33 protein-coding genes and 2 pseudogenes are annotated in these 43,784 nt (G+C 45.9%); 7 read left to right on the top strand and 28 right to left on the bottom strand.

The window, feature by feature from the left end:
• Window positions 1–345: RNA-guided endonuclease TnpB family protein (locus ACYQ2O_RS01755; RefSeq protein ID WP_459769225.1), on the top strand; the 345-nt coding region annotated here is incomplete at its 5' end.
• 82 nt (window positions 346–427) lie between these two features.
• On the opposite strand, the pseudogene ACYQ2O_RS01750 reads toward ACYQ2O_RS01755, so the two are convergent.
• The 15 genes and pseudogenes from ACYQ2O_RS01750 to ACYQ2O_RS01680 all read right to left on the bottom strand — a co-directional run.
• Window positions 428–901: pseudogene (locus ACYQ2O_RS01750) on the bottom strand (PTS transporter subunit EIIC); the annotation flags it as partial.
• Between the two features lie 16 nt (window positions 902–917).
• Entirely contained in the window at window positions 918–1,922 is a 1,005-nt protein-coding gene (locus tag ACYQ2O_RS01745) for an ROK family glucokinase (protein WP_346023887.1), read from the bottom strand.
• 15 nt (window positions 1,923–1,937) lie between these two features.
• Window positions 1,938–3,635, bottom strand: coding sequence for a glycoside hydrolase family 13 protein (locus ACYQ2O_RS01740; RefSeq protein WP_459769223.1), 1,698 nt, complete (start codon window positions 3,633–3,635; stop codon window positions 1,938–1,940).
• A 460-nt stretch (window positions 3,636–4,095) separates the two neighbouring features.
• On the bottom strand, window positions 4,096–7,161 hold the full coding sequence (locus ACYQ2O_RS01735; protein WP_459769221.1) for an alpha-amylase family glycosyl hydrolase: 3,066 nt from the start codon (window positions 7,159–7,161) through the stop codon (window positions 4,096–4,098).
• 92 nt (window positions 7,162–7,253) lie between these two features.
• Window positions 7,254–8,132 (bottom strand): sugar ABC transporter permease, encoded by an 879-nt coding sequence (locus ACYQ2O_RS01730; protein WP_346023892.1) that lies wholly within the window; start codon window positions 8,130–8,132, stop codon window positions 7,254–7,256.
• Complete coding sequence (locus ACYQ2O_RS01725; protein WP_459769218.1) at window positions 8,132–9,448, bottom strand: carbohydrate ABC transporter permease; 1,317 nt, start codon at window positions 9,446–9,448, stop codon at window positions 8,132–8,134. The genes ACYQ2O_RS01730 and ACYQ2O_RS01725 overlap by 1 nt, the downstream gene beginning before the upstream one ends.
• A gap of 173 nt (window positions 9,449–9,621) precedes the next feature.
• Entirely contained in the window at window positions 9,622–10,950 is a 1,329-nt protein-coding gene (locus ACYQ2O_RS01720; RefSeq protein WP_459769217.1) for a sugar ABC transporter substrate-binding protein, read from the bottom strand.
• 402 nt (window positions 10,951–11,352) lie between these two features.
• Window positions 11,353–12,984, bottom strand: a complete 1,632-nt coding sequence (locus ACYQ2O_RS01715; protein WP_459769215.1) for a glycoside hydrolase family 13 protein — start codon at window positions 12,982–12,984, stop codon at window positions 11,353–11,355.
• Window positions 12,985–12,995: 11 nt separating this feature from the next.
• Complete coding sequence (gene pgmB, locus ACYQ2O_RS01710; protein WP_459769213.1) at window positions 12,996–13,658, bottom strand: beta-phosphoglucomutase; 663 nt, start codon at window positions 13,656–13,658, stop codon at window positions 12,996–12,998.
• A gap of 241 nt (window positions 13,659–13,899) precedes the next feature.
• Window positions 13,900–16,170: a glycoside hydrolase family 65 protein gene (locus ACYQ2O_RS01705; protein WP_459795872.1), complete on the bottom strand. Its 2,271-nt coding sequence runs from the start codon at window positions 16,168–16,170 to the stop codon at window positions 13,900–13,902.
• Window positions 16,171–16,413: 243 nt separating this feature from the next.
• Window positions 16,414–18,081 (bottom strand): annotated as a pseudogene (locus tag ACYQ2O_RS01700) (glycoside hydrolase family 13 protein); the annotation flags it as partial.
• Between the two features lie 896 nt (window positions 18,082–18,977).
• Window positions 18,978–19,943, bottom strand: a complete 966-nt coding sequence (locus ACYQ2O_RS01695) for a LacI family DNA-binding transcriptional regulator (RefSeq protein WP_346023898.1) — start codon at window positions 19,941–19,943, stop codon at window positions 18,978–18,980.
• A gap of 163 nt (window positions 19,944–20,106) precedes the next feature.
• On the bottom strand, window positions 20,107–20,301 hold the full coding sequence (locus tag ACYQ2O_RS01690; protein WP_459795870.1) for a hypothetical protein: 195 nt from the start codon (window positions 20,299–20,301) through the stop codon (window positions 20,107–20,109).
• 85 nt (window positions 20,302–20,386) lie between these two features.
• Window positions 20,387–22,444: a beta-galactosidase gene (locus tag ACYQ2O_RS01685; protein WP_459795868.1), complete on the bottom strand. Its 2,058-nt coding sequence runs from the start codon at window positions 22,442–22,444 to the stop codon at window positions 20,387–20,389.
• Between the two features lie 20 nt (window positions 22,445–22,464).
• Window positions 22,465–23,748, bottom strand: a complete 1,284-nt coding sequence (locus ACYQ2O_RS01680; protein ID WP_459795866.1) for a TIGR02679 domain-containing protein — start codon at window positions 23,746–23,748, stop codon at window positions 22,465–22,467.
• A 274-nt stretch (window positions 23,749–24,022) separates the two neighbouring features.
• On the opposite strand from ACYQ2O_RS01680, the gene ACYQ2O_RS01675 reads away from it, so the two are divergent.
• A complete protein-coding gene (locus ACYQ2O_RS01675) occupies window positions 24,023–26,260 on the top strand; it encodes a S8 family peptidase (RefSeq protein ID WP_459769202.1) in 2,238 nt (745 codons plus the stop codon).
• A gap of 78 nt (window positions 26,261–26,338) precedes the next feature.
• On the opposite strand, the gene ACYQ2O_RS01670 is transcribed toward ACYQ2O_RS01675, so the two are convergent.
• From ACYQ2O_RS01670 to ACYQ2O_RS01630, 9 genes are all read right to left on the bottom strand, one after another.
• The gene (locus ACYQ2O_RS01670) at window positions 26,339–26,665 is read right to left on the bottom strand and encodes a hypothetical protein (RefSeq protein WP_459769200.1); all 327 of its coding nucleotides are present in this window, start codon (window positions 26,663–26,665) and stop codon (window positions 26,339–26,341) included.
• Window positions 26,666–26,763: 98 nt separating this feature from the next.
• A complete protein-coding gene (locus ACYQ2O_RS01665; protein ID WP_459769198.1) occupies window positions 26,764–27,456 on the bottom strand; it encodes a hypothetical protein in 693 nt (230 codons plus the stop codon).
• Between the two features lie 27 nt (window positions 27,457–27,483).
• Window positions 27,484–28,179, bottom strand: coding sequence for a hypothetical protein (locus ACYQ2O_RS01660; RefSeq protein ID WP_459769197.1), 696 nt, complete (start codon window positions 28,177–28,179; stop codon window positions 27,484–27,486).
• A 13-nt stretch (window positions 28,180–28,192) separates the two neighbouring features.
• On the bottom strand, window positions 28,193–29,104 hold the full coding sequence (locus ACYQ2O_RS01655; protein WP_459769195.1) for a hypothetical protein: 912 nt from the start codon (window positions 29,102–29,104) through the stop codon (window positions 28,193–28,195).
• On the bottom strand, window positions 29,085–30,029 hold the full coding sequence (locus tag ACYQ2O_RS01650) for an ABC transporter ATP-binding protein (protein WP_459769193.1): 945 nt from the start codon (window positions 30,027–30,029) through the stop codon (window positions 29,085–29,087). The genes ACYQ2O_RS01655 and ACYQ2O_RS01650 overlap by 20 nt, the downstream gene beginning before the upstream one ends.
• A complete protein-coding gene (locus tag ACYQ2O_RS01645) occupies window positions 30,026–31,219 on the bottom strand; it encodes a hypothetical protein (RefSeq protein ID WP_459795865.1) in 1,194 nt (397 codons plus the stop codon). Before ACYQ2O_RS01645 ends, ACYQ2O_RS01650 begins: the two co-directional genes overlap by 4 nt.
• A gap of 16 nt (window positions 31,220–31,235) precedes the next feature.
• Window positions 31,236–32,432 carry a hypothetical protein gene (locus ACYQ2O_RS01640; RefSeq protein ID WP_459795864.1) on the bottom strand — a complete coding sequence of 399 codons (1,197 nt, stop codon included), beginning with the start codon at window positions 32,430–32,432 and terminating at the stop codon, window positions 31,236–31,238.
• 525 nt (window positions 32,433–32,957) lie between these two features.
• The gene (locus ACYQ2O_RS01635) at window positions 32,958–34,334 is read right to left on the bottom strand and encodes a M24 family metallopeptidase (protein ID WP_459769227.1); all 1,377 of its coding nucleotides are present in this window, start codon (window positions 34,332–34,334) and stop codon (window positions 32,958–32,960) included.
• A gap of 126 nt (window positions 34,335–34,460) precedes the next feature.
• The gene (locus ACYQ2O_RS01630) at window positions 34,461–34,949 is read right to left on the bottom strand and encodes a GNAT family N-acetyltransferase (RefSeq protein WP_459769187.1); all 489 of its coding nucleotides are present in this window, start codon (window positions 34,947–34,949) and stop codon (window positions 34,461–34,463) included.
• A gap of 234 nt (window positions 34,950–35,183) precedes the next feature.
• Between ACYQ2O_RS01630 and ACYQ2O_RS01625 the strand changes: the two genes are divergently transcribed.
• The 5 genes from ACYQ2O_RS01625 (at window position 35,184) to guaA (ending at window position 41,626) form a co-directional block, all read left to right on the top strand.
• Window positions 35,184–35,468, top strand: a complete 285-nt coding sequence (locus ACYQ2O_RS01625) for a hypothetical protein (RefSeq protein WP_459769185.1) — start codon at window positions 35,184–35,186, stop codon at window positions 35,466–35,468.
• Between the two features lie 165 nt (window positions 35,469–35,633).
• Window positions 35,634–36,605, top strand: coding sequence for an ABC transporter ATP-binding protein (locus ACYQ2O_RS01620; RefSeq protein ID WP_459769184.1), 972 nt, complete (start codon window positions 35,634–35,636; stop codon window positions 36,603–36,605).
• Window positions 36,602–38,122: an ABC transporter permease/substrate-binding protein gene (locus ACYQ2O_RS01615; protein WP_459769182.1), complete on the top strand. Its 1,521-nt coding sequence runs from the start codon at window positions 36,602–36,604 to the stop codon at window positions 38,120–38,122. The genes ACYQ2O_RS01620 and ACYQ2O_RS01615 overlap by 4 nt, the downstream gene beginning before the upstream one ends.
• Before the next feature lie 432 nt (window positions 38,123–38,554).
• Complete coding sequence (gene guaB, locus ACYQ2O_RS01610) at window positions 38,555–40,036, top strand: IMP dehydrogenase (RefSeq protein WP_459769180.1); 1,482 nt, start codon at window positions 38,555–38,557, stop codon at window positions 40,034–40,036.
• A gap of 33 nt (window positions 40,037–40,069) precedes the next feature.
• The gene (gene guaA / locus ACYQ2O_RS01605) at window positions 40,070–41,626 is read left to right on the top strand and encodes a glutamine-hydrolyzing GMP synthase (protein ID WP_091264859.1); all 1,557 of its coding nucleotides are present in this window, start codon (window positions 40,070–40,072) and stop codon (window positions 41,624–41,626) included.
• A gap of 413 nt (window positions 41,627–42,039) precedes the next feature.
• On the opposite strand, the gene ACYQ2O_RS01600 is transcribed toward guaA, so the two are convergent.
• The 4 genes from ACYQ2O_RS01600 to ACYQ2O_RS01585 are packed head-to-tail and all read right to left on the bottom strand — an operon-like array spanning window position 42,040 to window position 43,437.
• The gene (locus ACYQ2O_RS01600) at window positions 42,040–42,759 is read right to left on the bottom strand and encodes a DNA/RNA non-specific endonuclease (RefSeq protein WP_346023929.1); all 720 of its coding nucleotides are present in this window, start codon (window positions 42,757–42,759) and stop codon (window positions 42,040–42,042) included.
• 60 nt (window positions 42,760–42,819) lie between these two features.
• Entirely contained in the window at window positions 42,820–42,942 is a 123-nt protein-coding gene (locus tag ACYQ2O_RS01595) for a hypothetical protein (protein WP_346023930.1), read from the bottom strand.
• A gap of 34 nt (window positions 42,943–42,976) precedes the next feature.
• A complete protein-coding gene (locus ACYQ2O_RS01590; RefSeq protein WP_346023931.1) occupies window positions 42,977–43,210 on the bottom strand; it encodes a hypothetical protein in 234 nt (77 codons plus the stop codon).
• A 38-nt stretch (window positions 43,211–43,248) separates the two neighbouring features.
• A complete protein-coding gene (locus ACYQ2O_RS01585) occupies window positions 43,249–43,437 on the bottom strand; it encodes a hypothetical protein (protein WP_459769177.1) in 189 nt (62 codons plus the stop codon).
• Window positions 43,438–43,784 lie beyond the last annotated feature (347 nt).

Genomic DNA, 43,784 nt, shown 5'->3' with positions numbered 1-43,784 from the left:
AAAAACCACGACATCATCGGTATCGAAGATTTGCAGGTGTCGAACATGGTGAAGAACCGCAAGTTGAGTAAAGCCATCAGCGAAGTCTCATGGTCAGAGTTCCGGACTATGCTTAAATACAAAGCAGACTGGTACGGCAAACAAGTTGTCACTGTGGCGAAAAACTTTCCATCCAGCCAATTGTGTTCAAATTGTGGCTACCAAAACAAAGCCGTTAAGAATCTCACTGTCCGTGAATGGGCTTGCCCTGAGTGCAATAGTCATCACGATAGAGATATTAACGCAAGCATGAATCTTCGCAACGAAGCGTTGCGATTAACCGTAGGGATTACGGGGTTAGCCTGATAAAGTAACCGACCGATAGGTTGGTGTTCTCAGGAATCCCCCACTTCAAGGAGAGTTAGCGAGTAAGTGGGGGTAGTTCAATGAATGCCATCGCACCCATGAATCCGGCAATGATTCCGACGAACACGCCCATATTTAGTGCCGGCGCTTCCAGAACTGATGTAAAGTACCCATCGACCGGAATCTCTGTCCCGAATAGTGTCTGCGTGATCGCTGATTAATCTGCAAGCATGTCTCCAGTGACGCCGAAAATTGCTCCGGTGATCCGATTGATCAGAATAAAACTGATTCCGGCAGCAAAGGCTCCACCAGCTTTATCTTTGGCCCAGCTTCCACCAATAGCCAGAGCAAAGAGGATATGCAGGTTTCCAATAATCGCCCACCCAATATTCTCGATTACGCTTCCAAAAGCAACCAGGGCTGTCAGGTCAGGGTTGATCAGCGGAATCGATCCACCGATACTGATCATCAGACCGGCTGCCGGCATAACGGCAATGACTCCCATCAGGGCTTTTCCGAATTTCTGCCAGAACTCAAAGTTCATTAACTTTTTCATCATTTATTCTCCTATTCTACAAGTTGACGTTTTCATTTTGTCCAACGGCTTCCACTCTATCTTTTAGAGCAAACGCTAGAGATGCGGCGCCAAGTACGCCTGCTTCGTTTTCAAGTGATGCCGTTCTGATCGCTGTGCGTGTGGCAATCGTCGGAAATGCATGGCGTTCAAAGTGCGGCGTCACGTAATCGAGCAGCAGCTGCCCGGCTCTGGACACCCCGCCCCCAAGAACAATCGTTGACGGGTTCAGGATATTGGCAATATTAGCACAAGTCTTTCCCAGATAGCTGCCCACCTTATTCAGAACATCATCTGCTAATGGATCATTTAATCTAGCCTGATCGAAGACTATTTTCGCTGTGATTGGCTGACTGTTCCATATTTTCTGAGCCAACTGTGACTCCCCGATAAACTGCTCAGCTTCTTTTCTGGCAACATTGACGATACCAGTCGCACTGGCTACTGTTTCCAGACAGCCTACCTGACCGCACGTACAGTGAAAACCGTCTGCATCGACTTTGACATGACCAATTTCTCCAGCAGTATCATGTGCTCCATGAACCAGCTCCCCGTTGACGATCACTCCGCCCCCGACACCAGTTCCTAGAGTCAGAAAGACCACATGTGGCTCATTTTGTCCGGCTCCCAGCCACTGCTCTCCCAGAGCGGCAACGTTTGCATCATTGTCCAACTCAAATGGAATTCCTAGGGCACCTTCGATTTCTTCACGGACATGGACCGTTTCAGTCCAGTTCAAATTATAGGCACCAGTCACTGTCCCTTCAGACCTGTTCACAGATCCAGGTGATCCCATTCCGATTGCTGAAATATCTTCAGCCGTAAGTGACTGTTCGCTCATTTTTTCCTGAATCGACTGTATGATTGTAGGAACGATACTGCGCCCCTTGTTATGGACAGGAGTGGGAACGGCCCACTGAGTGACCGTTTCCCCTTTCCGTGTCAGAAAGGCAAATTTAATCGTCGTTCCACCTAAGTCGATGCCAATCGCTAATTTTTCCATCCGCTTCTCCTTTGCTTAAAGAACGTAATAGTTCGGATCGTGCCAAATTTTCTGTTTGGTTACTTTATACACACGTGATTCATATGGACGCAGCGTCATGACTGCATTCTGAGCATCTGTAACGGTATAGTTGCTTAATTTCAAGTCTCCAAGCTCCAGTTCTTCACTCAGGTCCAAGTCAGTCGTCTCATTGAACAGATTGACAATCACAACATATTCCACCCCTTCGTATGCGCGAAGGTAGGCATAGACCTTGTCATGCTCCTCAGCAATAAGTTCATAATGCCCGTAGATCAGAGCAGGAGTGGTTTGTCTCATCAGAATCATCTTCTTGTAGAAATGATAGATCGAATCCGGATCATTCAGAGCCTGTTCCACGTTGATATCCGGATAATTCGGATTGACGCCGAGCCATGGTTGTCCTGTTGTGAACCCGGCTTGAGGCGCATTTGACCACTGCATCGGTGTGCGTGAATTGTCCCGTCCGTTCTTCCAGATGTATGCCATGATTTCTTCGTGCGTCGAGCCATTTTTCGTTTCAATGTTATACATGTTGATCATGCCGACATCATCGTAGTCCTCGATCGAGTCGAACTGTACATTCGTCATACCGATTTCCTGACCCTGATAGATGAATGGCGTGCCCTGCATGAAGAAATAGAATGTCGCCAAGGCTTTCGCAGAGGTTTTTCTCAGATCTGCATCATTGCCCCAGGTTGATACGCTTCTCGCCAGGTCATGGTTTTCAATAAATAACGCGTTCCATCCACGACCGTCCAGGCCTTTCTGCCAGCGGGTCATGACCTCTTTCAGTTCCTTCAAGTCAAGTCCGTCGCCATTTGCTCCCCATAAACCTAGGTGCTCGAACTGGAAAATCATGTTGAAGTAGCCTTTCTCTTCGCCTACCCAGCGGTCTGCATCCTGAATCCTTACTCCATTCGCTTCCCCGACAGTCATGACATCATAGTTTCTGATTGTACGCTCGGCAAACTCCGACAGAAACAGATCGATGCCCGGCTGATTCATGTGTCCGTCAAAGGAAGGCACGTAGTCCTTGTTCAGCGGGTTAGGCATATTCGGATAGCCGTTCTTTTTCTTGATATGTGAAATGGCATCGACTCTGAACCCGTCGATTCCCTTGTCCAGCCACCAGTTGATCATTTCGTATAAGCGTTCTCTGACCTTTGGATTTTCCCAGTTCAAGTCAGGCTGCTTTTTTGAAAAAACGTGCATATAGTACTCGCCTGTTTTTTCATCATATTCCCAGACCGACCCACCGAAGATCGACTCCCAGTTATTAATTTCGGAGCCATCCGGTTTTGCCGGATGCCAGATGTAAAAATCACGGTAGGGGTTATCTTTAGATGATCGGGATTCGATAAACCACTCGTGCTCATCAGAGGTATGGTTGATGACCAGATCCATAATGATTTTCATGCCACGCTTATGCACTTCTTCAAGCAGTTCGTCAAAATCAGCCATCGTTCCAAATTCTTTCATAATCCCGTGATAATCACTGATATCGTATCCGTTATCATCATTAGGCGACTCGTAAATCGGGCTGATCCAGATCACATCGATCCCCAGATCCTTGATGTAATCAAGCTTTTCAATAATGCCTCTTAAATCTCCAATGCCGTCTCCATTTGAATCATAAAAACTGCGCGGATAGATCTGATACGCGACCGCTTTCTTCCACCATTGCTTTTTCATTTATATTCGTCACTCCATATTCCTGAGATACTCTATACCCTGTCAATTATGACAACAGACTAATATTATCTTCTGAATAAACGGCTTTCAATACTTTTCTGCCTGTTATCGGTATCAGAATGGATATATGAAAAATGGATTAGTGAGACGTCGCTTTATGGCGGGGCACATCGATGCTGGAACATGTATTGGGACCAGTTCGAGAGACTTTTAGATACGAGTTTGATGTGGGCAGCAACTCGGAACCAGCTCGGTGGTTCGTTCCTGCTTGAGTTGATCGCAAGATCCATCTTAGAACCCACTCAGAAGAAATCATATCTCGAGTCGATCCCGCTGAGCTCGACAGATTCCCCCAAGCAGCAGACATAAGAAAAAGCAGTAAGCACCTTCTTAAATCCTAGGCTGCTCACTGCTTTTCATTCAATGTCTATAGAGCTGGGGCATACCCCAGCTTTCTTTCTTATGTCTTATTTTTCTTTTTGATCTGTCTGACCGCGACCCCTGTCAAAAGGCTCACTAGGCCGACTGCTCCGACTGTCCAGAGCATTGTTGCCGTAGAAGGAAGTCTTTCTCCATTCCGATCACCAGTTTGGGATTTAGAAGAATCGCCTTCCGATTCGGTAGTCTCCTCACCATTAGGGTCATCTAATGGACCATCTGAATGACCTTGATCGCTATCAGCTGCGGAATCTTCACTATCCTGACCAGCACCAGGATTCTCAGACGAATCAGTATGGTCTGCCGATTGACCATCACCCTCGGCATCTCTTTCTGAATCAGCTATTTCTTCTCCACCTGAGACAGGATCGTCGCCATCGGATTCCTGATCTGTTCCTGGTCCAGATTCTCCATCGGGCTGTTCCCCGTTGCCTGGGTCAGTTGCTTCTTCATCATCCTCGGTTTCTTCTACCGGTTCTTCTGAATCATCCGGTGTTTCGATTTCTTCCGCAATCAGTGACCCGTTGTCCACTGTAAGAAGTGCTGTTCCGCCGTCTGCCATGGCTGGCAATGTAAATGTGATGATCTGGCTATCCCCCGTCTCTTCAGCAGAGTACTGGCTGTCTGAATAATGATCCATCACGATGACGTCGCTGCTATCCACTCCCACAGAAATCAGCTGCTCCTCTTCGGATGTATTGAAGGCAAGAAACACTGATTCATCTTCCAGAGCCCGTTCGACAATCATCCAGTCCTCGTCTTCTGAAGTCAGGAAAGTCTCCCTCGTTCCTCTGGAAAGCAGTTCGCTGAATTCATTTCTAAATCCGATGACTTTCTGATAATGCGTCAGGATATGATTACCTTCAATCAAATCCCAGCCGAAGTCATAGCGGTTATCATACTGGGGCCAATTTGCGTCTCCTGTCTGGCCAAGCTCTTCCCCGTAGTAAATGACCGGCTGTCCTTTCGAGGTCATCTGAAGCGAGGCAGCCAGCTTAAGTTTCCCTTCATCTCCACCAACCGAATATAGGAAGCCCGGTTCATCATGACTGCCTAAAAACTGCCCAAGAGTAGCATTACTGGCTAAAACATTATTTCTATTGACTAAATGAGTATTCGCCCGCTCTATGCGTCCGTTGACGAAGTCTGCTGCATAGCTTTTGAAACTGAAATCTAGCAGACTGTCCATCATCCCTGTATTTAAATAGCCATGATCGTTCTGGTAATTTGCTCCCCAAGATTCTCCGATCAGCTTGAATGCTGGATCTCTTTCAATGAGTTCATTTTTAAAGTGCTGCCAGGTCGTATCGTCGACGTGCTTGACTGTGTCGACCCGGAAACTCGCGATCGCATTTCCATCAGCTGTTGTGGAGCGCTCGATCCAGTCTGCCTGCCAGGCTACCAGCTGCTCTCTGACGGCCGCTTCTTCTGTTAGAAAGTCCGGTAGACCCGCCAGTTCCATGGTCAAGTCTGTGCTACCGCCTTGTTCTCTAATCATGCCGTCAAAGCGTGCCCTGTCTTCGTCCGTCGGATAGCCTGCTGGTGGATCGTCCACCCCGTCGTTAGGATGCATACCGTAGCCGGCATGGTTCAGTACCACATCGACCATAATAGCGATCCCTCTGTCCGCTGCCTGGTCAATCAGGTCATGAAATTCTTCAAGCGTCCCAAGGTGCGGATTCAATTCTTCAAAATCCTTTGCCCAGTAGCCATGGTAGGCATAGTAGGTGCCGTTATCACTGCGGTATTCGACATCGTGACCCACATTTTCAACGATTGGTGTGATCCAGATGGTCGACACACCCAAATTTTCCAGGTAATCAAGGTTCTCCGTTACCCCTTTGAAATCCCCTCCCTGATATGTGCCTCGAGGATTTTCTGCCTGACTGTAATCAATGCCGTACGGATCATTGTTCGTCGGATCCCCGTCAGCAAAGCGGTCGGTAAGCATAAAGTAGATGATTTCTTCATCCCAGTCCCGTTCACCTTCTGCCTTGTTCCGCTCACTGATTGTCACGTCAGTTTGCGCAGTATAACGTCCGTTGTTTTCATCCCAGACGTTGACGGTTATTGGGTATGTTCCCGGCTGGATTGTGTGATCAGCTGATAGGGTCACCCGGTTCAGTTCAGGAGAAATAACTAGATCAGACGGTCCCCCGATCGATGAGACATCCGCTGAAATGCGTGATACCTCAAGGTCAGACTGATTATCGATCGTGACATCAAGAAGTCCGTGTTCGTTGTAGCTGAATGCCCGGCTGACTGAAGCAGACACTCTGATGTCCTCTTCTCCCTCAGATTCTTCCGGTCCGTCCTCTTCATCTGATCTGTAAAAAGGATTAGTAAAGGCTTGAGTTGGGTCATCAGCTGTGACAAAGACCTGATTCATCGTATCAAATGAGGCGAACCGTAAGTCCTCCGTCAGCTTGTCTTCTCCATCTGACAGATTAACGACTAAAAAGCCGACTGACTGGGCAGATTCATTGACTGGAAGATCGATGTAGGCTCCGTGCGGGCCGACCTGATTATTTGAAAATGGAATGGCGTCATTAGGCCACTCACTAGGCTGATTCGGTGCATCTCCCCAGAACCATACCCCGTAATCCTCATAGTTCACGGCGTCGTTTAGGTAGTGAATACGCAGAGCCGGTGTCTCAAAGTCGACTGGAACATAATAATGGACAGATCCATCAGCTCTGATCCAGACTTCTTCAACTTCCGGGAACAATGTAATGATAATGTCTTCCTCAATATATCTTGTTCCATCTCCGAATACAGGAATCAGACCGATTTCTTCAGCATCCGCCTGTATTGCAATGTCCTGATAGTAACCAAAGTCAGTCTGATCAGATTCTGAAAAAGACGAACCGGACGGCCAGGAAGACACGTCCTCAGATTTCGTCAGCACATCTCCCCACATCCATAACGAGAGATCATTATCAATTTCATCCGTTTCAAGATGTACCCGAAGCATCCGCTCAGTCTCGGCACTCACGGAGGTGAAATCGGGAAAGACATTGGCTAACGACTGAAATAGCAGTAAAAAGACCAGTAAAGCTGAAAATAATGCAGATGATTTTCTGTTCATTTACTCAGACTCCTCTTCTTTTTAGTTAACGCTTTCAATTTTGAGCAAAAAGAACTCCCCCTACGGAAGGCGTAAGGAGAGCTTTAGTTGTATTACCCTTTGGTGGCACCGGCGGCAAGACCTGAAATAAGGTACTTCTGCAGCAGCAGGTAAACTGTGGCGATCGGAATAGCGATCAGTACCGCTCCGGCAGCGAATCGGCTGAAGTTATTGGAAAACTGGGCGTTGACAAAGTTGTACAGACCCAGAGCCAATGTGAAATTTTCAGGGCTTCTCAACACGATACGAGGCAGGATAAAGTCCATGAATGGGGCCATGAAGTTGAACAGGGCCACCACAGATAAAATAGGTTTTGCCAGCGGCAGCAGAATCTGGAAAAAGATTCTGAAGTGTCCGGCACCATCCATTTTAGCGGATTCATCCAGCGATTTAGGCAGGGTATCCAGGTAACCTTTGACTAAAAAGGCATTCATCGGAATGTTTCCTCCGATATAAATCAGGATCAGTCCCCATAGGTTGTCAATAAGGCCAATCGTGTTCAGCAGGATGAATAAAGCCACCATTGCCATCAGAACTGGAAACATCTGAAGCAGAAGGAAGGCATATAAGCCGTACGTGCGTCCTCTGAAACGGTAACGCGAAAATGCATAGGCTGTAAAGCTGACCAGCAGCGTCGTTACTACCGTTACGATTGTGGAAACGAACAAGGTGTTCCGATACCACTGCAGGTAGTCACTTCTTGGATTGGTAAAAAGCCAGACGTAATTATCCAGAGACCAGTTTTCCGGAGAAAGGGACGCTGTAAATAAGTTAGATGCCGTGTTCATTGAAATGGCAAAGGCCCAGAACAGCGGATAGAAAATGATCAGGAACATGACGGCCAGAATCAGATAAATCATCGCGACTTCAAGCTTGCTTTTCTGCTTGCGCGTGAACTGTCTCTTCTGCATGCGTTCGAAGATTTTACTCATTAATAGTTCCCCTCCTCTTTAAATGATCGTGAACGACGGAACTGGAAGAAAGCGAAGGTCGCCACGATCAGTCCGAGAATCAGTGAAATTGCTGCAGCCATACTGAACTGAGAGTTGGTGAATGTCAGCCCGTAAACCCATGAGATCAGGATATCGGTACCACCGGCATTCTGTCCGCGCACAGCTGGTCCCCCTTCATTGAAGAGATAGATAATGTTGAAGTTGTTGAAGTTGAATGTGTACTGCGTCAGCAGGATCGGCCCTGTGGCAAACATCAAATGCGGGAAAGTGATTTCCTTGAATTTCTGCCAGCGTGTTGCTCCGTCCATATCCGCTGCTTCATACCAGTCATCCGAAATTCCTTTAAGCACACCGGAAAACAGCGCGTAAACATACGGGAAGCCAAGCCATACCTGGATCATGATGATCGCGATCCGGCTCCACATGACGTTAGACATCCACGGGATAGTCGTATTGAACAGTGGCTGAATGATATCTGTGTTTATTGCTCCAAAATTGTCATTGAATAATGCTGAGAAAATAATGATCGTCACGAATCCTGGAACAGCCCACGGTAAGATCAGGATCGTCCGGATGATACGTGTGCCTTTCAGTCGCTTGTCATTTGTCAGGATGGCCAGGAACATAGCCAGTCCGATAGACAAGGTCGTTGCTACGAATGTCCAAGTCAGTGTCCATGACAGAACACTGAAGAAAGTGGTGCGCCATTCCGCGATGGTCACCAGTCTGACAAAGTTTTCGAAGCCGACCCACTGCAGAATGTTTCTAGGCGGGGCATTATACAAATTGTAGTTTGTAAAAGCCAGGAAAGCCATGAAGAGCAGCGGCAGGATGACCACGAAGACCAGCAGAATGAATCCTGGGCCGATCAGAATATAAGGAAAACCGGCATCCCATGAATTCCTGAAGTTCTCCATAACGCCTCCTGGACGCCATCCGTCTCTGATTTTCTGCGCTTCTTTTTTTGCATCCTGAAGGTTGAACGTATAAAACACACCGTAGAACACAGTGAATATGATAGCTAAAATTCCTTCAATCAGGAACACACGTGAATCGTCCACTCGTGGTTCAGTTCCCAGGGTAATCAGCCCCTGTAATCCGGAAGCAATAAAGTCAAACATCATTACAGTAAAAGCTGCAAACAGGATGAATATCAGTGCACCTTTTAATCGTCGTTTATTATAAATCTGACCCATTCCTGGAATAACGGACAGCAGCATAGCTTTTTTAGGGCTATGGTCCAGATCCGCATTTACGGGACGCTTGTTTTTTTGATTTTTTCTGTCAGTAGGCATAATCTCTCTCCTTCTATCAGCCCAATATTTAAAAAGGACTTTGCTGCCTTTAAAGCATCGCTCTCTATGCATTCATTACTTTAAAGAACTAATACGAACAAGGAGATTGAGTCATCACATCTGCTCAATCTCCCCTGTTCAAATTAGTTTGATTTCACACTATATTGGGTGACTTATTGTCCCATCATTGAAATGTTGGCTTCAATATTTGCAACAGCTTCGTCCAGTACTTCCTGTACATCGTCCCCTTGCTGTACGAACTGCAGTGCGTCTCCCATTGGCTCCCAAACCTGAGACATTTCAGGAATATTTGGCATTGGGTGAGCGTTCTGAGACTGTGCGAAGATTGGTTCCATGAATTCATCGTCGATTTCTACAGCTGTGTGAGCTGGCAGTTCACCGGCAACTTCAAAGTAAGTGGTTGAGTTTTCTTCGTTAGTAATGAATAGTGCCAGTTCAGTTGCCCAGTACTCATGATCTGTGAAATAGTTGACTAACCAGCCTTTGTTTCCTGAGAAGGAGTTCAATGGCTCTCCGTCTTGAGTCGGCAGCTCTACGACTTGCAGGTTTTCACCGATTGCATCGCGGTAGTCAGGAATTGCCCATGGGCCGTCGACGACCATACCTACCTGTCCATCCATGAACAGGCTACTCGCTACTTCAAGGTCAGTCCCTGGAGGCATAAGCTCTTCGTCGAACCATGACTGAATCATTTCTACAGCGGAGACTGCTTCAGGTGTGTTTAGACCGATATCGGTTGGATCATATACGCCGTTTTCATCTTGACCGAAGATGTATCCTCCGTCAGCTGTGATGAACGGATATGTGAAGTACAGGTTAGCAGCATCCATCATGAAGCCAAACTGGCCGTCTCCAGTCAGATCACGTGCAATGTCCATCAGTTCATCCATTGTTTCAGGTGCTTCAGGTACTAGCTCATTGTTGACGAATAGAGCATATGTTTCAACGACTGCTGGGATTCCGAACTGGATGCCTTCGAAGCTGAATGACTGAACCGCTTCTTCGTTGTACTCTCCAAGGCGTTCAAGCTGATCATCTGTCAGATCAAGCTCAGCTGCCAGACCCTGCAGGTAAATATCTCCCATACGATCATGCGGCTGGAAGAAAAGATCCGGTCCTTGTCCGGCAGGTCCATCCAAGCTCATGCCGTCAAGCTGCTCAAGCATTTCGTAAGGTGTGATCTGTACATCGATGCCGTACTCTTCAGTAAAGCGCGCTGTAATTTCTTCATAAGCATCCAGCTGCTGTTCTTCATTATTAACCCACATGTGTAATGATTCTGGTTTTTCAGGAGCGTCCTCATCAGAAGCTGTATCAGTCGTTTCCTCTGCTGTATCGTCCCCTGTTTCGTCAACTGTTTCTTCTGTTGCGTCATCAGTCGTATCGTCAGTTGCCCCATCATCTCCGTTACCACAAGCAGCTAGTAAACCAACTGTTGAAAGCAGTAACATTCCTTTGTATAACACTTTTCTGTTTATCATTCTTCTTCTTCCTCCTACTTTTTACTTTTATTTATTCTGGAATGGTTTTCACTTTTACCCCTTCGGTTGCATAAAGTAAAGGTACCAGTTTACTTAGGTGTTCTGAAAGAGTGATGTAAGTGATTACAATTTAACTATATAAGGTTTTTACAAATGTTTCAATTGTTTTTTCAATGTTACCGGTATCAGGAATCACGTCACATCCCTGTAGCTATATACTGCTGCCGTCCTCTCATTTTTAACCATTAATATGAGTGTATAATGCACAACCTCTGTTCCATGATTTCCCGTTATTATCGTTTCGGTGTAACTGATTATAAATCGTATTTTTTCTGCAGACAAAAAGGCATACGCCCTTTTCTGGTTAAGATCCCGGTTAAAAAGACGTATGCCTGTCATGAATTAGCTTGTTTCCCCTGCTCTCACCGCTACGGCTTCGTAAGGGTTCAGATCCAATAATCTCCAGTCAACAACTGACCTGTTGTAATTGGTTGCCATCACATCATACTCATTTGGCATGTCGTCCAGACATACCTGCTGTTTCTCGTCGCTGATATTAGCCACAACGACCCATCTTTCCCCTCGGTACAAACGCTCGTAGGCAAAGACCGTCGGGTGATCAGGTAACAAGAGTGTATAGTCTCCCCAGACGATTGCGGGATGATCTTTTCTCAACTGAATCAGCTGCTTATATGTATGGAACACTGATTCTTTGTCTGATACGGCTTGCTCAACATTGATGCTTGTATAATTCGGCTGAACAGCGAGCCATGGTTCGCCTGTCGTAAATCCGGAATGCTCTGAACCGTCCCACTGTACAGGTGTCCGAGCATTGTCGCGCCCTTTGACGTTGATGGCATTCAGAATCTCTTCTTTTGAGTAGCCCTGCTCCAACCGTTCATGGTACATATTCCGACTTTCAATGTCGTCCACTTCATCGATTGAACTAATGAAACGGTTGGTCATGCCGATTTCTTCCCCCTGATAAATATAAGGGGTCCCCTTCATCAGATGCAGAAGAATCGCAAAGCATTTCGCACTTTCGACACGATAGGTATCATCATTCCCCCATCTTGAAACGACACGCGGAGTATCGTGGTTATTCCAGAACAGACTGTTCCATCCGTCTTCCTTAAAGGCTACCTGCCACTTGCTCAAGACTTGCTTCCATTCGACCAGGTCCAGTTCTTTCAGATCCCATTTCGACTTGCCGGGCTGTTCGTCAAGCATCATGTGTTCAAACTGAAAAACCATGGACAGCTCGTTGCGCTTAGGATCTGAATACAGTTTAGCCGACTCAGGGGTCGCACTCCATGTCTCACCGACTGTTATCACATCACGTCCCTTTAGCGTGTGCTCATGCATTTCTTTCAAGTAATCATGCAACTTAGGTCCATTGGCCGTCAATCCTTCATCCGGCAGTTTACCGATCAGATCAATGACATCCATACGGAATCCGCCAACACCTTTGTCCAACCAGAAGTTCATCATCTTATAGACATCCTGACGCATCCGTTCATTCTCCCAGTTCAGATCCGGCTGCTTCCTGCTGAATAGATGCAGGTAATACTGTCCGCTGTCTTCGTCAAGTGTCCAGGCTGGCCCGCTGAAAGCAGAAGTCAGATCGTTTGGTGCCTGTCCATCTACAGGATCGCGCCAGATATAGTAATCTCTGTAGGCGTTATCCTTACTCTTTCTGGCTTCGACAAACCAGTTATGCTCGTCACTCGTATGATTGACGACTAGATCCATCACGATTCGGATGCCTCGTTTCTGACCTTCTTCGATCAGTTCATCCATATCTTCCATCGTACCGAACTCAGGATGAATAGCCTCGTAATCACTGATGTCATACCCATTGTCGTCATTCGGAGACGCATAGACCGGACTCAGCCAGATCGCATCGATCCCAAGTTCTTTTAAGTAGTCCAGCCGGCTGGTAATGCCTGGGATATCTCCAATCCCATCTCCATTGCTGTCCTGAAAACTTCGCGGATAGACCTGATAGACTACCGCATTCTGCCACCACTTCATTCTTGTCCTCCTCAGTTCTGATTGGCTTTTTCAAGAATCGTTTTCAGATTCAGGTCGGCCGTACTTTCAACTGCGTAATCCGCTTCTTTCATCGCATCTCTGGATCCGACTCCGACAGAAAACATATGTGCGCTATTAATCGATTGTATCCCGGCTTCGGCATCTTCCAGTCCGACGCATTCTTGTGGACTGAGGTTCAGCATTTCAGCACCTCTGATGAAAATCTCCGGATCCGGTTTACCAGCTTTAAGTGACGCAGGGTCTACAATTCCGTCAAACAGATCCATGATCTCCAGCCTTTCCATAATTTCTGGTCCATTCTTACTCGCTGAAGCCAGAACCATCCCTAAATTTTTCTCTTTCGCTTCTTTCAATAGCGTATCAATACCCGGAAGCAGGTCATCTGGTGTGATTCCCTTGATGTATGCCTTATACTCCTCATTCTTCTGCGTAGCCAGTTCCTCTTTTTCCTCTTCTGTGTATGCCTCTTCTTTCCCTCCGTGCTTAAGAATCAGATCCAGAGACTCCATGCGGCTGATGCCTTTCAGTTGTTCGTTGAATTCTCTGTCAATCTCTATGCCGATCTTTTCAGCCAGACTTTTCCACGCCAGAAAATGGTATTCTGCTGTATCTGTAATGACACCGTCTAAATCAAAAATCAAACCTTTAATCATGTCAATTCCTCCTGTTTATTATATAAATGGACTAGTTTTCGCCTGGCGAAAACAGGCGACCTTATGATTACAATGGGGTTAAAAGCCGTCCAGGCGGCTTTTCTCTATTTAGAATAAGCTTTTCCTACAAAAATATGTTTGGGAGCAAACTCAGACTGATTTTTCGCCTGAGTACCGAGGCATGCAGGCACCCCTCACTAAAAAAGAAGGGGGAGAAGCCTCCCCCTTTACTTTACTGCAATTATTTTTCTATCGCATGCGACAGCGTTCCATCAAGCGTGACTTCTTTGTTGTAAAGCGTGAAGGTCAGCGCCTCCCCTTCTTGAAGAGAGAATTCGACTTCATCAGCAGTCACGTGCACAGCAATCAGACGCCCGCGGTACTTGAGCTTGAACTGATAGCCGGTCCACTGTGTCGGACAGTATGGTTCGAAGGAGAGATGTCCTTCAAGAGTACGCATGCCTGCAAAACCGTGAACGATCGACAGCCAGCCACCGCTCATTGACGTAATGTGCAGGCCGTCTTCTGTATCATTGTTGTAGTTGTCCAGATCAAGTCGGGCCGTACGCTCGTACATTTCAAAGGCTTTTTCTTTTTTGCCTAGCTCGGATGCCAGAATAGAGTGTACAAGAGGAGACAGAGACGACTCATGGACCGTCATCGGCTCATAGAAATCAAAGTTCTTTTCTTTCTCTTCCTGAGTGAACTCATGATTCAGGAAATACAGCCCCTGAAGCACATCGGCCTGCTTGATGAACGGTGAACGCAGAATCTTGTCCCATGACCAGTTCTGGTTGATCGGACGTTCTTCTGGTTTCAGTGAATCTACCGGTCGCAGATCTTTGTCTAGGAATGTATCGTGCTGAACGAAAATTCCAAGATCTTCATCCTTAGGGAAGTACATATGCTCGACAATATCCGCCCACTTATCGGTCTCGCCAGGTTCAAGAGCCAGAGCACTTAAGCGGTCTTCGGATGCTTTTTCCAGAGACGCCATCGTATAGCGAAGCGTCCAGGCTGCCATCGTGTTGGTATACCAGTTGTTGTTGACGTTGTTTTCATATTCGTTAGGTCCCGTTACGCCATGGATCATATACTGCTTGTTACGCTTTGAATAGTGGACACGGTCAGCCCAGAATCGGGAAATAGCCACGAGTACATCCAGCCCCTGATTCAGCAAGTAGGTCTCATCACCGAAGTAAGTGGAGTAGTTATAGATCGCATGAGCAATCGCTCCGTTTCTGTGAATTTCTTCAAAAGTGATTTCCCATTCATTGTGACATTCTATACCTGTAAAAGTCACCATCGGGTAAAGAGCACCTTTCAGTCCCTGTTTCTGAGCATTGATATGAGCCTGTTCAAGCTGATTGTGTCTGTAGACCAGCAGCTGTCTGGAAATTTCCTCATCTGTGATTGACAGATACATTGGCAGGATGCAGGCTTCAGTGTCCCAGTAGGTTGCCCCGCCGTATTTCTCTCCAGTAAAGCCTTTAGGTCCGACATTCAGACGCGGGTCTTCTCCGTAATAGGTCGAAAACAGCTGGAAGATATTGAAACGGACCCCTTGCTGACTGGCCTCGTCCCCTTCGATCATGACATCAGCATTTTTCCAGCGCTGTGCCCATTCTTCTACGTGAGCTTCTTTCAAACTCGTATAGCCTTTATCCTTTGCTTCAGCAACGATGCGTTCAGCAGCATCGATCTGATCGGATTCTTCTACATCACGACTCGTAATGACAGAAACCAGCTTAGTCAAAGACACTGATTCCCCTTCAGCTAGCTGACCGGTTACATGCTCTTCCACCTTCATTTCAGAGTCCGCCGCTGATTCAGATGTTAGGCCTTCCGTCAGATTCGCCATCATCATGGTCACGGTGAATCGGTCCGTTCCGAAATTGTTTTCGATCGTCTTTGTTGTCAGATAGGGATATGGAGACAGGCCGCGATTTCTTTCCAACCAGAACACTTCATCATAGTTGCTGTCTTCATTCACCACATCACCGTCTAGATGAGGGATCAATTCAATTGAGGCATCACCTTTTTGACTAGTCGCTTCTACATGAATGACGGCCAGCTCTTTAGTAGCTGCACTCACAAAGCGTGAGAAATTAAAGGCAATGGCCTTTCCGTCCTTTTCCCATACGAAGGACCGGTTCAGGATTCCTTCTTTCATATCCAGTTCCAGGGTGTAGTCCCTGACTTCATCGACAGCCAGGTCCATCTTATGCCCGTCGATCAGCACTGTGACCGGAATAAAGTTAGTCGCGTTGATCACTTTTCCGAAATACTCTGGGTAGCCTATTTTCCACCAGCCGACTCGCGTCTTGTCCGGATACCAGACTCCAGCTAAATACGTTCCGATATGAGTATCTCCAGAGTAACCTTCTTCAAAATTTCCACGCAGACCCATATAGCCATTTCCAATTGAGGTCAGGCTTTCCTGCACGCGCTTCTTTTCACTCACATCTGTAGAAATGACCTTCCACGGGTCCACCTTTGCAATACGTTCCATACATTACACGTCCAATCCTAATCATTTATAGTTCGTCTATTTTTTTATCGCTTCCAGCAGGACCTTGCGTTTCTTGGCCCGGTCACGTTTTTTCATCAGGCGTTTTTTACGTTCTTCTTCATTATCTTCATAATAAAAGACTGAAAATCCATTGTGACTGAGCAATGTTTCATCTCCATCAGCAATATCATTCAGATGGAACACTTTCTTTGCCCCACGCGGAATGAGTGGCAGGAAAGCTTCCTCTTCATCCTGATTGAAGAAGAAATGCAGTTCTCTGTTGCCGAGTTTACGTTTGAACCCCAGGAACTGTTCATCGTCTCTCACGTCATGCCACTCTGTTTCACCGGAAATAAGGATATCTGAATACATTTTACGGAATTGAATCAATTCTTTAGTAAAGGCCAGCATATCATGATCCTGTTTATCTTCATCCCAGATCATGCACTTGCGGCAGTCCGGATCCATTCCCCCGTCCATACCGATTTCTGTACCGTAATACATGCATGGTGCTCCCGGCTGTGCATAAAGGAAGGCCATGGCAGATTTCACCAGATTCTTGTCATTGCCTGCTTTCGTCAGCACACGCGGTGTATCGTGGGAATCTAGCAGGTTGAACATGACTTCAGTGGTCTGCTGGCGGTAAAGCATCAGCTGACTGTTCAGGCCGGATACCAGTCTGGTCGGTGACAGGAATTTCTTGAAGAAGTAGTTCTCGATCATATCGGTAAAGGCGTAGTTCATCACTGCATGAAACTCATCGCCATTCAGCCAGTTCTGTGAGGAATGCCAGATTTCTCCCAAAATATACAGATCCTCTTTGATTGCCGTTGTTTCTTTGAAGAAACGCTTCCAGAAGAAGTGATCAACTTCGTTAGCGACATCCAGACGCCAAGCATCGATATCGAATTCCTTGATCCAATAAGTGGCTATATCCAGCAGATACTCCTGGACTTCTGGATTGGCCGTATTTAGTTTAGGCATGTGTCCAGTAAATGCAAACGTATCGTAATTCACCCGTCCGACATTTTCCAGCGCTTCTGTGCTCAGGCCGGCAACATCATCTACTGGGAAAGAATGAATATAGAACCAGTCTTTGTATCTGGACTGATCCTGATTTTCAAGGACATCCAACCACTGAGGAGAATGAATTCCCACATGATTGAATACCGCATCGATCATGATTCGAATGCCCCGGCTGTGCGCTTCTTCCACGACTTGCTTGAACAAAGCTTTGTCTCCGAAGTCCGGATCGATTTCTTTATAGTCAATAGTGTCATATTTGTGGTTCGAATGAGCTTTGAAAATCGGTGTGAAATAAATGCCGTTGATGCCCAGGTCTTCCAGATAATCCATATTATCGAGAACACCCTGCAGATCTCCACCGTAAAAATCATCTCTCGATGGATGCTCCTTGCTTCCCCACGGCAGTACGCCTTCAGGATCATTGGTCGGATCCCCATTGGCAAAACGTTCCGGGAAAATCTGATACCAGATGGTTTCGCTAGCCCACTTGGGTGCACGGAATGCATCGATTTCATGAATATAAGGCACTCTGAAATAGAAGTTCATCTGACTTACGAAAATCTCCTCGAAAGGATAGACGCCCTGATCGGAATAGAAAATCTCGATTCCGTCCTTACCGATAACTCTGAATCCGTATGCCATTCGTTTAGTCGGTTCATGCGTGTCGATCATCCAGTAGTCATGCATGTTCGTTGAAGCAACTTTTTTCATTTCCTTCCCGTTCATGAACCACTTTTCCTGGTCCAGTGAATAGGGATCGCCACTCAGCAGTTCAACGGACTGCACATCATTCGCTTTCGTCCGGATTCGGATGTGATAATGCCCACGCTCATACAGATAGGCGTATTCGCTCTCGGCACGGTGATAAATTGCAGCTGTGTCCATAATAAAGTCTCCTTTTAACTAATGCGTTTCTTATTAATTGAGTCGCTCGTTCCCGCTTTCATTAAGCGGTTCCATCTTGATTCTAGCATCCACAGGTAATTATACAAGCAGTTTTAAAGTGTTATCGGTAACAGAAATCGAAGCGCTGACATCTGCCTGATTATAGCGTCCGGAAAATTAAAAAACTGAGTGACACTCATCCCATCTCCGACAGACTCAGTAGATCATAAAATACCCCTGCTCCGCATCAGGCGACAACGAAGGTACTGAAAAGATAATCATGCCTTAATTATATTAAGATAATGAATCTAAAGGAGTTCTTTCAGGGTCCAGGACACTTGAAGATCGGCTGGAAATAGCCACAGCTATTTCCTTTCTACATTAGAGAATTGATCAATTCCTTATTACTTTTCTGCCATTCTTGTCATCAACCGATTCTCTTTCTAGTTCAGATATTTCCATGCTATCTAAAATGTAACTAGGCCTGCGCCTAGTTATACCTTATTGAAGATCCTTTTGTACATACTACAGATAGCCCGATTCTACTTATAGTTCAGTTCCTATTCGGGAGAATAAACTGATTCTAGAAAAGCTTTAGTTCTAGCTTATTCTAAAATCGTCTTTATTGCTTCCGCTAGAGGGCTTCTCGTTTCACTTTCAGGTCCTACTTTTTCAGGAACTATAACTAGATCCGCTCTACTTACAGTTCCTCGCCCAAAGCAAAAGCTGACCTCCAGCTAGATACGCGCTAACAATACTAATCTCCATATCTTCTAGATTAAACTCCATCTAACTCTGCTCAGCCCTCTTGTCATAGTCTGCCCCACAGATTTCTAAACCAAAAAAGGACTGAAGCCGGTCGTGCGCTTCAGTCCTAACTGTTATTCTCTCATGATTTACTTTACTTCCGCCTGATTTCGGGTCGTTCCGCCCAGCTTCAGTTCAGTTTCAAAGAGCTCGTTTCCTTGAGACTTGCCATTTTCTTTCACCTTGTTCAGAACCATTCGGGCACAGGCTGCACCCATTTCGGCTGTAGACTGCTTGAGGGTCGTCAGGTGAGGATAGGCGATCTGGTCCAGGAACACGCCGTCGTGTCCTATGACCCCATAGTCGTTAGGAATATCAAATCCCATTTCCTTGATTTCACGGATAACACCCAGCCCCAACCGGTCGGATGCGCAGAGGAACAGCGTGTTTTTAGGAAAACGATCCAGATTCTCCCGGATGAATGCAGCAGAATACCTCGAGCGGTTTTCCAGACGGTAGACATTCTTTTCCAGGCCATGTGCATCCATGACTTGAGCATAGCCTTTTTCTCTGGCATGGGCAAAGGGCTGATCGACATCAATACCGATATAGACAATCTTATCGTAGCCGTCCTGAATGGCAAATTCCGTTGCTTGTTCCATACTCTTCTGATTGTTGCTGTCGACAAAATCGTAGCCAATGTCATTCTGACCGTAAATCACTGTCGGTTTCTTCAGACTTTCCACCAGTTCCTTGTGTTCATCACGCATGCCGCAGACGATATAGCCGTCGGAATCCCCGATCTGTACGTTTTTGTGAGTGAGAAGCTGAAGGCTGTACGCATACTTATCCAGCTCATTCGCAATACCAGTCAGCAGAAACATATAATACGGTTCAGTTGTATCCATTTCTTCCAGGATAAGCAGTTTAATAATTTGAGTTCGGTTGTTAGCCAATGCTTTGGCAGCAATATTCGGCCGGTAGTTCAGTTCCTGCATGGCTTCATAGACCAGCTGCTTCAACTCATCAGTCACTTGTTCCGGGTGATTGATGACACGGGAAACAGTCATTTTGGAAACATTGGCTTTTTTTGCAACATCATTTAATGTGACCAAATGTGTTCTCCTTTCTCTTTCTCAATCTTTCGTTTCAACTATTCACCCTACATTATAACAAGAATCGACACACTCTTTTAGTTTTTTTCAATGAAAACTGTGAACTTTTAAGTTCCGCCCGATTCACCTCGGATAACCAAACAAAAATAATCAGATTAGCTCATTAAAGCGCATCGACCAGAAGGAAAGTCAAAACAGTAACAATCACAGTAAAGGAAGCCGTCAGCCAGAACATATTGTAGTCATACTCTTTATCTTTATGTACTTTCTCGATAACAGCTACCAGATTCATGGCACACACAATCGCCCAAATCGGCATGGACAGAGTGGCCAACATCATCAAAAATGAAAAAATCATCGTCTCTCCTCTATGCTCAACTTTTTCTATCACAATTACTAGCAAAATAGGGAAGGCTCCAGTTATCAGCCCCCCTACCGTTCAACTAGCTTACGACTTTCTCGACCACTCTAACTTCGTAAGGTGCCAGATCAAGCGTCCCAGACAATGGAGAATGGGTCTGCAGATCTGTCACATCTTCCATGATCTCAATCGCCTGCGTTTCTTCAGTGAAGTTCATGATGAAGATGGTCTGTCTACCCTCAGCTTCTCTTGCCTGAACAGAGACGCCTCTTTTATGTCTGAGATCCAGCGGGGCTTTCAGTCCCAGTGCATCGATCAGTTCACCGTAAAAAGCTTGATGAAAGGCATCGTCAAGACGGGCTCCGATATAATATGTCTGTCCATTATGGTACTCATTTCGAGTAACCGCTGATGTCCCCTTGTAGAAGTCTTCTTCATAAGTTCCCAGCGTTTCAGCTCCAGCCATATTCATAAGTGTCGCATAGTCTCTCGCTTCATAGGACTGGCCTTTGTAGGAGACATGGTTTCGGTCCAATGGATAAAAAGTATCCGTTTCAGTCGGTTCGATTCCGAACATCTCTTTCAGCGGGCCATACCAGCCCCCAAGATACGTCAGATCGGACTCATCGACTAAGCCAGTGATGTAGGTCCCGACTAGCGTTCCACCGTTCTTCACATAAGCCTGAAGCTTAGTTGCCGTTTCTTCAGACACCATGTAAAGCATTGGGATCAGAAGAATTTTATAATGCTCCAAATCATCTTCTTTTGACAGAATATCTACCGCAATGTTTTGTTCCCAGAAAGCCTGATAGTGTTTCTGCAGGGTTACTCCGTAATGCTTCGTCTTAAGTCCGAAGCCTTGAGCATCTTTCAGCGCCCAGTCACTTTCCACATCATACAGAATACCGACATCTGCTTTGCGCTGGTATCCGACGACATGCTCCGACAAAGTTTCCATTGCCTGACCGAGCTGTGCCACTTCCTTAAAGACCCTGTTTTCGCTGGACCGGTCGTGATCGACGACAGCTCCGTGGAACTTTTCCGATGACCCGCGGGACTTGCGCCACTGGAAGTACAGGATGCTGTCTGACCCATGTGCGAGCATCTGCATGGAAGACAGAAAATGCATGCCTGGACGTTTAGCTTTGTTCACATCATGCCAGTTGACCAGGCTTGGTGTCGATTCCATAAGCAGGAACGGCTGATGCTTCATATTGTAGAAGTGATCATTTAAGAAGGCGACACGTGAGGCCAACGTCGGTGTATCTTCCTGATCATTATGCCAGGCCGGGTAGGCGTCCCAACTGATGACGTCCACTTCCTTGGCAAATTGACTGTAATCAAGTGCAGTAAACGGCACAAACTCCGGATTGTCCGACATGAAGTTTGTCGTTATTGGGACGTCTGGTGTCCGTTCTCTCAATGGAACGATTTCATTTTTATAAAAGTCGATCGTCTGATAAGAGACAAAGCGACGCCAGTCCAGATTCATGCCGTGAACAGCACTTTCCCCAATCGGTGAAGGTGACTCGATCTGATCCCATTCTGTAATCGTATGGCTCCAGAACGGCCCCCACCACGCGTGATTCAACTTATCCAAATCGTTGTCATACTTATTTTTGAGCCAGTCCCGGAAATTCTCCTGACACAGTTCACAGTGACATTCTCCACCGAATTCATTGGAAATGTGCCACATCAGCAAAGCAGGGTGATCCCCATATCGCTCCGCCAGCAGGGTATTCATTTCCTGCGTTTTTCTTCTATAATAAGGTGAAGAGAAGCAGTGATTGTGCCGTGACCCATGGAGCTGCTTGCGTCTGAGCGAATCGACACGCAGCACTTCAGGATGATTCTTTGACATCCATGCCGGCCTTGCCCCACTCGGAGTGGCCAGAATAAAGCGACCATCGATCGATGCGATCCGTTCAATGACTTGATCGAGCCACTCGAAATGATATACGCCTTCTTCTGGCTCCAGCGCCGCCCAGGCAAATATGCCAATCGAGAATGTATTGGTGTGTGCCTTTTTCATCAGCCTGACGTCTTCTTCAAGGATATCCGGATATGCCAGCCACTGGTCCGGGTTATAGTCTCCGCCATGAAGCAGGCGCTTGTCATCAGTTACTCTTATTCTATCCACTTGTTATTCCTCTCTTCCCACTACTTATTGTAATATGTTTTCAGTTCATTGATCAGATCATCCGCTACATTCATCAGATAACCCGCTTGTCGTCGGTCTCTCATTTCATCTTTCAGGCAGGCAAGGTGGTCGAGATGATGCTTGTCCAGCAGTTCGCAGTCCTTGTCACTCAAATACTCATTGAGATTTCGAGATTTAAGATAGGTTGGAATGTCCATCCTCCAGGTACTGGACTGCGTCGGATAATGAAGGAGCAGTTCTTCTGCCCGGACGATGCCTTCTGGGGTAAAGTTCCCGATGAAGCGAATGTTGAATCCGCTGTCCTCGATTCGGTCAAAGACTTCCCAGATGGCACAGGTCCACTCTTCTTTTGTACAGATCATCGGTATCGAAGGCACCTCATCCAGAATGCGGGTAAACAGCTCGGGATCATCTACGACATAAACGATGCCGGTTTCGTGAGCCGGATAAACCGCCGTCAGCTTGATCACTTCTCTCAATGGAACAGTCAGCACACTTCTCGAATGTACTGCTGCTTCCCACATTGGATGATACCCGGTCTGAGTCTCGGCAAAGAGATTGGCCACCGTAACAGAATCAGAAATATCTTCTCTGAACAAGTTGAACTCCTTCAACAGCTTGTCTTCATTTTTTCTGTTTTCAGGCAGACGGATCGGTTCGATGGCGTGCAGGCGTTTAGTTTCCGCCAGAACATGCAGCCACAGTTTTCCTAATGGACTGGAAGGCTGAAAAGCATCAGCGTCCAATGTGATGATCTGACTGAAAACAGATAGGCGGATCGGTCGACTCGGAAGCAGACGGATGCCTTCGGATAAGTACAGCACATGCTGTTCAAACTGATGGCTCGACTCCTCTATCATATCGTGGATCCATCTTACATCTCGGCTATGGGTGCGCAAATAAGCCAGCCAGTCTTTCAGGAGGGAAAATTCCTTTTCCAGCGTTTTAAGATACAGCGAGCGTTCTTCTTTAGTAGATAATGTCAGCAGCTTTTCGTCAAAATAAGCCTCCAACAACTGTGTAAGATCAATTCCATTGAATGGCGGGCTATCCAGTTTCCTGTTGAAGGCTTCAAGGTCAACTCGGCCTTTGATTTTAAGTGAATCAATGGATACTTGAAAAAAATGAGCAATGGACTCCAGCTCTATAAGAGAAAATCCATCCAACTTAACGTGTCCTTTGATTCTACGATGCGTAAGCAGTTCATCTCTTAACAGCTTGAACAGTTTATCCATTCCAGGCTGAGATTCAAAAAACTGAATCGCTTCATTCAAGTCAGTCATTTTCAGACGTAACTCCTTTCCTGCGGGTGATTTCCCTTACATCTTACCACTAAACCACCCTGTTCTGCATTTTTTTAACAAATTGTGACAACACTCTCATTTTTTTCATTTTTAACATGCATTTAACCCTTCACCAATCTCCGGCTTGTGATAAGATACTTGTAATGACGCATTTTTTATAAAAATCGCATAAGATTAGCATTTTAAAAGACATGTCTATTAAAGACAGCACAATGTCCCAAATGAAATTTTGAGAAAAAGGAGCTTTTAATTAGTGAATAAAAAACGTGTAATGCTATGGCGTGCAGCCTGCGCAGTGGTTCTTGTACTTGGTATACTTTTACCAGCCACTTCAGCCTTGGCTCATGACCGTCATCACTCTGACGAGTACATAGATATTATCGTCAGGTACAGCGGCGAGGTTCCAGCAGAAGAAGACCTCGACCCGGAATTCAAAAATGTACGTACAATGACACTACTTCCTGTTCAGACGATGTCCGTCCCAGCTTCTTCAATCAAGGACATCAGCCAGATGGAGAATGTCGAACGTATCACCTATGATCAGGAGATGCACACAACCAGCACCAGTCACAGTTACCCCGTTCAGGCCGACGATTGGAATCAGGACATGATCGGTACATTCAATGCCTGGGAAGAAGGCATCACAGGCGAATCAGTCCGTGTTGCAGTTTTGGACACTGGTTTCTATGAGCACGGTGATATTGAGTACGCCGGTGGGTACAGTATATTTGAAGATGACACAGAAAACCCTGACTACTGGACGAACGATCACGACGGTCACGGTACACATGTCGCCAGCATCATTGGTGCCAACCAGGGGTCGCGTGCTCAAGGCGTGGCACCTGGAGTAAACCTTTATGGTGTAAAAGTATATCACCAGAAAGACGGAGACAAGACTAATGCAAGTAACCTACTAGCCGGACTACAGTGGGCAATCAATGAAAATATGGACATTATCAGTATCAGTTCAGGCTATGGTAACAAAAATCAAGACATCCATGACTTGATTCAACTGGCCGAACAGCAGGGGATCCTTCTGGTTGCAGCCAGCGGAAATATCTCAGAAAATAAGAATATTATTGATTATCCGGCAGCTCATCCTGAAGTGATCGCTGTGGCTAACGTCGATCAGAATGGTTATCGGGCAAGCGACTCAATGATTTCAGCAAAAAACGAACTGGCTGCTCCTGGTCTACAAATATTAGGTTTAGGCATCGATGGACCGGATAGTTTCAGAACAATGTCCGGCACGTCCCAAGCTACTCCTCACGTCGCAGGAATTGCTGCACTACTGATGCAGAAATATCCAGAGGAATCAGCTGCTCAAATAAGAGCACGGATGGCTGAAAAAGCTAGAGACCTTGGTGAGGAAGGTCGAGATCCGATTTATGGATACGGACTCGTTCATTACCTTCCTGAACAGATGGAAGAGCCCGAGCCCGAAGAAGACGTCGAAGAGGGCCCTACTGAAGAAGATGAAACGGAATCTGACTCCGATGACGACACTGAAACAAAAGACGACATGACTGATGAAGATACTGATGAAAACGGTAATGGAGAAGAACAGGATCCGGAAGAAATAGACGATACTGAATCCCCTCAGGATGACCTGGAAGACGATTCGTCCCCTGAAAAAGAGCCATCCGAGGATCAGGATTCAGAAGATAGTCAGGACGACGTATCAGATGCTGATGAAGAAGACGAAGCTGAAGAAGAAGAGCCTCTTCAGAGTACGGTATGGATCCGCCCTTCAGACACGAACGGGATGGCCGTCATCGATGACGAAGACCTAGAAGCTGTCGCAGACAATGGCCTGCTGGCAATCTCCTTTGACTCGTCACTGGAATATATTGAGCGAGTCAATCTTACTCCAGAACAAGTTGAATCGATCAGAAGCCGAAATATTACACTACTGATTGCACGTATCGATATGGAATGGGTCATTCCGGCAGCTAACCTGACTGAAGGAGAGGCTTTCCTGTCTTTCGAAACAGTTCAGGAGCCTCTGGACTACATTGAGACTTCTCACAGCGATCTGATCGACTTCTCAATTGAACAGAATGACCAGATGATTACATCTTTCCCTGAACAGATGACTTACCGCTTCTTTACAGAACAGGCTGAAGCCAATCAGCACCAGTTATACGAGTGGAACACGGCTCAGGAAGAATGGATTCTGCTGGGAGACACCTATACTAACAGCGCGGTAGTCGGTGAAACAGCTTCAGTTGCGACTATGGCTGTCTTTGATCCGATAGAACTCGAAGCTGCCATTTTAAGCAGTGAAGAACCTGAAGATGAACCGGAAGAAATAGAAGAAGAAACCGAGGAACCTGAAGAAGAATCGGAAGAAGATGAAACTGAAGAATCGACACGTGCTTCATTCGGTGACGGAGACAGCGAACTCCCAGTGGTACTGGTTGGAGGCCTCGTTATCCTGACTTCAGTTGGTGGAGGATTCTACTTCTTTGGAGGTAAACCTAAGCAGTAGAACGGCCATTAGCTGATCGATATAATGTAATATCTGAACAAAAAAGGATCACCCGACGTTGGGCGATCCTTTTTCTATTTATTTAAATGAATACGACCGTCTTCTCCCTGACTTGTTTCTAAGCTTGTAAATAATCGGGTTCAGAATAGCCAACAGGACAACGCCCAGGAACATGTAGAACGTCAGTGAATCCCCTTCTAAAGTAAAGTCTTCAAGGAAGGTATTTTCAACAATCAGCAAAGCTGTAGCAATTGCCAGATGTGAAATGGAAATAGCCAGAACTGAAAAGAAAGTCACTACAGTGTCTCTGCCTTTTGGAACAAGAGAAAGAACTAAAAACAGCACTAATATAGCCAGGATAATGCCAAACACCAATCTAAATTCCGTGAATAATTCAAGATCCATTTTATAAACTCCTTTAATTCATATACTTACTATATTCTACAAGGCAACCTCAGAAAATACAATCTTTTTAAAATGAAATATCACTGTCTGATACTCAATTAATAAAACTGCCGTCCAAACAGCCAGCCTCCGATCATATCGGTGACTGAATAGTAGTTTTCCATACGGGACGGATCCACTTCCTGTTCATCGTCGGTCAAGTGCAGGGCTTCAAAAATGATGTGGTGTTCATTGTAAAAGCCGATGTCTTCGAACTGCTCGTCGACCAGCCGGTGCTCATGCCCGATCAGATAACTCGAGTCTTCAGACCAGTGAACCACACCGTCAAGCCGAAACGTATAAGCGTCATCTTCTCCATATGAAAAATAATGCTGACTGCCGTTTGAGCCTACATAGGTATAGGGGAAGTCGCGCGTCACTTCCTCATCTTCGTACATCTCAAGCTGAGTCAGATTCTCCCCTAAGCTCTCAGAACGTCTGTAGGCACTGGCGATCGCTGGATCTTCGTGTGTTTCCATACCAAAAATCGTTGCCCGGTCTCTTATCCCCGGATGAATGTAATTATTCTGATCAAGCCAGAAATTATGAGATCGGTGGCCCCATAAGCCGTAGATGAGAGCAGGTATCAGTAGACTGAAAAACACCAGATGACCGATTTTCTGCGCTCTCGTCTTCCGGTCGGTGTAGATCAGAATGAACAGGTAAACTCCTGCCAATATGATCATGGCAATTGCTATAGCCGGCAACGTAAACGTGTAAAACTGTTCAGCTGCCATCCATTGTCTAAACATAGGTCTCTCCTATTCTAATATCCTGTTTTAGTCACGCTGATTCGGGAAAATCCAGTTCGGATAAACTTCACTGATTGCTGTCATACGATAATCAGACAAATCGGCCAGCTCTCTCTGCTCTGTTTCAGGTAACAGAAGAACATCAAAAATAATATCAAAGTCGTTTGCGAAACCTAATGTCTCGAAGCGGTCATCTGTCAGCCTGAACTGCCAGCCGTGAACTTCCCGTTCGCCTTGGGTCCACTCTACAGTACCCCTGATCCGGAATGCATACTGGCCTTCGTCTCCGAAAGAAAAATAATGGGTATCGTCTCTGGATCCCAGATAATCGTAAATCATTGGCTGTACCCTAGCATCAGCTTCATATTTTTCCAGTGCATTCAATTGTCTGTAAAGAGACGGGCTCTGACGCTGGGCTCTTATGACCTGCCGATCCTCATCTGACCGAATCCCTAAGATATAGGTATATTCTCTGATTCCGGGGTGAATGTATTCATTCTGCTCCACCCAGAAGCTGTAGCGGAGATGACCGAAGACAAAATACAGCAGACTGAGTAAAAGGATACTGATCACACTTAAATTAGTCCCTTTCCTCAGCTTCTGACCCTTGGCTGTGTAAGAATAAATAAAAATATAGACAAACACAAGGACAGCCAGGCCGATTATGGTCCAAGGCATGATTAGTGAGTAGAAGCGTTCGGCTTCAATCCAGGATTCATACATAGGTTAGCTCCTTCTACTTCTCTTCCAGTAACAGCTGGTCGACCATCGGCAGATAAAGAACATCTCCTTCATTTAGGTCGATCACCGGCTTGTCTTCTTCGAACCTCTGTCTCTGCATTTCATTCATTTCATATATTTCCGGGGTAATCTGCCCTCGTTCAAGCAGCGACTGATTGTCTTCTGCGCTGATGACCCCGGCAGGATTCATACGTGAGTGCAGTTCAATAATGGCTACCTCATCATTCTCAGAAAGGAGATACAGTTCCGAAGCCCTGGGACCCGTAGCACTTTCTATCGTATACTTGCCCGGTGACAGGTGCGTTCCTACACTGTAGTGTCCGGATGTCAGTGTGATCTGCTCTTCACCGAGCCCGGTGTTCACCCAGTTGCTCCCGGTTTCACCAGAATAGTCTACATAAAGGATTGGATCATTCCCGCTTACCTCAACCGTGTAGCCTTCTCGCAAATCGACATAGGCCTGCATCACGCCAGTTTCATTCTGAAAATGCTGATCAAAAGCCACTGAATCAGCTTCGTCTCTAATCACGACATGTGCTGTGTGGATGATCCAGAATTCAGGCCTGAAATCGCTCGACTCACTTTGAATATAAACCCGACCTTCAGGCAAGTCTTCGCCTACACTATACTCCCCTTCGTTCAGTTCAAAAGAGCCTGCATCAGAAAAGTCCAGTGCGTCCTCTCTTAATCGGCTGCTCAGCGGATACCGTCTATAGATGCCTTCGAATGCCTCATCCACCTGGGCTGATTCGCTGTAGCGCTCAATCGCTTCCTCATCAGGTTCGATCGGCCCCCCATCATAATGCGGTGAGCGGAGACCCGTAAAGCCGGCACAGCCGGAAAGCAACATAAGTGCACCGCTCAGTCCAGTCAGCTTGACGGACAGTTTAAACCGGTTCAGTCTCATGCTCATGCCCCCTGTCGTAAGAATGAAGTTCCAGGCCGTAGAGATGAGAATAATATTCTCCCGTACCAAGTGGTCCCACTGTCAGGGCGCCGTCTTTCATCTGACGGATCATCTGATAAAGAGCCAGCTGTTCTTTTTCATTAAGGGTTTCAAGTGGAATGCACAGCATGCTGTTCCCCAGATGCATGGTTCCTTCAGGCAAAGCTACAGACTCTTCCAGCTTCTCAGCCTGCTTCTGTGTACACATGAGTTTGAAATAGTCGATTTTATCAACATGGTGGTCGAAGACAAAATGCAACTGCTTGTCTTTCAGGAAAAAGACTTTGTCTGCGTACTCGTCCAGATTGTCGAGCAAGTGGGAAGCGACCATGATGATCTTCCCTTCGCGTCTCAAGTCAATCAATATGTCTGAGACGAGCGACACGTTTTCCGGATCGAGTCCGTTCATGACCTCGTCCATGAACATGATCGGTGTATCGGCCGCCACCACCATGGCAAAGCAGAGTCGCTGGCGCATACCTAGAGAGTAGGTGCTGACTTTGCGGTCCACATAGTCTTCCATTTCCAGGCGTTTGATGATCGCCTGAACCTGATCGCGCTTGCCTGACCACATATCCGCATACATCTGGATATGCTCCGTGCCCGAAAAGTTTTCATGCAGATCAGCCTGATTCGGGAAAAAGGTGATCAGCTTATGTAGAGCCAGAACATCCTTGTCCTTGGCCGAGTAGGCTGTCCCATCCACTTCGATCGCCCCGGATCTGACCGGAATAAAGCGCATGATCGCATTGAACAGAGTCGTTTTCCCGGTTCCGTTGGGCGCTACAAGCCCGATGATCTGCCCATTGTTCAATGTAAACGAGATGTTTTCCAGTACAACACGATCGCCGTAAGCAACGGTCATATCGGTGATAGTTAATGTCATTTAGTTTCTCTCCTTTTTAATCCAAGCGACTGAGTCGGAATGAGGCTGAACAGGTAGTGAAATGCCCCTTCAAGAGCAAGCCAGATCACCAGGGCAATCAGCGGCAGGCGCCAGAATTCGATGCCTGGAAGCTGGAACTGTCTGGCCATCTGTCCGGACAAAACGCCTACGCTGTTCGTGTAGAATGACGGCTGCCAGCCTGTAAGTGGCGGGAAGACCTGCCATAACGTATACGACAAGACCAGCCCGGCTGTGATGAACAAGGTCAGGTAGACATTTCGGATCATCCAGCTCAGTCCGGTGATGATCAGCAGAAACAGGAAACTGACGATCATGCCCATTCCGATCAGAAGGAGGCTGTACTGCCAGAGTGGGATGTATCTGACGGTCTGATTCATATAGATTTCAGTCGGATAATTCAAGCTGCCGGACGTTTCAAAGAACAGTGAAATGAGATAACTGGCCGCCAGCCCACCCAGAGCCACGACCCAAGTCAGGAACCACAGCATCCCGCTTCTAACCCGCCACTGAGCTTTAACAGGAACAGGCAGTCCCTGGGTCACACTGTAATTCTTCACTTGATCTTTCGTAAAATGATCCCCAGCGAGCAAAGCGATTGCAATGAACACGATGACCGTCACGAACAGTTCAACCTGCTGCTGAAGAATCTGAGACGACGCATACGGGTTCCATTCGATATCAAGGTTGTTGTCTTCAAGTGCATTGAAAAACGCGATCTGCTGCTCCACTTCTTCTATCGAAGGCAGATAGATGTCTTGAAGAAGATCATACGATTCAAAATCAGTTTCTTCATGAAGATAGAGATTATTTTCAGCCATTTCCCGGCCATTATTTAAATAATCCGACACCACCTCTTCCAGCCCCTCTACAGTATTCCCTTCACGTTGAGTCATGATGTAGCGGTTCAGTCCGATCAGGATCGAATTGCGCCCCAGTCTCTGCTGGACTTCCTGACCTACTTCCCCTTCAAAGTGTGCGTCCGGAATCATTCGGAAAATCTGATGCGCATCACTGTATTCTGCACGCAGCTGCATCTCAGGCAACGTCACATTCTGCTGTCTGTAAAGCAAGGAAAAGGACCCAAGAAAGACAAAGAATCCAATCAGCAGCAGGCGTGTCTTCCAGTCTCGAAGCATCAGCCGGCTGTTCCATTTAATTAATGTTTTCATCTGTATACAACGCCTCCTATCCTAAGAATGTCTGTCTAGTAATGAGTTTCGATGCCAAGTAGTTCAGCCCTTCAATTATCAATAAGGTGACAAGCAGGACAATGATACCTCTAGAATACGGAACAGGTTCCTGGACAATTGCGTCGATCATGCCTGTTGCGGCACCTCCCACCTGATAGTAGGTCTGAGGATACCAGCTTATATTAAGGCCCAGCAGTTCTGTCGTCTCTTCCCCGTAATAAAGAAAAGGAAATAACAATGCAAAGGATGTAGCAATTAGAACGACGACATCCTGCTTGATAATCAAGCTGACCAGCGTATTCAGACGTGTAAAGCCGTAGAGAAGCAGAGCCAGAAGCGGCAGTGCCCGGATAAAGAATGTTGAAAGATCAATAACAGACCAGATGGAGGCATGGAACGGTTCGCCTTCAGGTGCGGCTTCAAAAGCACCAGCAGGAAGCGATCCAAAACCAAAGCCGTACTGAATGCCATTGACGAGATAGAAAATCCCGGTTATGGCCGCAAAGAACAGCATAACAAAGCCCAAAGCAGCCAGAGACTGGACCATCAGATAGGTAAACCAGTTCTTGGATACTCCGAGTTTTTGAGTGGTCAGCTTTCTGTCTTTTGTCACCACATCACTGATCATGAACAGCAGCAGGAAAATAAGTATGTATGGGCCCCATCCGATCAGGAACAGATGCATCTGCTGCAGACTCGTTCGTTCGTGGATATGGTGAAAACTGAGTGGCTCGACTTCATTAACGTAGACTTGATTTTTCATCGACTGAAACTCCCGTTCCTGAGCATAGCCCAGTATAGGAAGATTGAATCCTTCATCTTCCATAACGCTTCCCGGATCACCCTGAGGTCTGTAGTTAATCGTCAGGTAGCGTCTGGCATCCCCAGTCCGGATCGCTGTCAGCAGTTCACGCTGATTCACGTACTCGTTTCTAGCTTGCTGATAGGCGCTCGTCCCAGTAAAAAAGGATGGCAGGGTCTGACCCGTTTCTAGACGGTCTTCAAAGGTCTGCTGATTTGAGACGATAGACCGCTCGAGCTGAGCAACATCGACATCAAAATCTTCCGTTAGATTAGGCAGGATGAGAAGGCTATGTACCAGCACGACGCCTAAACTGAGAACCATAACCAGCCTGTTCTTCTTATTTCTCCACATATATTTCAAAGTTTCTTCTATAATCTGCTTGTACATTCTACCGATCCTTTATCTATGTATTTGTACTATTTAAATCATTCTATCATAGAAAACTAAGAAAAAAAGACGTTTTATCATTTTTTTCTAATCCGGATCATTCTTCATACTTTCTTCATAATATGAGCCCTTATATTGGCTCCGATATGACTGTTATTCACTTGAATCATTAATATAGAGTCGTTCATATATCAAGAACCAGTACTAAACTCACTCGGTATATTTCACTCGTAATATTCTGAATAAACTACATTATGGCACTTTAGAATACAGTTCAGCTTACCAGTTGAGTCGTAAACTAAAGTAATTTTGCTCACGGTCTAGTTTATCAGTACGATTCATCATTAGACTCCATAAATTTGTATTCATAACGCAGTTTAAATAGACATTTATCCCTATACTTCACTTACCATTGTAGACAAGGGGCTCGAAAAAGTTTCCGAGAAAATTTTCCTCCTCTTCTCTTTTAGTCCTGTTCTTTATAATGAAAAAACTCCCCGATCAGAGGAGTTTTCACACAATCAATTAATTTTCAATTGTCAGTGCGTATTCGTCGTTCAGCATGTAGGGTCTGTAATACGCAAGTGTACCAGCCATCGGCAGCACGTCTTCTGGCAGCTTGGTACCCAGCTCGTCACTCAGGTAGGCTCTCCTGCTTTCGATTCGTTTCCACATATCCGGATAATCCGCCCGTATGGCCTGCTTCAAATCATCATCTGCTAGAAGGACCGTACTTTCAGCTGAAACCCCGTTATGGCCAGTCTGAGAAGGGATGAAATCGACTTGAAACAGCATCCCCGACTGAACGACTGCTTCTGATCCTGTGTAAAATGGCGAAGACAGCCATTCTTCATCTGCCGTCAGATGACCCGGGCAAAGATGCCAGCCGTATGTGTCCTGCGGATAAAATGTATTGAAGGCATCATAAAAGTCTCCACCGCGCACACCTATTTTCAGATTCGTCAGCCAGTAATGATACGCTTCAAAATAAGGCATGACGACCTCTTCTAAGTATCCTTCATCTACTCCAGCAAGTTCTTCTTCATTTGTCACGGCATAGCCTGACCTGCTCGACAACCCGCCTTTATAAGAAACCGTCAGGGCCACTTTGTCTCCTTTGACGAGTCTGTTATCAGTCGGGTAAAGATTCCCTTTTATAAATCGGTCACCGAATGCACAGATCGTGACCACATTGTTGTACTGACCATCTCTGTTGAGACGGTTCCCAATTTCCAGTTCGCTCACTCCGACAGTAAGGCTATTCATTGCATCCAGCAGCGCATCTGATGCCAGAGCTACTCCGTATTCGTAATGTGCCGCTTCATTAGCATTGATGGTCACTCGTGCGCCATTTTCCGGACCAATCAGAAGTGCTGTCGCATTGACAAGCTTGTCTTTTCCGGCAACCGTCTCCAGGGCACTAACGATAAATTGCGGGATATCGAACTGACGAGTCATCCCCGGAATCAGCTTCCAGCCGACAAGGCCGACCTGACTGGACGTATCTATATCTGTCTCTTGAAGAACAGCTGTTAAATCATCCAGCTCTCCCATTGGCTGATTCGGCAGTGAGAAAAGCGCACACTTTCTTCCGACAGCTTTTAAGCGCGCATGCGGCGCTTTATTGATATTCTCATTACCCAGTATAAGTGTCGCCGAACCATCCTGGTTTAAAACCAGCAGCGCTTCTTCAAATCTCGGAATGAACCCGACCAGATACTCAAAACTACTGCCATGTTCCTTGTCGGCATAGATAACTAATGAAGACAGTCCATTGTCTTTCATGCGTTCAAGTACTTTGTTCAACCTTTCCTGAATAGTCTCATCCGTCAGCATGACCTTGCTTCTGATGTTGTCCATTTCAGGCTTCTTAACTTTTTTGACTACAACTGCCACTGTCATTCCCATCCTTTTCCATCATATCATTCAGTCAGGCTACACAAAACGCCTGTCTCTTCTATCCCTGTCAATCATATCACAGGGAATGGAATCCGGCATGTCGGGTAAGTGTTTTCTCATTTGAGACCTCTAGTCAGCCATTCTAGGATAACGTCTGATCAGCCAGGTATCGCAGGCACTATGTTCCGTCCCGTTAAGTGGAGCCTCCAGCTTTTCAAATCCATATTTACTGTAGAGATGGTTGGCATCTGACAATGAGGCAAACGTTTCAATGTAAAGTGCATTATAGTGAAGCGTACCAAAATCCATAGCCTTCTTGATCAGCTGATGAGCGTAGCCATTGCCACGCTCCCCTTTAATAATGTAGAGTTTCTGAATCTCTCCAACTTTCTCTTTCTCGTCAAATGGACCGACCCCGATTCCACCGATCACTGTTCCGTCTTTTTCCAGCACCCAGTACTGTCTGTCCGGTTTCTGATAATAGTCGTACAGTTCGAACAAGTACGGGTCGTAGTATGCTGTTCCCGGCATCTTGAGTCCTTCTTCTTCAAGGGACCGCTGAACGATCTGACCGATGATGTCATTATCTCTTTCTTCAATTTCCCTAAGTAAAAGCATGTGTTCTCCCCCCCGTTATTACTTCCCCTATAGCTCATGTGACCTAATAATTAATAACGTCAATATAGATTTTCATCTCATTATTATTTTTCTTATCCTATCATACTTTTTCCGGAGGATATAAGTTCTTATTAAAATGCACACTGTTATCTTATTATATCCATTAAATGATACTATTCAATTAGGATAAAAAACGCCCACATTGAGCACTAACATACGAAAGGATGTTAAAGCATGACTCAATCATTCGATGTCGTCGTCATAGGCAGCGGTGTAGCCGGAAAGAGTATTGCTTCAGGTCTGGCAGCTGCTGGTAGAACATTTGCCATTATTGAAGAAGATTTATGGGGCGGAACCTGGCCGAATCTTATGGCTTTCAAGAAGACCTTTACTGATCCGGTACCAGAACAAAGTAAAAAAAGTCTGGAATCAGCTGGAGTGACAACTATCACGGGATCAGCCGAATTTATCGGTAAAAATACACTTCAGATTGAAGACACCGTCATTAAAGGAACTTAGTTTGTCATTGCGACGGGTGCCCGTCCTTTCCTTAAGGAGGGCATTCTTAATTAACTGAAAAGCATATACAAAATGTGACACCCCGCTACCCCCATGAGTATATGATTACAGGTTTACCCCACCCCTTTGCTATACTGAATGAATAGAGAAGTAGGAGGAAGTAATATGATACGTTTCGAAGAGGTGTATAAATTTTATAATGACACCGCTGTGGTCGAGGACTTTTCGCTGGAAATTAATGAAGGTGAGTTCTTTGTCCTGATCGGCCCCAGCGGAAGTGGAAAGACGACAACACTTAAAATGATTAATCAGCTGATCCACTTAACTGAAGGGACGATCCTGATCGACGACAAGCGTATCAGTGACTATGATCTGCAGGAACTGCGCTGGAATATCGGCTATGTGCTGCAGCAGATTGCCCTGTTTCCCAATATGACAGTAGAACAGAACATCACTACCGTTCCGGAAATGAAAAAGTGGTCTAAGGAAGACATGAAAAACCGTGTAACTGAACTGCTGGATACGGTAGGTCTGGACCCTGACAAATACCGGAACCGCCAAGTCTCTGAATTGTCAGGCGGTGAGCAGCAGAGAATCGGAGTCATCCGGGCTCTGGCAGCTGATCCAGACATCATTTTAATGGATGAGCCGTTCAGCGCTCTGGATCCTATCAGCCGAAGCCGTCTGCAGAAAGACGTGGTCGAGCTTCAGCACAAACTGAAGAAGACAGTAGTCTTTGTGACGCATGACATGCAGGAAGCCATCAATCTGGGCGACCGTATCTGTGTGATGAATCAGGGCAGGATCGAACAGGTCGGTACTGCCGAAGAGATACTGAAGCACCCGGCCAATGACTTTGTCAGAGAATTCCTGCAGACTGGTCTGCCGCATTACCAGGAAGAAAAGACTGTCCAGCATTTAATCGACAACGACTACATCACCAGAACCTCAGATGCACCAAGTACGGCGTCGATCGACGCAGATGCGCCAGTTAACGACTTGCTTTTATTGATGGCAGACCATTCAATTGTCAAGGTGACCCATGCCGATCAGGAAGACTGCATGGTTACACGTGACCACCTGGTTCATTACCTGGCCAGCCAAGTCAACGCTGATAAGGAGGCCTCTGCATCATGACAACTTTAATCGATACTTTCCAACAAAGAAGCAGTGACCTCGGAACGGCTCTCATCGAACACATGCAGCTGTCCTTTATGGCGTTGATCATTGCTGTACTGATCGCTGTTCCCTTGGGCATTTTTCTAATCGGATACAAGCGCATCGCTGAACCGATCATACAAATCACTGCTATTTTTCAGACTATCCCTTCACTAGCAGTCCTGGGTCTTCTGATTCCACTAGTCGGTATAGGAACAGTGCCTGCGGTAATGGCTCTTATAATCTATGCCCTGCTTCCGATACTTAGAAACACCTACACCGGACTTGAGGGAGTAGACCCGTCTCTTAACGAAGCCGCTGATGCTATGGGAATGAGCCGCTGGCGCAAACTGCGTAAAGTACAGCTTCCACTGGCTATGCCTGTCATTATGGCGGGGATCAGAACAGCGATGGTTCTCATCATCGGAACTGCAACAGTTGCTGCTCTGATCGGTGCTGGCGGACTCGGTAATCTGATCCTTCTAGGAATTGACCGTGGTGACAACAACCTGATCCTGTTAGGTGCCGTCCCGGCGGCACTACTGGCTATTATTTTCGACCAGCTGCTGCGCTACTTCCAGAATGCGTCATTCAAAAAGACTGCGACCATTCTCGGTTCAGGTCTTCTTATGATCCTGCTTCTACTGGCGGCCCCCCTAGTCTTCGGAGAAGATGAGGATATCATCATTTCAGGAAAACAGGGAGTAGAGCCTGAAGTGCTGATGAATATCTACAAACTGCTGATCGAAGACCAGAGCGATATAACTGCTGCTGTGGAACCAAACTTCGGTCAGACCAACTTTGTTTTCAATGCGTTAAGGTCAGGTGAAATCGATATTTATACAGAATTCACCGGGACAGTCCTGACGACTTTCTTCGACATCGTTCCTGAACCTGGTACAAGCGAAGAAGAAGTCTTTACTGAAGCTAGAGATCTGATATCAGAAGAATATAATATGACACTGCTGGATCCAATGGCGTTCAATAACACGTATGCTCTGGCTGTCACTTCCGAATTTGCTGAAGAACATGATGTGGTGACTATTTCGGACCTTGCCAATGTCACTGACGAAGTTGATGCCGGATTTACACTGGAATTCAATGACCGCACAGACGGCTACCCTGGTATCCAGGACATGTATGGCATCACGTTTGGGAATGTAACAACTATGGATGCCCAGCTGAGGTACACGGCTATCGAAAGAGGCGACATCAATCTGATCGATGCCTACAGTACCGATGCCGAAATCGATGAATATAATCTGGTCGTGCTTGAAGATGACCAGGGATTATTCCCTCCTTACCAAGGCGCGCCACTGATGCTTGACGCCTTGCTGGATGAGTACCCGGAAATCGAAGAGATTCTGTCTGTTCTTGACGGCCTGATCGACGATGATCAGATGCGAGGAATGAACTACGAAGTAGCCTTTGAAAGTCGATCAGCTGAAGATATCGCACGTGACTTCCTGATTGAACAGGGTCTGCTTGAAGAATAAATTCTTTCAGAAAAACAATTATATGATCAAAGTCCAGCTGTTTTTTACGGCTGGGCTTTTTCACTTTTTAAACCTCTATCGGTTTGATCAATGTTCGGGTTTTACCCTAATAAAACGATGCGAAACAGTGAATATTCGTGTTTTTCTCCTCTACAACTGAACGTTCTGAGCTTTACCTATTGATAACATAATTAATTTTTGATTAGATTTAAATACTTTATGCGAATAAATAAAATTGATCGACCCTCTTTATCCCTATCACAATAGCTTTTGAAACGGCTATCACGATATTTTAAATCCTATCTATTAATGAGAAGTTACTCATTGTAAAAAATGCCTGAAAATACCATTTGATAAGCTTCCACCATTTTGATACACTAATCCTTAAAATTATCAGACCGAACAGCCAAATCTTAAGGAGGATTTTCATTTATGTCACAATGGGAAACGAAATTTGCTAAAAAAGGCTTCACTTTTGATGATGTACTATTAATGCCACAGGAAAGTCATGTTTTACCGAACGATGTTGATCTGAGTATCAGTCTAACCGATAAAGTCAAATTGTCGATCCCCGTATTGAGTGCCAGCATGGACACTGTGACTGACTCCCGAATGGCGATTGCCATGTCACGTCAAGGCGGACTGGGTATTATCCATAAGAACATGTCTATCGAAGACCAGGCGATGGAAGTCCGTAAAGTTAAACGTTCTGAAAACGGCGTGATCATTGATCCGTTCTACCTGACACCGGACCACCTGATTTCTGACGCTGAAGAACTGATGTCCCGCTACCGTATCAGTGGTGTGCCTTTAGTCAATTCTATGGAGGACCGTGTACTTGTCGGTATCCTGACAAACCGCGATCTGCGCTTCCTGACTGACTATACTCAAGCAATCAGCACAGCAATGACTAAAGATGACATGGTCACTGCACCAGTGGGTACGTCTTTAGAAGACGCCGAGAAAATTCTTCAGAGACACAAGATCGAAAAACTGCCGATCGTTGACGAAAATAACCGTTTAAGTGGACTGATTACAATCAAGGACATTGAAAAAGTCGTTGAATTTCCTAATGCTGCGAAAGATTCACATGGCCGACTACTTGTTGGGGCAGCCATTGGTGTAACCAGCGACTCATTCGAACGGGCTCAGGCACTTGTAGAAGCAGGAGTTGACGTGATCGTTATAGATACAGCTCACGGACACAGTGCAGGTGTGATCCGAAAAATCAAGGAACTGCGTGAAGAGTTCCTTGATGTTGCACTGATTGCAGGAAACGTCGCAACTGCAGAAGGCACACGTGCTCTATTTGAAACTGGCGTAGACGTCGTTAAAGTAGGAATCGGTCCCGGATCGATCTGTACGACTCGTGTCGTTGCTGGTGTCGGTGTCCCTCAAATAACTGCTATCTACGATTCTGCTTCTGTGGCTAGAGAATTCGGCAAGCCGATTATCGCAGATGGTGGAATCAAGTACTCCGGCGATATCGTAAAAGCTCTCGCTGCCGGTGGACATGCCGTCATGCTGGGTAGCCTGCTTGCAGGAACAGACGAATCACCTGGTGAATTCGAAATCTTCCAGGGGCGCCGCTTCAAGACTTACCGTGGCATGGGAAGCCTGGGCGCTATGAAGCAGGGTTCTAGTGACCGTTACTTCCAGGATTCTAAAAACGAAGCCAACAAGCTGGTTCCAGAAGGTATTGAAGGCCGAATCGAATACAAAGGAAGCCTGCAGGAAGTTATCTTCCAGATGCTAGGTGGACTGCGTTCTGGTATGGGCTATGCAGGAGCAAAAGACTTGAAAGCCTTGAGAGAAGACACTCAGTTTATTCAAATGAGTGGTGCCGGACTTCGCGAGTCTCACCCGCATGATGTTCAAATTACAAAAGAAGCACCGAACTATTCTGTACGCTAATTGATAAATTTTTTTAAGATAAGGGTGAATTAAGTGACCTCTACTATTGATACGACAACATTAGAAAAACTGATCGTTCTGGACTTCGGAAGCCAGTACAATCAGCTGATCACACGCCGTATAAGAGAATTCGGTGTCTACTCCGAACTGCTTCCGCACACAACAACTGCAGAAGAACTGAAAAATATGAATGTTAAAGGCATCATCTTCTCCGGTGGACCGATGAGTGTCTATGACGAGAATGCCTTCTCGATCGATCCAGAAATATTCGAACTGGGCATTCCGATTCTGGGTATCTGTTACGGTATGCAGTTGATGACCTATATGCTTGGCGGAGAAGTCAGCCCAAGCAAAAACCGTGAATACGGAAAAGCTGAAATCAGTGTGCAGGACCGCACAGCCGCTCTATTTACAACACTAGAGGAAGAAGAAAATGTCTGGATGAGCCACGGGGATTATGTGACTAAAAGTCCGGAAGGCTTCACTGTCACAGCTTCAAACGACCACTGCCCGATCAGTGCCATCCAGAACCTGGACAAGAACTTCCACGCCGTACAGTTCCACCCGGAAGTCCGTCATACAGAAAACGGCAATGAAATCTTGCGCAACTTTGCCTTTGGCGTCTGTGAATGCTCAGGCAACTGGACTATGCAGAACTTCATCGACATGGAAGTTGATAAAATCAGAGAACTCGTTGGCGACAGAAAAGTCCTCCTTGGTTTATCCGGCGGTGTCGATTCAAGTGTTGTCGGCGTGCTTCTGAATAAAGCCATCGGAGACCAGCTGACTTGTATCTTTGTCGACCACGGCCTACTTCGTAAAGATGAAGGCGATCAGGTCATGGCCAGCCTCGAAGGTAAATTCGGACTGAACGTGATCCGCGTCGATGCAAAAGACCGCTTCTTAAGCAAACTGAACGGCGTATCAGATCCTGAACAGAAACGTAAGATCATCGGAAACGAATTCGTTTATGTCTTCAACGACGAAGCAGCAAAACTCGACGGCATCGACTTCCTGGCTCAAGGAACCTTGTATACCGATGTAATCGAGAGTGGAACAGCCACAGCTCAGACCATCAAATCTCACCACAACGTTGGCGGACTTCCTGATGACATGACCTTTGAGCTGATCGAACCGTTGAATACCCTATTTAAAGACGAAGTCCGCGAACTGGGACTTGAACTGAACATGCCCGAGTCCCTAGTCTGGCGTCAGCCATTCCCTGGACCCGGTCTGGGTATCCGAGTGATCGGTGAAATCACTGAAGAAAAACTTGAAATCGTCCGAGAAAGTGACGCTATTTTAAGAGAAGAAATCAAAAAAGCTGGCCTTGACCGCGACATCTGGCAATACTTCACGGTCCTGCCTGGCTTCAAGAGTGTCGGTGTCATGGGAGACGGCCGCACATATGACTATACAATCGGCATCCGTGCCGTTACTTCCATTGACGGTATGACCGCAGACTTCGCCCGCATCCCGTGGGACGTCCTGCAAAAAATCTCTGTCAGAATCGTCAACGAAGTCAAGCACGTCAACCGTATCGTGTATGATGTAACGAGTAAGCCACCTTCAACTGTTGAGTGGGAGTAATACTTAATAACGAATTTAGTATTAAGGTTCTCATTTTAAGAGTTATTCTAAAATGCCCCCATTTTGTAATAGTCTACAAAATGGGGGCATTATATTAATTGATGAGTAGTTTCAAAAATATACAGAGGTAAGGACTTTCCCATAGAAATCAGACATAGCTCGTTAAATTTATGGATCTTTCTAGCGCTATTTATTTTTGGTCTCGTTCTTCATACATTGGAGGTATCATTTTTCCTGGTTACTCTTCCAATCGCTATTATCTTTTATGTCATTATCTACAATACGGTTAGGCTGATCAGAATAGAAAAAGCAAGCACCACTTCCAGACAATAATTATAAAAGGCATGCCATGGAAAATAAAATTCCGGCATGCCTTTCTCATGTTCTTTTTCATGTATCTAAGCTCGGTCATATTAATCCGCCGGCCAGTGATCTCCGGTCTCATAATCCAGTTCGATGCCATCCTGCTGGTTGGGGACGAACACGTTGAATGTCAGAGTTTCTCCGTCATCGTCTACAGAGAAACCTTCCATGATAATGCCGTGGGCAAGAAGATTGTCTCCTTCAAATAATGGCGTGATCCGGTAGCGGACCTGCATCTCTGTTTCTTCGACCACATTGGCGACGAAGTTTTCAAATGGCAGCATCCCCTCGGCGTTAAACTGACGTGTCCCGGTCATAAGGTTCTCACGCCCATCATACCCAGTCATCTGGTGCCCGATTAAATGGCTGCGGTTATATAACCAGTTTCCTGACACAATCTCGTAGTTCCCCTGATTCCATCCAGTTGGTTCGATATGTCCGATTGATCCGCGCTGTTCTGCCGGCATCAAGTCGATATCAAGCAGTGCTTCCGCTACGCCGACGCGGCCAAGTTCATCCAGGTCGGCATACGTATGAAAGGGTTCACTGACTTCCAGTTCTTCATTAGTGAAGAATGGAATATTGTCATTCACTTCTAAGTATAGTGAGTCGATGGGTAAGTCATCCGGTCCCGGAATATCCGCTTCTGCTATTCCGCTAACAGTGCCTGAACTGCTTTCCGTCAGCCCTAAGGCGTCTTCCAGAAGGTCACACCCACTCAAAAATAATGCCGAGCTAATCAGCCCGACCGCTGTAACTTTTTTCAACATGTAATCAAAACACCCTTTATTCCTCCGAGCAGCTTTACTTATTACTAGCTACTCTATTTTTTATAACACATATGCCAGAATTGAACCGATTGCCAGGAGAACCAGAATGACTTTCAGATATTTGTGTGTTATTTCCTGTACTTCTACTCGGTCAGCAAGCAAGTCCTTCATTGTTTTATTCATCAGGCCACACCTTTCCTACTGACAGCTTATCAAATCAAGCTCCCGTGTACCAGGTCAGAATGCCTAAAACGGCAAAGAGGATTGGTATAATCTGTATAAACAAAGCAACAAGTGCAGCCATAGGTACCCAGCGTTCCGTTTCGTAAGTCTGTGTATAATTCAGTATGTAAAGCGCAAACCCTATTCCCAGAACAGGAACAAGGTACGCCAGCATAATGAACATAGGCAGTTTACGTGAATCAAAAGATTCGATCTCATTTGTGTTCATCTGTTTGAGCTCCCTAAATTCGTAATGGTAATTCATGTCTATTTCCGGTTGATCCTCTTTCTTCTGATATAGAAAATATACAGATAAAAGAGCCCCAACATGGCTATATAGACAAGTCTCAAGTTAACTAAAGTCTGGTTGAAAGCTAATTCATAGGCGAAATTGTAAAGCAGTAAGAAAAGTATAAAAGAAAATGCGACTGCAACGGTTGTTTGTTCTTTCTTCATAACATTACCCCTTTCGAGAGTTGTGTTACTGTCAAATTTTTTTGTTCTTAAAGGTCTATAACCGTTGTTCTATCAAGGAAAAGACAAAAAACACTTGCCCCTCCCTCATTTATCGGTAAAATAGTAGGTATCCGACTACCAAACTATCCCCAGAAAGAAGGAAAAGCAAGTGCTGTATACCCCTATTATAAACTGTCAGTTTGAAATTATCTACTATTGCCTGAAAGAAAATATCAGACAACAGGAAATGCTTGAAAAATATCGTGAATTGACCCGTTCTCTTATCGAAGAACGTAATCGTTGGACAACGCACTCCCGTGCTCCGACCGTATCTAAACCACTTGACC

It is taken from the genome of Alkalibacterium sp. m-11 (genome assembly GCF_054658155.1).
This window is presented reverse-complemented; position numbering and strand designations above follow the sequence as displayed.

Coding starts and splice junctions, on each gene's coding strand:
- ACYQ2O_RS01745 (WP_346023887.1), bottom strand. CDS start 1,922: ATGGAAAAATTAGCGATTGGCATCGACTTAGGTGGAACGACGATTAAA.
- ACYQ2O_RS01740 (WP_459769223.1), bottom strand. CDS start 3,635: ATGAAAAAGCAATGGTGGAAGAAAGCGGTCGCGTATCAGATCTATCCG.
- ACYQ2O_RS01735 (WP_459769221.1), bottom strand. CDS start 7,161: ATGAACAGAAAATCATCTGCATTATTTTCAGCTTTACTGGTCTTTTTA.
- ACYQ2O_RS01730 (WP_346023892.1), bottom strand. CDS start 8,132: ATGAGTAAAATCTTCGAACGCATGCAGAAGAGACAGTTCACGCGCAAG.
- ACYQ2O_RS01725 (WP_459769218.1), bottom strand. CDS start 9,448: ATGCCTACTGACAGAAAAAATCAAAAAAACAAGCGTCCCGTAAATGCG.
- ACYQ2O_RS01720 (WP_459769217.1), bottom strand. CDS start 10,950: ATGATAAACAGAAAAGTGTTATACAAAGGAATGTTACTGCTTTCAACA.
- ACYQ2O_RS01715 (WP_459769215.1), bottom strand. CDS start 12,984: ATGAAGTGGTGGCAGAATGCGGTAGTCTATCAGGTCTATCCGCGAAGT.
- pgmB (WP_459769213.1), bottom strand. CDS start 13,658: ATGATTAAAGGTTTGATTTTTGATTTAGACGGTGTCATTACAGATACA.
- ACYQ2O_RS01705 (WP_459795872.1), bottom strand. CDS start 16,170: ATGGAACGTATTGCAAAGGTGGACCCGTGGAAGGTCATTTCTACAGAT.
- ACYQ2O_RS01690 (WP_459795870.1), bottom strand. CDS start 20,301: ATGATTTTTTCATTTTTGATGATGTTGGCCACTCTGTCCATGCCGATT.
- ACYQ2O_RS01680 (WP_459795866.1), bottom strand. CDS start 23,748: ATGACTGACTTGAATGAAGCGATTCAGTTTTTTGAATCTCAGCCTGGA.
- ACYQ2O_RS01670 (WP_459769200.1), bottom strand. CDS start 26,665: ATGGATCTTGAATTATTCACGGAATTTAGATTGGTGTTTGGCATTATC.
- ACYQ2O_RS01665 (WP_459769198.1), bottom strand. CDS start 27,456: ATGTTTAGACAATGGATGGCAGCTGAACAGTTTTACACGTTTACGTTG.
- ACYQ2O_RS01660 (WP_459769197.1), bottom strand. CDS start 28,179: ATGTATGAATCCTGGATTGAAGCCGAACGCTTCTACTCACTAATCATG.
- ACYQ2O_RS01655 (WP_459769195.1), bottom strand. CDS start 29,104: ATGAGACTGAACCGGTTTAAACTGTCCGTCAAGCTGACTGGACTGAGC.
- ACYQ2O_RS01650 (WP_459769193.1), bottom strand. CDS start 30,029: ATGACATTAACTATCACCGATATGACCGTTGCTTACGGCGATCGTGTT.
- ACYQ2O_RS01645 (WP_459795865.1), bottom strand. CDS start 31,219: ATGAAAACATTAATTAAATGGAACAGCCGGCTGATGCTTCGAGACTGG.
- ACYQ2O_RS01640 (WP_459795864.1), bottom strand. CDS start 32,432: ATGTACAAGCAGATTATAGAAGAAACTTTGAAATATATGTGGAGAAAT.
- ACYQ2O_RS01635 (WP_459769227.1), bottom strand. CDS start 34,334: ATGACAGTGGCAGTTGTAGTCAAAAAAGTTAAGAAGCCTGAAATGGAC.
- ACYQ2O_RS01630 (WP_459769187.1), bottom strand. CDS start 34,949: ATGCTTTTACTTAGGGAAATTGAAGAAAGAGATAATGACATCATCGGT.
- ACYQ2O_RS01625 (WP_459769185.1), top strand. CDS start 35,184: ATGACTCAATCATTCGATGTCGTCGTCATAGGCAGCGGTGTAGCCGGA.
- ACYQ2O_RS01620 (WP_459769184.1), top strand. CDS start 35,634: ATGATACGTTTCGAAGAGGTGTATAAATTTTATAATGACACCGCTGTG.
- ACYQ2O_RS01615 (WP_459769182.1), top strand. CDS start 36,602: ATGACAACTTTAATCGATACTTTCCAACAAAGAAGCAGTGACCTCGGA.
- guaB (WP_459769180.1), top strand. CDS start 38,555: ATGTCACAATGGGAAACGAAATTTGCTAAAAAAGGCTTCACTTTTGAT.
- ACYQ2O_RS01600 (WP_346023929.1), bottom strand. CDS start 42,759: ATGTTGAAAAAAGTTACAGCGGTCGGGCTGATTAGCTCGGCATTATTT.
- ACYQ2O_RS01595 (WP_346023930.1), bottom strand. CDS start 42,942: ATGAATAAAACAATGAAGGACTTGCTTGCTGACCGAGTAGAAGTACAG.
- ACYQ2O_RS01590 (WP_346023931.1), bottom strand. CDS start 43,210: ATGAACACAAATGAGATCGAATCTTTTGATTCACGTAAACTGCCTATG.
- ACYQ2O_RS01585 (WP_459769177.1), bottom strand. CDS start 43,437: ATGAAGAAAGAACAAACAACCGTTGCAGTCGCATTTTCTTTTATACTT.